The organism is Alkaliphilus pronyensis, assembly GCF_009017275.1.
In the GTDB taxonomy this organism is placed as follows: domain Bacteria; phylum Bacillota; class Clostridia; order Peptostreptococcales; family Natronincolaceae; genus Alkaliphilus_C; species Alkaliphilus_C pronyensis.
This window is the reverse complement of record NZ_WBZC01000008.1, coordinates 1-57,671: the sequence shown is the minus strand read 5'-3', so window position 1 is coordinate 57,671 and position 57,671 is coordinate 1. Positions and strand designations below refer to the sequence as shown.

Here is a 57,671-nt window from a genome sequence, read left to right as displayed (position 1 = left end):
TTTTAGACTCCTTTGGAGTGGAAATAGGAGCATTAATTGCAGCAGCTGGTATCGGAGGATTAGCCCTTGGTTTTGGAGCACAAAACCTAGTTAGAGATATTATTACAGGATTCTTTATTTTATTTGAAGAACAATTTGGGGTAGGAAATTATGTAGAAATAGACGGTGTCGATGGCATTGTTGAAGAAATGGCCCTAAGAGTAACAAAAATTCGTGGCTTTAATGGAGACTTGCATATAATACCGAATGGGGAAATTAAAAAGGTTACAAATCGTAGTACAGGAAAAATGAGGGCTTGGGTAGACATATCAATTGCATACGAAGAGGATATTGATAAAGCAATTAAAGTATTAGAGGAAGCTTCCCAAGATTTAAGAAGCAATAATCCACAAATATTAGAGGGCCCTATAGTACTTGGAGTATCCAATTTAGGGGCTTCAGATGTTGTAATTTCAGTAATGGCAAAAACAGTTCCTATGGAGCAATGGTCAATTGAAAGGCTAATGAGAAAAACCTTTAAGCAATCCTTTGATAAAGCAGGAATAGAAATACCTTATCCAAGACGAGTTGTAATAAGTGGAGATGGAGAATAATAATACAAAAAACCCTTTTAAAAATGAGGGTTTTTTTATATGCAAATTTACATGTACATAGAATTCTTTAAGAGTAATAAGGGTATTTGTCGAAAAATGCAGATGAAAAAAAGTTGATTATACATAATAATAGAATAAAATAGTAAATGTATGAAACATATTTATTAAGACAGTTGCCAGTTGTAAACTGCAAATGATATGTAAAAAGGGAGCTAACAAATATGCTATTAATTCAAATTTTTATACTAGCAATGTTTATAACTATTGCAGTATACAACCTAATTAAAATAATACTAACCAAAGAACCTATTATATCTTTAAAAAAGCAAATTATAATATTATTACTAACAGAAACTTTAATCATAGTATTTGTATGGATAATTGGCATTGTAGATATATGGTTTTATACAGTGATTTTACCTGTCGTCACTGTACTTTTTACTATTATAGTTTTGTTATTTAATTATTTAGCTAAGAAGACTAAGTCTAACAATTCTATGAAAAGCATTAGCCTATTCACTATTTTTGCAATTATAACTACTAGATTTTTTGCTAACAACACTTTTTATGATAATATGTCTACAGACTTTTTTATCTTTCACCTATTTGCAATAATACATAATGTATTGATTATAAATGTAGTATTAGCTTTTTTGCTTAACAGTGGATTTACAAAAGATGATTTAGGGATAAACATAAAAAGCAACACAAATACAAAGAATTTACACAAGTATGCCCTTTGTTTTTTTATTGGGCTAGGAATAATGATTGGTGATATTGTAGCTATTTCTAATATATACAACTTAAATATACTAGAATACATAAAAAATAAGCCAGCTGGTGTATTATTTTTTGATTTTATATTTAATTTTTTCAAAAATGGAATACCGGAAGAATTACTGTTTAGAGGATTGATATTTTTTCTGTTTAGCAAGTTTTTTGTAAAAAAGCTAGGCGAAGAAAGGGGAGTTTTTTTATCAGTATTAACAACAAATATTATTTTTACAATAATTCATACAAATGTCCCCATAAGCTATAGCTTCAACATATTGTTTTTAGGCATAATCCTTAACTATATTAGAATTAAATCGGGAAATATATTTATTCCAGCAATACTTCATGCAATGTTCAATGCTTTTACACCATCATAATAACCTCTAATTTATCTCAGCTGCGTTACTAACACTCACGCATCTTAAGCGGGAGATAAGTGCCGCCAATCTAGAAAGTAAGCGGAACTAAGTTTTCTTTACAATACTAGTTACTATAGAATTATACCGTAGAAGTTGACATGAAAGGATATTAAGAATGAAGAACGTAAGAAAAACAATAAGCATGGTACTTCTATATATTTTAATATATGAAATTTCACGAATTATAATTGGTTTTACTGAAGGGGTTTTAATAGAGATTAGTGGGAAAAATTTTACTCTATATAAAGATTATATTTATATTAGGTTTATACTAGCTGCTATACTAGCAGGAACCCTTTATTTATTAACTTGTAAAAAAAGAAAAATAGATTTATATAAAATATGTAATTTTAAAAAGGTAGCAGCAGGTAAAATTATTCTACTGATAATTTTAGGGTTTGGAATACGAGTTACTCTACTTTCATTGTTGACTTATTTCTATGATTTAGACATATTATCAGAATACTTTACTAAGCTAATGTCAACTAAACCCCTTATCTCTCATGGAAGTTATTTTTTATATTTACTAGCAATAGGTGTTATAGTGCCATTTATAGAAGAAATTATATTTAGAGGCTTGATTTTTAATGAGTTAGAAAAAAGCTTTAAAACTCACTGGGTTATAGTAATTCAAGCTATACTGTTTTCCTTAGTTCATTTGCAACCAATAAAAATGATTTACACTTTTTTATTCGGTATGTTACTAGGCATATCATATGTGTTAATTAAATCAATATTGGCACCAATTATAATACATATAGTTTTCAATAGCTCCAACCATCTAATCGAAGTAATAATATCACTAGATTTAATTAATAATAACATTATTTTATTTCAGATTCTTAATTTGTTAATTGTTATAGTAATCTATGCTTATTTTTACAAAAAAAATATAGCTGATTCAGAGTTATGGTAACTTGTAAATCGGGCATAGAAGTAGAGGTGAAAGGTATTACAAGTAAAAACTATGGAAAAAGATTGGTATTGAAAAATTACTAAAAAGATATAGCATTAATAAAATTGAAAAATGAAGCAGAAGTAAAGGTTGGTATGTTATGCGAGGCACAAGTAATAACAAAATCTAAGAAAATATTATATTATCTGCTTGAAAAGATTAATTTATTAGAGTAAGTATACACATCAATTAATCATAGTTAAATTAATTAGCATTATAACAATAACTACTGTATGCTTTTTAATCCCCCAAATAAAGGGTGATAAAATAAGTAAAAATTACTAGTAGTAAAACATTTACAATAAATATAACAAAACAAGATAATTTAGAGCTTTTCTTTAGGAAATTAACATACTTCAAAATAAGGCTTTTATTCTTAAGTCTACCAAAAACAATAGTAGAGATAATAAATGATACTGTAAAAATAACTACCATATTACCAGTCCATAATGATACTAAAAGCTCATTTGAAGTATTAAGTAAAAAAGCCTTGTTAAACAACAGAAACATTAAAATAATTATTTCTGCAATATTGAGGCTTATTATGTCTATAAAAAAGAATTTTTCAACCTTTGTGATATTATACTTCAACATTTATACCCCCTTTTTTATTACTAAAATAGTAAATAGCTATAAGGCTAAGCTTTATCCATAATATAATATATGCTACATCGAGGCTAATATTAATATATTCGGTAAAGCTATTATTATATCTCAGCTACCTTACTAATGCAGCAGCTTCTTAAGATGAAGAAAAGTGTGACCAAGCATTTAAATATGTTAAACAATAGCTCAGGTGGAGTAAAACTCAATCTGAGCTAGGTTTTCTTTATAGTAACGAGTTGCTTTTTGGTGTTTGCTTCTGTACACTAATGCTTAATTAAAAAAGGGGCAAGCAACTGTTAAAAATACATTGTAAAAAGTTATAAAATTTGTTGTATATTTACAATGTTGCATGGTATAATTTTCTTAGAGGTGATGTAATTGAAACATTATACTATACATGAATTTTCAAAGTTAATTGGAAGAACAACGCAAACATTGAGAAATTGGGATAAGAGTGGAAAATTAAAACCTCACCATACTGGCGCAAATGGATACAGATATTATTCAAATGAACAGCTAAAACAAGTTTTAAATATTAGCGATGACAAAAACAGAAAAGTTATTGGTTATTGCAGGGTTTATTCAAATAAGCAAAAAGATGATTTAGAAAGACAAGTAGAAAGTATGCAAACATATCTTATTGGTGGGGGAGAGCGATTTGAAATAATAACTGATATAGGAAGTGGAATTAATTATAATAAAAAAGGACTAAAGCAGTTAATACAAAAAATAACTAACAATGAAGTCAAGAAAATAGTAGTTTTATATAAAGACCGATTATTAAGATTCGGATTTGAATTGGTCGAATATATAGCCTATTTAAACAACTGCGAAATAGAGATAATTGATTCTACAGAAAAAACAGAGCAACAAGAACTTGTTGAAGATTTAGTTCAAATAATAACTGTATTTAGCTGTAGACTACAAGGAAAAAGAGCCAAAAAAGCTAGAGAAATGGTGAAGGAGCTAATAGAAGAAGATGATTAAAGGAATTAAGGTAATGCTTATCCCAAACAATAAGCAAAATACCAAGCTTTTTCAATATGCAGGTGCTAGTAGGTTTGCTTATAATTGGACTTTAGAGAAACAACAAGAAAACTATACCCTAAAGGCCACAGGTGAAAACGGTGGTAAATTTATAAATGATGGCGAATTAAGAAAAGAGTTTACAAAACTAAAGAAACAGCAAGGTTATGAGTGGTTAAACAACATAAGCAACAATGTGACAAAACAAGCTATCAAAGATGCTTGTAATGCATATAAAAGATTTTTTAAAGGAGAAAGTAAGTTCCCTAGATTTAAAAGCAGAAAGAAGTCAGCCCCAAAGTTTTATCAAGATGTTGAGAAGATACAATTCAATGGTACACATGTAAAGCTTGAGGGTTTTACATCTAGTAAGAAGAAAAACAAACAAAAACTGAATTGGGTTAGATTAGCCGAACATAATAGAATTCCTTTTGGAGAAAATGTGAAATACATTAATCCTAGAGTATCATTTGATGGTTTAAATTGGTGGATTAGCGTAGGCATTGAATATGAAGATAAAGCTAGACAACCAACAAATGAAGGAATAGGAATTGATTTAGGCATTAAAGATTTAGCAATATGTTCAGATATAGATAAAACATACAAAAATATAAATAAGACATTAAAAGTAAAGAAAATCAAAAAGAAATTGCTTAGATTGCAACGCAAAATATCAAAAAAATATGAAATGAACAAGGAAGGAGGACGTTATAAGAAAACCTGCAATATTATAAAATTAGAAAATAAACTGAAAAGAGTACATCATCAATTGAAATCTATCCGTCATAATTACTTACATCAGACAACTTCTGAAATAATAAACAGAGAACCAATGTTTATTGTCGTAGAAGATTTAGCAGTAAGTAACATGATGAAAAATAAACACTTATCAAAATCAGTTCAAGAGCAATGTTTTTATGAATTTTATAGACAACTAGAATATAAATCACTATGGAATAATATAAAATTCGTCATTGCCGATAGATTCTATCCTTCATCTAAGCTGTGTTCAGCATGTGGGAATTTCAATAATAATTTAAAACTATCAGATAGAACCTATACATGTGAATGTGGAAATAAAATGGATAGAGATAAAAATGCTAGTCTTAATTTAAAGAGATTTGGCGAATTAGCAATTTAATCACATAAAAGATATTGCTAATATGCACTCATACGTTAGTGAGGAATTTAAGCCCTCGGAGTGTTATACCAAACGAAAGTAGCTTCGGCAAAATCGGACACGTTGAACAGGGAAAGAAACGCAAAAGTTTATTTTATAACTTTTTATAAGTTTTCTGTAACGGTGTAAATATAATAAAAAATAGATTAAAATAAATAATAATAAAAGCTAAAGGAGAGGTGAAAAAGGATGCCAATGAAGCTAGAGGTTGGTGATAAGGTTGAACTTAAAAAGCAACACCCATGTGGTAATCATATATTTGAAATACTAAGGACTGGTGCAGATTTTAGAATAAGATGCGTTAAATGTGACAGGCAAGTATGGATTGATAGACCCACTCTAGAAAAAAGAATTAAAAAAGTTATTGAGAAGTAAACTCTACTCAATAACATTTTTATTTAAAGATAAAGTAAAAAGTCGAAGAGTGGTAGCTTTACCACTCTCCATTTTGTAAGGGGGAGATTGGGATGAATAAAATGTTGTATTGTGGGGGTTATATAATAATAATGTTGCCATTAAGTACTTAATTTATACAAGGTATTTTAAAGATTAGTTTAGCCAATATTATAGTTAGCCTATGATTACATAAATATCCATTAGGTTAAACTATATTTGTATAAAAACATCAAAATCAACCCAAATAAATAATTGTTTGCAATTCATAAGCCTAAATGATATAATAACTAGATGTGAGAAATCATTTCTCTGTCCTGCGGAAAGCAGGGCCGCTAAAGTCCAGAGGGAGGTGAAAATAATGAATAAATACGAATTAATGTATATCTTAAAGTCAGATACAGATGAAGAAAAAAGAAATCAATTATTTGAGAAATTCAAAGGTATAATTGAAGTAGATGGTGAAGTAGAAAACGTTGATGAGTGGGGTAACAGAAAGTTCGCTTATGAAATTAATAAGTTAAACGAAGGCTACTACTACCTAGTACACTTTAATTCATCTGCAGACATTCCAAAAGAGTTAGACAGAAACATGAAAATTGCTGACGATGTAATTAGACACATGATAATTAGACTAGAAGCTTAATAATAATAAGGTGGTGTAACTATGAATAATGTTGTATTAATAGGGAGATTAACTAGAGACCCAGAGTTACGTTTTACTGCCAGCGGAAAAGCTGTTGCCACCTTTAGTGTTGCAGTAAATAGACCCTTTTCAAAAACAAAAGAAGCCGATTTTTTCAATATTGTTGTATGGAGTAAAACAGCTGAAAACTGTGCAAACTACCTTGCCAAAGGAAGGCTTGTTGGAATTCAAGGAAGACTTCAATCCCGATCCTATGAAACACAAAATGGAGATAAAAGATATGTTACAGAAGTTGTTGCAGAACAAGTTGAGTTTTTAGAATGGGGTAATCGTGATGAACAACCAAAGAAGAAAAACGAGGACTTTGGCTCTATAGATGTTGATTTAAACGATTTTGAAGCTATCGACGAAGATGAGGATATTCCATTCTAGTAGAAGGAGGAAATAGAATGATCAATAAAAGAAAACGCAGAAGCAAGAAAAGAATTTGTACCTTCTGTGCCGATAAAAACGCTCGAATTGATTATAAAGATGTTCAAAGATTAAGAAAATATATAACAGAGCGTGGTAAAATTCTTCCAAGAAGAATTTCAGGAAATTGCGCTATACACCAAAGAGATTTAACACAGGCTATAAAGCGTTCAAGACATTTAGCTTTACTACCCTATACATTAGATTAATTAAACAAATAAAATATAAGGGAAGAATGTATATTAAATATATGTTCTTCCTTTTTGTATGAGATTAAAAATTATGATAATGGCTTTTATTAAATTTTCCATTGTAGTATCAACAGAAATTATGAGATATTTTGTCCCATCAATAGACTAATATATTGACATAAAAAATAATATATATCCTATATAAAACTATTTGGGGGATAAATATGAACAAAAAAAGCCTGCTTATAATACTATGTGTTTTATGTAGTCTGTTTTGCAACCTATTAATTGCTAATGCTACAGAGGAGTTAAAGGAGTATACAAAAGTAAAGGCCTATGTAATTGAAGAGAAGGTTACAGAAACCAATCAAATAATGCTTCAAACTATTAGAGTAAGAATACTAGATGGACAATTTAAGGATAGGATAATAGAGTTTAATCATAGAATAATTGAGGACTCTAAGTTTAATATAAGGCTACATAAAAACATGAAAGTTTTTGTGCAGTTAACAATTGAGAATAATCAGCTCAGTAATATTGCCTTTATTGACGTTGTTAAAGATGAATATTTATTATTACTATCGGCAATTTTTTTTATTTTACTAGTTATTTTTGGAGGCTTTAAAGGCCTTCGCTCCTTTATAGCATTAATAATTACTGGTCTATGCCTAGTAAAGCTATTTATGCCCATGATAATTAAAGGCTATAGCTTTGTCTTTTCTACAATAGCAGTAAGTGGTGTAATAATTATAACTAGCTTCTTATTGATTAGTGGCTTTACTAAAAAAAGCCTTTGTGCAATACTAGGTACACTAGGTGGTACTATTGCATCGGGGTTATTAGCCATATATTTTGGCAATCTAATACAGCTTACAGGTGTATCGGATGAAACTGTGCAAATTCTTATTACTCAAACGAATTTAAATATTAACTATAGGGGCCTATTATATAGTGGAATTACAATAGGTGTTTTAGGGGCTGTTATGGATGTAAGCATGACCATAACATCAGTGATTTTTGAAATAAAAAGTACAAATAGAAAAACTTCAATATCAAAGCTGTTTTTTTCAGGTCTTTCTGTTGGAAAGGATATAATGGCAACAATGACTAATACCTTGATATTAGCCTACGCTGGAACCTCATTACCTTTACTATTCTTGTTTTCAGTAGGGGAAATGACATTAATAGACATTGTTAATACCCAATACATAGCTTCAGAAATAATTAGATCCCTATGTGGTAGCATAGGGCTTTTGTTGACAATTCCAATTACCTCTTTAATAGCAGCTATTAATAGCAGATAAAGGGTTTTTAAAAATGCCAATTAATTATGCAGGATTTAAAGCACTACTAGAGAATAGTAAGATAAAGAAAGAGGTGGAAAAATGGAGTGCTTCAATGGTATTATTCATAAAGCTTTAAAGCAGGGTGAAAAATTAGGGGTTTATTTAATATTGAGATTTCAAAAAACTAGGGCTAAATACATTACTGTGAGCAACGGTGAAACAGATGAAATGTCCTATAACGAAGCAGGAGGAATAGGAATTCAAGCCTTTACTAAAGACGGTGGATGCGGCTTTGCTTCTACAGAAAAAATTGATGAAGAAAGCTGTTTGAAAATGGTTAATATGGCAGCAAACATTGCCCACCAGGTTGATAAAAGAGGCGGCAAACAGAACAAAGAAATATTCAAGGTGCCGGCAATTAAAGACATTATTAATGCAGATGTAAAATATCCCTTTGACTATTTAACAATTGAAAAGGAAGAAGCCTATTTATTGAGTTTAAATAAAGAAATTATTACCCAATATAATTCTATGGAAAACTCAATAGCAATAGAAACCCTATACAAATCAATTGAAGATCAATGGAGGATAGTTCGCAGCGATGGAACAGATGTCACCTATAATATACCCAGAACAGTAGTTAGCAACTTAATAACTGCAAAAGGTGTTAATACAGCCACAACTAGGGCCGCCATAAGTGGAAGTGATGCTTCATTACTAATTGATACTGAAAAAAGAAACCGACTTATTAAGAGAACTAAAAATTCCTGTAAGCTAGCTATTAACCTTTTAAAATCACCAAAAATAAAGGGAGGCAGCTACAAAATTGTACTTGATTACGCTTTAGCTAAGGGTCTGGCCCATGAGGCCTTTGGACATGCCGTTGAAAGTGATGGAATGAAAACATCTATACTTGGCAATGAAAAAGGCTTTTTAAAAAAGGGAGAGGAAGTAGCAAGCCCAATAGTTACAATAATTGATGAATCAATTGAGGGAGATTATGCATATCAACCCTATAGTGCAAATGGAGTAAAGAGAGACAGGGTGAAAATAGTTGATAAGGGAATATTAGTAGGGGCATTAGCAGATGTATTTTCCGCTGAAGAAGCAGGTGTTTCTATTACTGGAGCAGGAAGAGCAGAAAGCTATAGACATATTCCCCTACCAAGAATGTCAAATATCCGAATAGAGGTTGAAAACTCAATACCAACTACTAGAGATATTGAAGATATAACACCAGAGGAGCTTTATAAAATTTTAGTAGAAAGCAATTTAGCCGCAGAAGATGAAGAGGTCTTATATTTAGTAGGCTATAAGGGGGGACAGGTTAAACCTAGTCAAGGGGAATTTGTCTTTAATTGTAGCGGAATATACATGCTTAAAGAAGGCTGTAGCCTATATCAACCTGCCATATTTAGTGGGAAGGTTCTTTCGGCTTTAAAATCAATAACTGCAGCAATAGGACCACTAAAGTTAGATGCCCAGGGTACCTGTGGCAAGGCTGGGCAGAGTGTACCCTCTAGTGGTGGAGCTCCCTATTTTATTTTGCTAGAAGCCAATAAAGACGTCATAATTGGGGGAGAATAATATGGAGTATATTAAGAACCTAGAGAATAAAATTAAAGAATATATGGTTAAAAGTAAAGGTGAGCTTCAGATAAAGGGATGGTATTATGGTGCCAATAAAAATACCTCCATAAAAATAGGCTTAAAAAACAACCAGTTAGGTGGAGCCTATAGCTGTCCTAGGGCAGAAGAAAGCATAAGGGGTAAAATATACATTATATGGAATGATGATAGAAGAAGTATAGCTATACTTCAGAGCAATACAGCAAGAAACTTTGATAAAATGGTGGAGCTTTGGAGAAGGGCCTCCTATGTAGAAATAGAGGGAGCAGATATTTATGCAGCCCAAAAGTACCCTCAAGTTAAGCTGTTTGATGAAGAGGTTAATCATCTAATATATAGTGATCAAGACTATCTGTTTGAATTACTAGATGAATACAAAAATGAGTTTGGTAGCAACGGCATAAATGATGTTAATGGGTCTGTTAGTGCCAGTAGCTTTCAACAGTACATATGCAATTCTAAGGGGCTAAGAATATGTAATAGGTCAACCTCCTTCTCTACATTTATTCTTGGAGACGATATATATGGAAGGTCATTTATAAGTAGAAAAAAGATATGTAAACCTAAAAAACAGCAAATTATTCAAGATTCAATTACAAGAATAAACCAGCTTAAAACAAGAATCAAAATCAGTGGAGGAGAGATGGAGGTTTTACTATTACCACAGGTAATGGAAAGCTTTATCCAGCATTATCTATTGAATAATTTGAATGGAAGCAACGTAGTTAATAAGCGATCCATTTTTTCCCTAGATAATTTTAATCAAGAGGTGGAAGCCATTAGGAAGGATATGAGTCTTTGTATTAACACAATAACCGACTACAATCAAGGTTCATATATATCCACCTTTGAGGGGGTGCCAGGGGGAGAGGCATTTCTAATTAAAAACGGCAAGCTTAAAACACCTATATTAGACTTAAAGCATGGAAAAAAAGCTAATAGAAAAGCCACACCAGTCCCTGCAGGAAAGGGCAGTATTCAATTTTATAGTAATGATATGGTAACCCTCCAAGAAGCTATAGAGCAGATGGATAAAGGTATTATAGTGTGTGACCTATTGGGTATGCATACTCAAGATCCAACCAGTGGCAACTACTCCTTAACGTCACCAAATAGTATTTATGTAGAAAATGGTAGGGTTATAGGTGGGTGTAAAGCTGTTATTTCTGGTAATATTTTTAAGGATTTGAGAAGCCAACATACCAAATTAGGTAAAATTAATTTTGAGGAGATACCCTTTGCTTTAATAAAATCTAAGGTAACAGGTGAAAAATAAGGGAGGCTAGTTAATGAGCTATATAGTTGTAGGAAACAGTATTATAGACAGTCAAGATTATTATAATAAAATAACACAAATGAATAGCTTTAAAAGGGTAAAGGACCTTACTAAAGGATCTAAAAGAGAAGATACCCTTATATATCAAATATTCCATGATGCAGATGAATTAAGAAGCCAATTAGACATAGAAGCAAAGGATAATATATCGGAGGAAGAGATAATAGATGAATTGATGGAATTGGCAGATGAGAAAGTGTCCCATATAGAAAGTATTATTCCTGAAACTATGCTGTGCTATAATTACTCCTATCACTATGATGAAGCTTTAAATGAAATAAAAACCATATTTATTGCAGCCGATAAAATGGTGGGGGAGTTAAGATTAAGTGACATAGCAGAACGAATATTAAGATCAATAGATTAGCAGTAAAAATAGCATTATATAATACAAAAATTTGCAATTTTACAAATAATCTGTTTTAATAATATTAAGCAAAAACACAACATGACACTGAAAGGGGAGAAGAAACATGGCAACACCTATATTAAAGGTTTATGAAAGGGAAGCAGTAGGCAAAAACAATACTGTAAAGATCAGAAGAGAGGGAAAACTACCAGCAATCCTATATAGCAAAGGAAAAGATACCCAAAATCTTTATTTAGATGAAAAGGAGTTTCTAAAGCTATTAAATCAATATGGTAGTAGTATAAGGGTTGGTTTAGATTTTGCAGGAGAAAAAAGCTTTGCTATCATAAAGGAAATTCAAAGGGTGCCAGTAAAAAACACTCTACTGCATGTTGATTTACAAAAGCTTAATGAAAATGAAAAAGTTAAACTTTCACTACCTATTTATATATTAAATAAAGATGCAGTTGAAAGCAGTAGCGAAATAGTACAGTTGCAACTGACAGACGTAGAGATACAAACGCTTCCTAAATATATACCTGATAGGGTAGAGGTAGATGCTAGAGTACTAAAGGAAAAGGACAATATAACATTAGAAGATATAAGTATAGCAAAGGATGAAAATATTGAAATATTAACAGATATCAACTCAGTTATTGCAACAATAGTTTATGCATCAAAGGCTGAGGTGGAAGAAGAGGAGACACAAGAAGAAATATTGTAATACTCTTGAAGGCTCGCCTAAAGTGATAGGGCGAGCTTTTAATCTCCCATCATTTATTAGTGATTAAAGTATAGTTTCATTTGAAAAGGCAATAATCCACTAATAAATGAAAGGAGATGGAGCAATGAATATTCTATCCAGTCAGCTCAGATTAAAGTCAGGAAAAAATGATAGTCATCAGGCTAGAGATGAAGGCTATATTCCCTCAATCATCTATGGCAAAGACATGAATAATCTGCCAATAAAAATAAACAGAAGAGAAGTGGAGGCCTTTATAAGAAATCATGGTGAAAACAGCTTAGTTGTTTTAAATATAGGGGGAGTAAACTATACAGCAATAATAAAAGAAGTACAAACCCACCCAGTAACTCAAAAGATCATCCATATGGACTTTCAAAAGGTATCGGAGGATCAAAAAATTAATGTGAAGATTCCAGTTATCTTAAATGGAAGAAACTATGTAGAAAAGGGTGGTGCTATTATGCAACAGCAAATACGGGATGTTGAGATAGAATGTACTGCAGGGAATATTCCACGAAAGCTTGAGTACGATATATCAAGCTTTAAGCCAGGAGATGTTCTGAGGGTTGCTGATATGGAGGTAAGCGAGGAGTTCCTTATTTTACAGGATCCACAATCAATAATAGTTTCAGTCTCTGAGGCAAATAAAATAAGTGAGGCTGAAGAGGAAGAAGAATAATTAAAATAAAAAAGGAAGTACCCAAAATTTGTAGAATATTTAAACTAAAGGTTGTTTTAGGTAAAAAAAGGGGGGATTTACTATGTTGTTCAAAAAAAATCAAATGATTAGGGACATGATTGAAACAACCTCCCGTATATCACAGGGAGATTTGACAACTAAGCTGAACATAGAGTCAACATCAAATATTGGTGAACTGGCAGGCAATATTAATGAAATGCTTATGAAGGTAAGGGAATTAATTGGACAAGTTTCTACAGCAAATGAAAAAACCCTAAACTTTGCTAAGGAGCTAGAAGTTAATGCAGAGTATATTTATGACTCCTCTCAAGAGGTGGCTAATGCAATTACAGACATTGCTGCTGAATCTACTCAGCAAAATGAAGCATTATTAAATGTCAGAGACTATACGACGGAAATGAAAAAGGGAATAGAGGATATTTTACAACAGGCAAAGGAGTCCCAAAAAATATCAAACAATATGGTGGATACGGTAAAAAGCAGCAGTTTAGTATTTGAAAAGGTAGTAGAAATTTTACAAAATAACTCCAACTGGAGTATTGACCTATCAAAAAAGATGCAGACACTTAAAGAAGAGGTAGAAAAAATACAAAGAATTACTAGCTTTGTTACAGAAATCAGTAATAATACTAATTTATTAGCACTTAATGCTTCAATTGAAGCAGCTAGGGCAGGCGAATCGGGAAAGGGCTTTGCGGTTGTGGCTAACGAGGTACGAAAGTTGGCAGAGCAAACTGCTGAATTTGCAAGCGATATAGAAAAGATTGTCGATAGCATATCAAATAATATCATAGAAATATCTACAGAAATAATTAAAGAAACAGAAAAGGCTCAATCGGATATAGAGCTGGCACACAATAGTAAAAATCAGCTTAAAAAAGTAATTGACTCAACTGAAACAACATCCCTTTCCATAGATAATATTCGTGCTTTAGCAGAGAAGGAAGCAAAGCTTGTAGAAGAAGTAAATGAAGCCATAGAAAAAATATCTATAGCTACAGAAAAATCTGCGGCTTTTTCGCAGGAGGCAGCAGCTTCAACAGAGGAGCAAACTGCATCTGTTCAAATTATATTTGAATCTATTAAGAAAATGGGTTTAATGGCTAAAGAGGTTCAAGATATTGTAGAAGGCTTTGTTAAAAAATATGTTATGGATGACAAAACCAAAGAAGCTATCAATATGGCAAAAAAGGTGCTACTTGATATATCCACAAAGGAAAATATATTTGACATTGACGAAGCCACAAGTTTAGCTTTTCTTAGGAATAAAATTAAGGAGAATGATTTCTTTGAATTATTAACAATTATTGATGCAAAGGGCTTGCCTAGGGCTATGGCCATTAAAGGAACAGATGAATGGTTAAAGAATAACGTAGCCCATAGACCTTATTTTCAGCAGGCTATTGGTGGAAAAGAGTATGTATCTGACCCTTACATTTCATTACATTCAAATACATACTGCATTTCATTATCTCTTCCTATAAAAACAGCAGCAGGACAGATTGTAGGTATTGTATTAGGAGACTTAACATTGGGATAACAACCGATATGCAAAAAGGGAATCATAGCTGGCTTTACATAGGGTAGGGGGGTATGGTAACCTATATATAGAGGTGATGGATAGTGGAAGAAAACGTAAAAAAACCAACTGAGGAATCATTAAAAATACAAAAATCTATAATAGATAGACTAAATAGAATAGAAGGTCAAATAAGAGGAATAAAGAATATGATTGAGAGGGGAACCTACTGTGATGATGTTATTAATCAGATAGAGGCCTCTAGGTCTGCTTTAAGCTCTATTGAGCTAATACTCTTAGAAGGACATATTAAAAACTGTATAAAACAGCAGCTTAAAAATGGAGACGAAGAAGTGGTGGATGAAGTATTAAAAACCATTAAAAAGCTCATTAAATAGACAAGCTTTACATGATGTGTAAATATGTTAGGAGTGAGGAATATTGAAAAAGAAGCTAAAAATAGATGGAATGAGCTGTAGTCACTGTGCTAATCATGTTAAGGAAGAGCTACTGGAAATAGAAGGTGTAAAGGAAGTTGTAGTAGACCTACTAGATAAAAGTGCCCTTGTGGAGTTAACCAAAGATGTTTCCGATAACAGGCTTAAGCTAGCAGTTGCAGAAGCTGGATACGAGCCATTAGATATTGAAAACATTTAAAATAGTAATAGCAATGGGAGGACTTGGTACTAGACTACTAGGTCCTCTTTCTATATATTATTTTTTTATTAAATATTATTACAAATATTGAGATATACATATTAAAAGGATATAATTGTAATACATGGTTTTTACTCAAGGCAGATAAATCTATTATTATTCCTGCTAAGCAATATAATTAAGGAGGGTTTACATGAAAAAGAAATTAGCAACTGTACTAATTGTCATTGTTGTTGCACTAGGCTTTTTTGTTGCAACCAGCAGCTTTTATACAGTGGACCAAGCTGAATATGCTGTATTAACAACCTTTGGCGTACCCAGCACAGAGGTGATGACACCAGGATTAAAGTTTAAGCTACCGTATCCTATACAATCGGTAAGAAAGCTATCAAGAGAGACCTTTTCACTCACATTTGGCTATGAAGAAACTAGAGATGGAGTCGAAGTTCATGAGAATGAGGCTAAAATGATTACAGGTGACGAAAACATTATTATGGCAGATCTTGAAATACAGTGGAAAATTGTTGATCCAGTAGCCTTTTTATTTAACACACAGGATCCAGTTGACATACTATACAACGCAGCATCCTCATCACTTAGGGGAGTAATAGGCAGTTCTACAGTGGATGAGGCATTAACAGATGGAAGAACAGATATTATGAATGAGGTAAGGGATAATCTGACTAAACTAGTTGATGCCTATGAAATAGGGATAGCCATTGTAAACGTAAACCTACAGGATGTTGATTTACCAACCCAAGAGGTAAGTGATGCCTTCAAAACTGTTACATCTGCAAGGGAAGAAAGATTAACCAAGATAAATGAAGCAAACAGATATAGAAATGAGAAAATTAACACTGCTGAAGGTACAAAGGATGCACTAATAAGTAGGGCAGAGGGTGAAAAAGTTGCTAAAATTGAAAAGGCAAGAGGAGATGTTGCAAGGTTTAATGCTATTTACTCTGAGTATGTTAATAATAAGGAGATAACTAAGCAAAGACTTACTATTGAAACCCTACAGCAGGTTCTACCCAATGCAAAGGTATATATTATGGATGAAGAGTCTAACTCTACTATAAAGTATTTACCATTAGAGGGACTAACTAAAGGAGGTGGAAACTAATGTTTAGGTTTAAAAAGGTTATCAACATGAATGATGAGACAATGACAGGCGAAACCCCCAAACCACAGTTTAAGTTCCCTAAAAAAGGACTTTTAACTACTATAATCATAGCTTTTGCCTTAATGCTAATGGCAAACAATCTAATTATAGTTCAGGCAAACCAGTATAAAATAGTAAGACAGTTTGGAGAAATTGTAAGGGTTATAGATAAGCCAGGATTAAACTTTAAACTACCAATAGTACAAAGTGTATCTACACTTCCCAAACACACCCTTGTTTATAATGTTCCACCAGCAGAAATAAACACCCTTGATAAAAAGAGAATTAAAGTAGACTACTATGGATTATGGAGAATTACTGATCCTAAGGCCCTTATAGAATCATTAAGAACCTTAGCTGGTGCAGAAAGTAGACTTGGAGACATAGTGTACTCTAATATAAGGACAGAGCTTGGTAAAATGGAATATGAGCAAATTGTTAACCATAAAAAGAGCATGCGTGGAGATATAGACGCAATTGTTAAGGATCAGGTTAATGAGATATTATTAAGTAATAACAATGGAATAGAGGTTATAGATATAAAGATGAAAAGAACAGACCTACCGTCTGAAAATGAACAATCAGTTTATAACCGTATGATATCAGAAAGAAAAAGTACAGCACAGCAGTATTTATCTCAGGGTGATGCAGAGGCTTTAAAAATTCAAGCAGAAACCGATAGAGAGGTAGAAGAAATGCTGGCAAAGGCTGAAGCAGAAGCAAAAACTATTGTAGCTGAAGGAGAAAGAGAAGCAGCTCGAATATATAATGAAGCCTATGGCAAAGACCCAGAGTTTTTTAATATGTTCAACTCATTAGAATCATATAAGACAGTTATAGACGAAGAAACAGTAATTGTATTTCCTATGAACTCACCATATTTAAAATATTTAACAGGACAATAGTCACAATATAAAAGGAGGCCCCTATGGTCTCCTTTTACTGTCTATTTAAGATTTTTCTATAGCTTTCCACATTCCTTAAATGCTCTTGATAGGTTTTACCAAAGACATGTCCATTTTCACCCAATACATAATAAAAATAATCGTGTACTTCGGGGTATAGTGTAGCGTGTATAGAGGCTTTGCCAGGAGCCCCTATAGGTCCTGGAGGAATACCTAAATTTGTATAAGTATTAAAGGGGTTAGGTGTCTCTAAGTGGGTATTGTAGACTCTATTTATATGCTCCATACCCTCCCCTAGTCCGTATATCACAGTTGCATCCACCTGTAGTGGCATATTAATTCTTAGTCGATTATGAATAACTCCACTTATTTTACTTCTTTCTTCATCATGAAAGGCTTCACGTTCTATTATGGAGGCTATTGTTAAAACCTCATGAATAGTTAAATCTAATTCAGAGGCTCTTTGTAAATATTCTTCTGTCAAAACATTTTTCATTGTTTTTGCTAAACGGTATACAATATCTTCTGGAGTACTTTTATTAGAAAAATGGTAAGTTTCTGGGTAAAGATACCCTTCTAGCTTGAAGTATAGGTTTTCAGCAGAATAATCTAAATGCTCATCATAATATTTTTCAGAAGCTTTTATAAAATCTTCAGCTGTTGCTAGATTTAAAGCTTCAACCTTTTCAGCTATTTGATATATGGTATAGCCCTCAGGTATAGTTAAAATAATAGGCTTTTCTGGGGTCCCCTTTTTTAATAAATCAAATATTTCTGATATAGTAATATTAGGAGATAAGGTATAATTACCTGGTTTGATGCTTCTATCAACATTAGCAGATTTAGCACGATATTTAAACCAAAGCCTGCTTTTAATAACGCCTTCTTCATATAGAAGCTCAGCTACATGGTTTAAGGTAGATCCATTTACAACTACTATATCAACAGGTTCGTCAAAGGAAGACACCGATAAATAACCAGGAAGCATAACAATTAAAGCGCCTATTATAAGCAAAAACACCAATAAAACCAATAGTTTTTTCATAAAATGCTACTCCCATCATTAGACATATATTTAAATTATATTTTACCATTTTTATTATAAAATTGCACTTATATTAATAATATAATAGTATAATATGAAGAAGCATAGAGGAAAACAGATAAAAAAATCGAAGCATTACATGAATACGAATGGAGCTTAAAATTATATTGGAGTGATTACTTTGGAAGAAAGATATATTAAGCAAATTAACTTCAACGGTATAGGTAAGGCAGGACAGGAAAAGCTAAATATGGGAAGAGTATTAATTATTGGATGTGGGGCTCTAGGAACAGTTGTAGCCAATAGTCTTGCTAGAACAGGAGTAGGGTTTATAAGAATTGTAGATAGAGACTATGTTGAAGTAAGTAATCTCCATAGACAAATTCTATTTGATGAACTAGACGCAGAAAAAAGCGTACCAAAGGTAGAGGCAGCCAAAGCAAAGCTTAAAAAAGTCAACAGCTTAATAGAAGTAGAAGCCATAATTAAGGATGTAAACAGTATTACCATTGAAAAAATGGTGGAAAACATCCACATTATAATAGATTGTACGGATAACTTTAAAACAAGGTTTTTGATTAATGATATTTCATTTAAAAGTAAAATTCCATGGATATATGGGGGTGCCATTGGCAGCACTGGTGTAGTAAAGAGCTTTATACCTGGGAAAACTGGATGTTTTCGCTGTATGCTAGAGGCTCCCCCACCTGCAGGCACATTTCCAACCTGTGACACAGCAGGCGTTATAAATACAACAACTGGAATGGTGGGAATGCTACAAGCAAATGAGGCCATTAAATATTTAGCTGGAAAAGAAAATGAAATGGACAACAAAATGGTATACTTTGATCTATGGGAAAACACCTTTGAAAGGATAGAACTAAGAGAGAAAAAAGCGTGTAAATGCTGTAAAAGTAATATGTATCAATATTTAGATGATAAAGAACCGCAAGTGCTACATATGTGTGGAAATAACAGCCTTCAGGTTGATCCCCACGGTGGGAAGGGCAAGATTTCACTTAAGGAACTCCATAAGCGATTAAGCAGTGCTGGAATTATGGTGAAGCTAACACCCTTTTTACTGAACATTGAGGTGGAGGGATATGAGATAAAGGTTTTTGATGATGGTAGAGCTATAATTAAGAATGCCTCAACTACAGAGGAGGCAATGGGAGTTTACTCAAGATATATAGGCTACTAAAAATTCCCTAATTTCGTTATTTTTATACGATTTTCAGCTTTTAACTGCTACAAATGTAATAGGTTGTAAAATTTTCTTCATCCTTCCCTATAAAAAAGGAAGGATTTTTTATTTTTTCGACGAATTTTATTATTATGTGACTTAAATATAACAGTACATGTTAACAAAAAACAACATATTGTTTTGTAGAGGAGGCTAATAAAATGTTTAATTATATAATTTCAATACTGTTTTTAGTAATACTAATTATACCAATTGGCTATTTTATGTTAATCCTCTATGGCTTAACAATTGAAGAAGTAAGACTAAGTCACCTTCCTAAAAAAGAGCAAAATAACCATGAGCCTATAAAGGAAGTATCAATAAAACAACGTCTAAAGCTTGTTAAATAGCCCTATAAAAATGGCTATTTTTTTTATTAAGAACTATCTTGAAACATAATCCTTTTAGTGATATTATTGGTTAGTAATTTAAGATTACTTAGGGCTAATTAAGTCTTATCCCATAAGGAGGTATAGAAAATGCCAAATTTAATTCGCTGTACAGCTAGTGAACCTCAACCTCCATTATGGAGATTGATTCTATATATTGTGGGTATTGTTCTATCTATAAACTTTCTTGTGGAATTAACCAATTTATTACCTAAAAATTTGGCTGCGATAGCAAGTATTCTAATACTTATATTAACAGCTGCCCTATGCTCATACATTATAAACCGAAAGCTGGCTAAGTACACATATATATTAATTGAAAATGACCTTGTTTTTAATAAGCAGCTAGGGAGAAGAGAAAATAGAGTTTTAGATGTAAAAATATATGATATAGACTGGATTAAGCCAATACAAGAGGCAAGGGAAAAGGTAAAATACAAAAAAACCTATTGGTTAACCTGTAAGTTCACGGGATCAGACATTTACGTAGGAAGATTTATGCGAAACAACCAGATATACAGATTTGTTTTTCAACCAAATGAGTCACTAAGAAAAGAGCTATATAAACAAATAAAACAAAATAAAAAATAACACCCTTTAAATCCACCAAATATTTTAATAACATTGTACGAGATATAGGAATAAACTAATATAAATAGGTAAATAATAATAGGTAAAGCATATGTAGAAACGGAGCTGGTGGTGTGAAGGAAGAAAAGCTTCAATGTTTTATTTGTAATCATCAGGATAGTAGTGGAATAGCCCTATTAAATGCATTTATATGTAACCGATGTGAAAGAAAAATTGCAAATACAAACCCAAATCATATCAAATACAATTTATTTAAAGAAAAAATAAAATTACTATGGGCAAAGGGACTACAGCTGTAGTCCCTTCAACTATTTATTATGGTTAATTTTTAATAAATCCCTAAAGCTATCCTTATTAATTTTACTTCTTTCGCTTTTAACCTTATCAATAGAAATACCTAACATTTGTGAAATTTCTGTATCGCTCTTTTGATCTCCATAGGTTTTAAGCAAATCTTTTAAGGTTTTAACTTGTTTATTCAAATAAAACACCTTCCTAACATTAAAGGGATTTTAAAAAATAAAAAGAATCTAATAATAGTATTACAAATACAAAAATTTTTATCCCTATAATTAGTAAAATTTTACTTGTATATAAAGCTATTAATTATTAAAGTAACTTAGTTCAGATGGTATTTTACTCTACTCGAACTTTAGTTCCACTTACTTTATAGCTTGGCGGCACTTATCTCCTTATCTCCAGCTAAAGAAGTAGCAGTGCTATATATTTACTTAAATAAATAACAATTATGAGTTGGGAAAAATTCAAATAATATATGGAGGAAAAGTATGGAACACATGCCTATTATAGATCAGCTTTTAAAGCTAAAAAATCAAAAGCTTATATCCTTTCACGTACCCGGTCATAAAAATGCTGCAGTTTACGATAAATATAATTATAAAGGCTTTAAAGATATTATTTTAAATCTTGATATAACAGAGATCCCAGGAGGTGATAATCTTTTTAAGGCCACTGGCTGCATAATGGAGGCCCAGAAGAAAGCTGCCGAGGTATTCAAAAGTGAAGAGACCTTTTTTCTTGTAAATGGAAGCACAGCTGGTATATATAGTATGATAATGGCGGCAACCCAGCCAGGAGATAAAATATTAGTTAATAGAAACTGCCATCAATCGGTTATTAATAGTATTTTTTTAGGTGATTTAGAGCCTGTATATGTATATCCTGAAACCGATATTCAGCAGGGAATTGCCTTGGGAATATCTCCAACCACTGTTGAAATGCTGCTTAGGGCAAACAGCGATATTAAGGCGGTGGTGATAACATATCCTACATATGAAGGAATTGCCTGTGATTTAAAAAAAATATCAGATATAGTACATAAATATGATAAAATACTACTAGTAGATGAGGCCCACGGTGCCCATCTGGGACTAAGTAATCAATTACCCAATACTGCTTTAGAATGTGGAGCCGATGCTGTGGTCCAAAGCACACATAAAACTCTTCCCGCCCTTACACAAAGTTCAATGCTTCATATACAGGGTAATCGTATAGATAGAGACAAATTAAGGTTTATGTTAAGATTACATCAGAGTAGTAGTCCCTCCTATTTATTAATGGCCTCCTTAGATTTTACTGTAATGATATACAAAACTAAGGGGAAGCAATTAATGGAGGAGCTTTTATGTAATATTTATCAACTAAGGAAAAAGCTACAGAAGCTACAAGGACTAAATGTGTTGGGGCAAGAAGCAGTAGGAAGCAATTTTGTTAAAGGAATAGATCCTACAAAGCTTTGGATTAGCTTACATAGGGAATATAGTATTAGCGGATATAAAATAGAGGAGAAGCTGAGGCATAATTACAATATTCAAATGGAGCTTTCTAACCTTTATGGCACATTGGCTATTTCAAGCATAGGAAATAAAGAGGAGGATTTTAACCAGCTATATAAGGGTATACATAAAATAACAGAAGAATTAACGAGAAAAGAAGCAAAAGGTCAAACTAAATTTTTTCAATTTAACTCAAAGATAGTTTATAACCCTAAAGAGGCCTATTATAGAAAGAAAACTACGCTACCTATAGAGCAAAGCGAAGGCTATATAAGTGGAGAATATGTAATACCTTTTCCCCCAGGCATACCAATATTAATACCAGGTGAGGCTATTAGTAAGGAAATTATAGATAATATAAGGGACTTAAGTAATCAGGGCATTGAAATATTAGGATTAAACCATAGTAGCTGTGAATATATTGATGTTATAGATGATAAGAAGTACTAACAAATGACGAGGTGACAATATGAGTATAAAAGGAAAATTTATCACTATAGAGGGTATGGATGGAGCAGGTAAATCAACACAAATACAGTTTATGAAGAGGTATTTAGAAGATAAAGGCTATAAAGTATTGATAACAAGAGAGCCCGGAGGAACCATTATAGGTGAAAAAACAAGAGCTGTTATACTAGACAATAAGCATAAAGAGATGGACTCTAGAACCGAAGCCCTTTTATATGCTGCCTCCCGTGCACAGCATGTCTCACAGATAATAATACCCGCCCTACAACGAGGAGAGGTGGTGCTATGTGACAGATATGTTGATTCCAGTATGGTATATCAAGGTAAGGGAAGAGATTTAGGATACAAGCCTATTAAGATGATTAATGATTTTGCAACCCAGGGTCTTGAGCCAGATTTAACAGTTTTACTGGATATTGATCCAACCCTTAGCCTACAAAGAATTATAGCTAGAGGAGAAGGAGATAGGCTAGAGGGAGAAAAAATACAATTTCATGTAGCTGTACATAACGCATACATGGACTTGGCAAAAATGTATCCTAATCGAATTAAAGTTGTAAATGCAAATGGTAAAATAGAAGACATTCGTATAGAGGTAGAGAAATTACTAAAAAATATTTTTAAGGGGGAAAGTATATATGAAGCTACTAATAGCTATTGTTCACGATGATGATGTTCATGCTTTACTTGAAGAGCTTACTGCTAAGGAGTTTAGAGTAACTAAGCTTGCTACAACAGGTGGATTTCTGAGATCAGGTAATACTACTCTCTTAATAGGGGTAGAAGATAGTAAAGTTGATGAACTAATTGATATAATAAAAGAAAACTGCGAAGCAAGAGAACAGATAACTACCCCTCCAGCACCAGTCTCTGGTACTGCAGGAGTATTTATACCTTATCCAATAGAAATAACAGTTGGAGGAGCAACTATTTTTGTAGTAGATATTGAAAAATATATTAAGCTTTAGAATAGGAGGCTATATCTATGGCCTTTAAAGGAATTGTAGGTCAAGAGAGAATACTAAGCTATTTATCAGAAGCACTATTAAAAAATGAAACTCCCCATGCATATCTTTTCGAAGGAGCAGATGGACTCGGTAAAAAAGCAGTAGCTCAGCAGCTGGCCATGGGCTTAATCTGTACAAGCAAAATAAAACCATGCCTTAAATGTAATAGCTGTCTTAAGGTAGTTAGTGGGAATCATTCAGAAGTAAAGCTTATAGAAAGTGAAGGCAGTATAAAAATTGAAACTATAAGATACCTTCAAAAAGAAATTCAATTGAAGCCCTATGAGGGTAAAAAAAAGGTTTTTATAATTAACCAAGCTGAAAAAATGACACAACAAGCACAAAACGCCTTGCTTAAAACTTTAGAGGAGCCCCCATCCTACGCCACTATAATTCTTATAGTAAATATATCTAGCAGCCTCTTGCCTACTATTGTATCAAGGTGTCAGGTGATAAAATTCAGACCAATTGAGATTCAAAAAATCCAAGATTACCTAATACATAATAAGGGCTTGAGCTATGAAGAAAGCAAAGTGATAGCTTTGTTTTCTAAAGGAATTATAGGAAATGCCTTAAAAATTTTGGAGGACGAGTCATTTCAAGAAAAAAGACAGCTGTTAGTTGATATTACAAAGGAGCTACTAAGAGGAAAGACCCTATTAGCATTAGAAAATGGAAGCTTGCTAACCTCACAAAAAAATAATATACAGGAATTCCTAGACCTGCTTGCTAGCTGGTACCGTGATATAATGATTTATAAAGAAACTAAGGAATATCATTTTATCATGAACTATGATAAAATAGAAGAAATTAACCATCAGGCTAGTCAAGTAAATTTAAATAAATTAAAAGATATAATTTATATAATTGAGGACACAAAAACTAAGCTAAAAAGCAATGTTAATTTTCAGCTTAATATGGAGGTTATGTTGCTAAAAATGCAGGAGGTAATATCATGGTAACAGTAGTTGGAGTTCGGTTTAAAAAAGCCGGTAAAATATATTATTTTGATCCAGAAGAAACAGGTGCACAAAAATCCAATTATGTAATAGTTGAGACTGCAAGAGGCATTGAATTTGGAGAGGTGGTTGTAGGACAAAAGCAGGTTTCTGAATATGAGATAGTGGCACCCTTAAAGAAGGTTTTAAGAGTTGTAACAGAAGAAGATAAAATAAGACATAATTCAAATAAAGAAAAGGAAAAGGATGCCTTTGAAGCTTGTTTAGAAAAAATTAAGGATCATCAGTTGGAAATGAAGCTAATTGATGTAGAGTATACCTTTGATAATAATAAAATTATTTTTTATTTTACAGCAGATGGACGTGTTGATTTTAGAGAGCTAGTTAAGGATTTGGCAGCTATTTTCAAAACAAGAATAGAGCTTAGACAAATAGGTGTAAGGGATGAGGCTAAAATGATAGGTGGTATAGGTCCATGTGGTAAGTCTTTATGCTGCTCCACATGGTTAGGAGATTTTGAGCCTGTATCAATAAAAATGGCAAAGGATCAAAGCTTATCATTAAATCCATCTAAGATATCTGGAATATGTGGCCGTTTGTTTTGCTGTTTAAAATACGAGCATAACCTGTATCAAGAAATTGTAGATAAGCTACCAGGGTTAGGCTCCCTTGTGGAAACTGCTGATGGTGAGGGAATAGTTGTAGATACTAACGTATTACTTGAGCAAATAAAGGTTAAAATTAAAAACCAGCAGGATCAATCAGAGGAAATAAAAATATATAACTTTAATCAGGTAACAAAAATAAAGGATGATTCCGAGGGACAGCAGGAAGAAGACTTAGATGAAGAGACGGTGAAGGAGCTAAAGCTTTTAGAGGAATAAAAAAAAGACTTTTATAAGCTTTAGAGGGTATATACCCATATAGGAAATGACAAGCATTGTAGTGAGATCGATGCATTATAACTGGCTTACAATAAAAGAGGTGTTTTGTATATGAGAAGGGGACAAGCTTTAATAGCTATAATAGTGCTTATTGTATTGCTAATTTTAGGTGGTTGCAAAAAAGAAGCAGTTGAACCTCAAGATACACAGGTTACACCAAATGAAAATACAGATATTAAAGAGAAGGAAGCTAAAACAGAAGAAAACAAAGAGGCTACAGGTGAAGATGGTATAGCTGATGAAAAAAATCAAGAAAGCATTTTAGGTGTTCACATCGGAAATAAGGCCCCAAGCTTTGAGCTGGAAAACTATTTGGGTGAGATAGTAGCCTTAGAAGACTATAAGGGAAAGCCTGTTATAGTTACTTTTTGGGTAAGCTGGAGCCAAGAAGCATTAGAGCAATTGCATGTTCTAGAAAATGTATCTATTTTGCTAGGAGAAGATGCTGCCTTTATCGGTATTCATGTAGAATCCTTTGACACCTTAACTAAGGATGAAGCAATTGAATTAATTAATGATAACCAATACACCTATGAAATGGTTTTTGATGGCGAGGCAAAGGTACATCAAGAATACTATGTAGGTATATATCCTACAACCTATATAATTGACCCTATAGGTAAAATTGCAAAATCCTATACTACTTTGGTTGAAGAAGACCAAATACTAGAGGATCTAGAGCATATCTTATCCCAGCTATTACAATAGATTAGTAGTGTTTTGAGAAAGTCTTCAGAATAATAACTAAAATGAGTCTCCTAGGGCTCATTTTTTAAGTTCCTTTAAATATGCATAATTATAATTGTTAAAAATGGTATAATTAATAATGAATAAACATTTAGGAGTAAAATATGGATAAACTATTAAAGAAAAATGAAAGAATTGATGACTTACACATAAAGGACTTAAAAATAATACAAAACTCAAAGGGCTTTTGCTTTGGGATTGATGCAGTTTTATTAACCAGCTTTGTTGAACTGAGAAACAAGTCTAAAGTAGTCGACTTAGGTACAGGTACTGGTATAATACCAATTTTACTGGCAGGTAAAAGCACAAATAGTATTATAACTGGTATTGAGCTTCAGCAAGAGGTGGCTGATATGGCACTTAGGAGTGTAGCGTTAAATGGGCTTGAAAATAGAGTCAAAATCTTAAATATAGATTTAAAAAAGGCAACAGACTATATTCCAGTAAATGAATTTGACGTGGTAACAGCTAATCCACCCTATATGCATAATAAGGGTTTAATAAATCTGGAGGATAAAAAGGCAATTTCAAGGCATGAGATAATGTGCACACTGGAAGATGTTATTAAAACAGCATCAAAGCTATTAAAGCACCATGGAAGATTTTTTATGGTTCATCGCCCACAACGACTGGTAGATATAATGGTTTTGTGTAGAAGGTACAAGCTAGAACCCAAAAGGCTGCAATTTGTCCAACCCTCCAGTGGTAAAAGACCAAATCTGTTAATGATAGATTGTAAAAAGGCAGCACAGCCAGAGCTTAAGATTTTAGATCCAGTGGTTGTATATAATGGGCAGGGGGAATATACAGACCAATTGCTAGAGCTATACAATAAAAAAAGCCTAGAGAAAAGAGGCGATTTAAATGAAGGGTAAGCTGTTTATATGTCCTACTCCAATAGGAAATTTAGAAGATATTACAGTTAAGGTACTCAGAATTATGAAGGAGGTTGATATAATTGCAGCTGAAGATACCAGACATACTATAAAGCTTTTAAATCATTATGGTATTGATAAGCCATTAACCAGCTACCACCAACATAATAAACATAAAAAAGGACATCAACTTATTCAAAAAATAAAAGAAGGAAGTAAAATTGCATTAGTTTCTGATGCAGGTATGCCTGGCATATCGGACCCAGGTGCAGATATTATAAAACAGTGTATAGATGAAGGTTTGGATCTGGAGGTTTTACCAGGTGCCACAGCCTCTATTTTAGCCCTTGTTGCATCTGGCTTAGATACATCAAAATTTGTTTTTGAGGGCTTTTTACATAGAGAAAAAAACAAGAGAAAAGAAAGACTTTTAGAAATAAAATATGATGAACGTACTCAAATTTTTTATGAAGCACCCCATAGGGTAATTGCCACACTAAAGGATATGTATGAAATTTTAGGAAATAGAAGGGCAGTCATATGTCGGGAGCTAACTAAAAGGTATGAAGAATATAGAAGAGGTACACTTAAGGAGCTTATTGATATATATATAGAAAACCCACCAAAGGGAGAAATAGTTGTTGTTTGCGAAGGTGCAACTGAAGAGGCTAAAGCCTTAAAGAATCATGATTTAGAAGAAACAAATAATGTGAGTATTAAAGAGCATATACTGAAGGTTATGGAAAAGGGTCTAAATAAGAAGCAAGCTATCAAGGAGGTTGCTAAGGTTAGGGGTATACCTAAACGTGAAGCTTACCAAGAAGCTATTGATATAGAAAAATAAGCAAAATTAAAGAGCCCGTAGGCTCTTTAATTAATTACTTCATTTCACTTCTGCACTCAGCGCAAACATTTCTGTTCTTAAATACAACTACATGTCTAGCATTGCCACAGAAAATACAAGCAGGCTCGTACTTCTTTAGAATAATAATTTCACCATCTACATAGATTTCTAAAGCATCCTTTTCTGCAATGTTTAGTGTTCGCCTAAGCTCGATAGGTAAAACCACTCTTCCTAGCTCATCTACTTTTCTTACAATACCTGTTGATTTCAAAAAAACTCCTCCCTTTTTTAAATATTAATTTATAACAATTAGTTACAAAATAAAACAAAATTCGACAAAGTTACCCATATAAAAATAGTACCATATATTCCATATTAAGTCAAATAAAAATTTAATAAAAATAAAAATATTTTTTATTTATAATATGTTTTTAGCAACAAATAATAATTAGATATAGTCTTTATTAGTAAATTTTGTTACTATAATAATTATATATCCAAAATATATATAAATAATTACTATTTATAATTGGAGGAAATAAAAATGAATTCTTTAATAAACTCCATTATTAATACTTCAAGACTACTAAACTTAGATGTTTACCTCGTTGGAGGAGGAGTTCGAGACATAATAATAAATAGAAGTATTACAGATTTAGATTTTGTTATTAATAATGATCCGAGACTTTTTGTTGAAAAGCTTATTTCAACAATAGGTGGAAGCTTTACTAAATTATATCATGAAAATAAAACCTTTAGAATTAATTCCCCATTAGGCTATGTACTAGATTTTAGTAGTATGAGGGGCAATTCTATAGAAGAAGACCTCTCCCATAGGGATTTTACAATAAATGCTATGGCATATAATCTTAAACATGGGTGGCCAATACAAATAAATAAAATTATTGATCCCTTTAATGGCAAGCAAGATATTGAAAGCAAAACTATAAAGCATGTATATAAAAATACATTTATAGATGCCCCTATAAGAATGCTTAGGGCTCCTCGGTTTATGGCACAACTAGAATATAATTTAGATAAAGCAACTGAACTTTTAATTAAGTCTAACTCTGCTGAGATAAAAAATGTCACTGGTGAACCCATTACTGATGAGCTATTTAAAGTTTTAAAGGAAAGTAAAAGTCATTATTATCTTAATTATATGGATAAAAATCTTATTTTGCTAAACAAGATTTTCCCAGATCTTGAGGAAATGAAAAAAATTGGCGAATGCAAGTATCATGTAGTGGATAGCTGGACCCATTCAATATATACAGTAAAGGTGATTGAAAGTGTCATATACGCAAAGGGATACTTTGAGGATCATATAAGAGAATCCTACGAAATCCATACAGCAGAAAAGCTGGCATCAAACCGCAGTAGATTAGAGCTAATTAAGCTAGGTGCTTTATTACATGATGTAGGAAAGCCATCTGCTAGAATAATTGATAGTAACGGTAGAATAAGGTTTAAGGGCCATGAAATAGCTGGTGCAGAAATAGTTAAACAATATGCTGATAGATTAAAGCTGAGTACAAAGGAAAAAAACATCTTATCTAAGTATGTATATCTTCACATGCTTCCTCTTGTAACATATACAACAAATGATGTAAGTGGTAAAGTACTTTATGAAATGTTTAATAAAATGGAAAATGAAACCCTAGATATACTTTTAATTGCCTTGGCGGATATCATTTCTACTCGTAAGCTACTAAATCCAGAGGAAGAAATGGCAATTTTCAAAGTTCATATACAATATATTGCAAATAATTATTTAACCAGATATAATCCCCTAGAAGATATAACTAGTATAATAACAGGACATGATATAATGGATACATTAAAATTATCAGAGGGAAGTAAAATCGGAGAGCTTTTAGAGGCTGTTAAAAAAGCTATTTATTTAGGACAAATATCCCCCACAAAAGATAATGCAATTAATTATATTAAAGGAAATATATTATAAGAAATGGGCCAACCTATAGCCCATTTTTTTAGTCTTCCCTATAACTGTTAACCATACTGTTTTTCAAATCCCATAGCTTTTTAGACAAATCAACCTTATATACTTGTGGTCTATTTAGACGTCTATATTGTGGCCATAAGCTAGATAGCTCCTTCTGGGCATAATTCCGTATTTCATCAACAGTTTTACGTCTATATTTTAAAGCACCATCAATAAACATTGGCACAAGCATTTCTTTAAGCCTATAGCTATAAAAGGTCTTTCTTTTCCAGGTATAGGTTGGATGAAATATGGTTAATGGCTTATCTTCATCTATAACCTCATCCTCCAACATAATTAAATCCGCCTCAGCATAACTGCTATCATTATATATACGGAGAACCTTTTTATAGCCTGGATTTGTAATTTTCTCAGGATTCTCCGAGATTTTTATTTTTGGTATAAGCTTACCATTAGCTTCAACAGCCGATAGCTTGTATACTCCCCCTAGGGCAGGACATCCACTAGAGGTAATTAAATTTGTTCCTACACCCCATCCATCAATTTCAGCCTGTTGCATCTTTAAGCTATAGATTGTATTTTCGTCAAGGTCACTAGAGGCAACTATCTTAACATTACCAAAGCCAGCTTCTCTTAATAAACCCCTTGCCTCCTGAGATAAGTAAGCTATATCACCAGAGTCAATTCTTATACCTATTGGCTCGTGTCCTGCTTCTCTTAATTCCTTAAAGACTTTAATTGCATTTGGAACTCCGCTTCTCAAGGTATCGTAGGTATCAACCAAAAGTAGACAGCTGTCTGGGTACACCCTTCCATAGGCACGAAAGGCTTCTAGCTCACTATCAAACTTCTGTATCCAGCTGTGGGCTTGGGTACCAGAAACTGGAATGCCAAACATTTTTCCTGCAAGCACATTAGATGTACCTGCACATCCACCTATATAGGCTGCACGGGCCCCATAAATTGCTGCATCAGGCCCTTGAGCTCGTCTCAAACCAAATTCAAAAACGGAATCACCCTTTGCCGCCTCACAAACACGAGCCGCTTTAGTAGCAATTAAAGATTGGAAATTTATTATATTAAGCATAGCAGTCTCTATTAGCTGTGCTTCTAAGCTAGTAGCCTTAACCCGCATAATTGGCTCGTGGGGAAACATAATACTACCTTCTTCTACACTGTAAATAGTTCCAGTGAATTTAAAATTCTTAAGTATATTTAAAAAATCGTCACTAAATAGCTTTAAGCCTCTTAAATACTCTAGGTCCTCTTCATCGAACTTAAGCTGTTGAATATAATCTATAACTTGCTCTATACCAGCTATAATAGTAAAGCTATTGTCACATGGATTTTTTCTAAAGAACATATCAAATACAACTTGATCCTTATGAATGTTATTTTCCAAATAGCCATTCATCATTGTTAATTGATATAAATCAGTTAGTAGTGTATGGTTTTTCATGCCCTTTTCCTTTCTTCGGTTATTGGTAGCATACCAAAATTTATTATAGTTAAATTTATTATAGCAAAAATGCCATTTTTATACCATATATTATTAAAAATGCAGCTATTCAATAACACGCATATTAAAATAAAGATTTAGCACATCTATCATATAATAAAAACCCTTACTCATATAAATATAGGTATAACGCAAGAGGTGGGGTTATAGTGAATATTTTATGGGTTTTAATGATACTTTTGGGAATGCTGATGGCAATAGTTACAGGTAATATAAATATTATAAATGATGTTTTAATTAATGATGTACAGGAGGCTGTGGTTTTTGCCATATCACTGACTGGAATAATGGCTGTATGGTTAGGCTTAATGAATATAGCTAAGAGGTCAGGCTTAATGAATAGCCTTTCAGTTATATTTAGACCAATAATAAGGCTATTGTTTCCATCAATACCAGTTAATCACCCAGCAACCAGTGCAATTATGATGAATATGATGGCAAATATGTTCGGTGCAGGCAATTCAGCCACAGCCTTAGGGTTAAAGGCTATGGAGGAGCTACAAGCCATTAACAGCAATAAAAAAGTTGCAAGCAATGCAATGTGTATGTTTCTTGTTATAAACATGTCTTCGATACAATTAATACCATTAACGGTAATTAAGATTAGGGCAGATGCTGCTTCTGCCTTTCCAGAGGAGATTATTGCCACCACCATATTCACTACTACAATATCTACTGTTGTTGGAATATTAGCCTGTAAAGCTTTAGAAGGGAGAAAACCACAATGAAGATATTAAACTTAATTTCAATAACAGCTATTCCAGTATTAATGACAATTATATTATTACATGGATTAATAAAGGGAGTTAAGCTATACGATGTGTTTATCGAGGGGGCCCAAGAGGGCTTTAAGACAGCGGTTAAGATAATGCCATATTTGATAGCAATTTTTTTAGCTGTAAATATTATGAGGAAATCTGGAGGTATGGAGCTTTTAACAAAAATTTTTATACCCCTTACAAAGCCTCTAGGCATTCCATCTGAAGTGTTACCGCTGGCCTTTATAAGACCCTTTTCAGGCAGTGGCTCACTGGCATTATTAAAGGATATAATAACCACCTATGGTGCCGATACATTTATTGGTAGGGTTGCATCAACAATGATGGGGTCAGCAGAAACTATATTTTATACAATGGCAATTTACTTTGGTGCAGTCGGAATACAAAAATCTAGACATACCGTTTTTGCTGCATTAATCTCCCATGTGGCAGCTGTTTTGGCTTCAGTAATGATTTGCAGGCTTATGTTTAGGTGATAATCGATTATAATGTTAGGATATGAAAGCAACATCTTAAAATCAACCCACTGGATCACACTAATTTATGGTATAATAGTAAAAATAAAGTTGTTATTAAATTATCTATATTTACAACTGCTTTTACTAGGAGGTAAAATCATGGACTTTAAAAGAATTAACATATGTTTAATGGTATTAATATTTATTAGTATTATTATATTTAGACCAACTATAACTTATACTTATATACAATCTTCACCAGCTGCTCATATAGTTAATCCTGATTGGCAAAACTATATTTCTAAATATGATTCAGAAGCTCAGCTAGATTTTTTGAGACTTAATAAAGAGGAATTAATAGACATTCTTGGCTCGCCTTATATAACGATTCAAAAAAATAGTAAAATGATTATAAAGGATAGAAAAGAAGAAATACTGATATACATGCCCTTTATTAGGGGGGAAAACAAAGGAACCACGGCAATTTATTTATATATAAATAATAATAGCATTGTAGATTATAGAGTTGATGACTGTCTTGGAATCGATACAAGCATTCTTCCAAATTATTTTAGGTGATATGCCTTTTTAGTATTTAACTGATCCACCTTTACAGTCATTTAGTGAATATAAAGCACTATTCAGTATAATCCACTAAAATATTGTAAAATTTATTGACAAACAGATTATTATTTAATATATTGAAGTATAATAAAAGTAATGAGTAATGAGTAATGAGTAATGAAAAACAAGAAAACAAAGTTGAAAATTTAAAATGGAAAACAAGAAACATAATTAAAAATTAAAAATTAAAAATTAAAAGTGAAAAGTTAAGAGTTAAGAATTAAGAGTTAAGAGATAAAAACTAAAAACCATAAAACAAAATGGAAAATGGAAAATGGAAAACAAGAAACATAATTAAAAGTGAAAAGTGAAAAATGAAAAGTTAAGAGTTAAGAGTTAAGAGTTAAAAGTGAAAAGATAAGAATTAAAAGATAAAAGATAAAAGATAAAAGAATAAATTGAAAAGTGAAAAACCATAAAATAAATGAGTAATAAGTAATAAAAAAACAATGAATAATGAAAGAGCAACTGATAATTAACAGTTAGTAACATAAATATATATGGTAATGATGGGAAGAGTAGGTTTATTTTTCAGGTATAGAGAGCCGGGTAAGGTGAAAGCCGGTACTGAAGCTTAAGCTGAAGATGGCCCCTGAACCTTATGGCTGAGGAATTAAGTTCTTAGGCTATAACGAATTGCCTACGTTATAAGGCAAGGCGAATAATTTTGCCTATAGAGTTTATTGTTGAAAAATAATAATGAACTAGGGTGGTAACGCGAGACAAACCTCGTCCCTATATTTAGGGATGGGGTTTATTTATTTTTTGGTTATTAAATATAAGCATAAATAAAGGAGGAAGAAGCTAATGAGTAAAAAGACATTTTACATTACCACACCAATCTATTATCCCAACGCAAGATTAACCATTGGGCATACCTACACTACTGTTGCAGCTGATGTTATATCTAGGTTTAAAAGATTTTGTGGTTACGATGTACAATTCTTAACAGGAACAGACGAGCATGGAGAAAAAATTCAGGAAGCAGCAGCTAAAAAGGGTATCACACCAAAGGAGCATGTGGATGGAATTGTAGAAGAAATAAAAAGCACCTGGGGTAAAATGGACATATCCTATGATATATTCATTAGAACAACTGATGAATACCATGGGGAGGCGGTACAGAAGATTTTTACAGAACTATATAATAAGAGAGATATATATAAAAGTGAGTATGAAGGCTGGTATTGTACCCCCTGCGAATCTTTTTGGACAGAAACTCAATTAAAGGAAGGAAATCTTTGCCCCGACTGTAATAGAGAAGCACACTTAGCAAAGGAAGAGGCATATTTTTTCAAGCTTTCAAAATATCAGGACAGACTAATTGAGTATTATGATAAGCATCCAGAAATTTGCTTCCCTGAAACAAGAAGAAATGAAATGATAAACAACTTTTTGAAACCAGGACTAGAGGATTTATGCGTATCTAGAACGAGCTTTGACTGGGGAATTAAAGTTCCATTTGACAAAAAACATATTATTTATGTTTGGTTCGATGCAGTATGTAACTATATAACAGCCCTGGGCTATGGGTCAGATAATGATGAAAAATATAATAAGTATTGGCCTGCTGACGTTCATCTTGTAGGTAAGGAGATTGTTCGATTCCATACAATTATTTGGCCTGCACTTTTGATGGCATTAGAAATACCACTACCAAAGATGGTTTATGGTCATGGTTGGATACTTTCTGGTGCTGATAAAATGTCAAAATCAAAGGGAAATGTTGTATATCCAGAGCCATTAATTGAGAGGTATGGAATTGATGCATTAAAATATTTCTTATTGAGGGAATTTACCTTTGGACAAGATGGAAACTACACCAACAGCTCCTTCATAAACAGAATAAACTCTGATTTAGCTAATGACTTAGGCAACCTAGTAAGTAGAAGTGTTGCAATGGTTGAAAAGTATAATGATGGTATTATTCCCCCCAGCAAGGCAAAGGGAGATTTTGATGATAGCCTAATAAAGGTTGTTACAGACGCTGGTAAGAAAGTAGAGGCTGCTTTAAATCGTCTACAGTTCCATGAGGCATTGGAAGAAATATGGAAGGTTATAAGAAGAGCAAACAAATATATTGACGAAACAACACCTTGGATACTAGCCAAAGATAAGGATAAGAAACATCAGCTTGATACAGTATTATATAATTTAATGGATACAATACGGATTATATCATTGTTGATAAAACCCTTTATGGAGACAATAACTAAAAAAATATGGTCACAAATAGGTATATATGATGGGAAAGCCACCCTTTGGGAGGACGTTTTTAAATTCGGACTAATTCCAGATGGTTTAAAGGTTCATAAAGGTGAGGTGCTTTTCCCGAGACTAGATACTGAAAAAGAAGCTGCAGAGCTAGAAGAGGTTAACAGTAGATATATAGAAAAAATAAATGGTGCTACAAAAGAGGAAGAGACAGTTGAAGTTAATAAAAAGGAAGAGATTACAATTGATGAGTTCGACAAGGTGGAGTTGAGGGTTGCAGAGGTTATAGAGGCAGAAAAGCATCCCAAAGCTAATCGTTTACTAGTATTGAAGCTACAAATGGGAAAAGAAGTAAGACAGGTTGTCTCAGGTATTGCCCAAAACTATTCACCAGAGGAGCTAATCAATAAAAAGGTTATTTTAGTTGCCAATCTAAAACCTGTTAAACTTAGAGGCATCCAATCACAGGGTATGATTTTGGCAGCATCTAATGAAGAAAGCCTTGTTTTAGCAACAGTAGACAAGGATATACCACATGGTACGTTAATTAGTTAGGGGGTTTTTCAATGTTATTTGATAGTCACGCCCATTTAGATGATGCAAGATACAATAAAGACTTAGATGAAATTATCGAATCTGCAAAAAACAATGGGTTAAGACATATATTAAACCCAGGTGCTGATCTTACTTCTTCAGTAAAAGCTGTAAATATAGCTGAAAAATATGACATGGTCTATGCAGCTGTAGGAGTCCACCCCCATGATGTAAAGGATATGGATGAAAGCACCCTAGTAGTATTAAGGTCTTTAACAAATAAGCAAAAGGTAGTTGCCATAGGAGAAATTGGTTTAGATTATTATTATAATCATTCACCAAGAGAAGTACAAAAGGAGTGGTTTATAAAGCAGGTAGAGCTAGCTAAAGAAGTTGAATTACCCGTTATTATACATGACCGTGATGCCCATAAGGATGTTTTTGATATTGTAAAGAAATATAATTTGGGTAAAACAGGGTGTGTAATGCACTGTTATTCTGGAAGCTTAGAATTGGCTAAAGAATATGTTAAGCAGGGAGTATATATTTCTTTAGCAGGACCACTAACCTTTAAGAATGCAAAGAAAACCCATGAGGTGGCAAAGGAGATTCCACTAGAATGGCTATTGGTAGAAACAGATTCACCATACCTTACTCCAGTACCCTATAGAGGAAAAAGGAATGAGCCAGCTTATGTTAAGTATGTGGTGGAGGCAATTGCAGAGGCAAAGAGCTTAAACTACAATGAAGTAGCTGAAAAGACATCAAATAATGCTATTAACTTCTTTAGAATTAAGTAAATTAAACATATCTAAATACTAATACATTTCAGCGGCGTTACTAACACTCCCGCTTCTTAAGCGGGAGATAAGTGCCGTAAAGCTAGAAAGTAGCGGAATTAAGTATTCTTTATTAAGTGCTTGTAAAATAATATTCTTTCTTATTACAAAAAAGAGGATATTTCGACATTTTGTTGAATAATCCAATAATAGGAGCTAAAGTCCTATTTTTTATTTTTTTACTTTCTTATATTTTGAAATCCTTAAGTTATTCCGATAATTATATTAATATACCAAAATTTTTATGGTGTGGGGGGTAGTGGAATGTCATATTCAGTAAATAGAAATTATAAAGATATTTTAGTAAATCAAATTGAAGAAGGCATGACTCTTGAATCAGAAGTTGTAAATAGGTATGGAAATGTTTTACTTCCAGCGGGGACTGTATTAAAGGAAATTGACAAAATACAAAATCTATTAGAGCTTCATCAAATAAAAAGAGTTAGAATAAAGCTTGATAAAGAACCTTTAGACATACCAGATAATTTCTCAAAAGATAATGATGATTTAATAATGATTGAAATGGAGAAAAAAGAGGTTGAAAGCTTTAGAAGCAATTTTAAAGATGTACAAAAAAACCTGCAAAATGACTTCCAGGCAATAATAAAAGGTGAAGAGATAAAAGCTGATGATGTCAAAAAGAATATTCAAAAGACCTTAGCGGTTTTTCAAGGTAAAATCAATATCTTTCAGCTTTTAGAAAAAATTAAAGACTATGATGACATAACCTATGCCCACAGTCAAAACGTAACTCTTATTAGCTATGCTTTAGGTAAATGGCTTGCCCTACCAAATGAAAAATTACAAAACTTAACTTTAAGCGCTTTATTAATTGATATTGGTAAGATACAGGTGCCAGTAGAATTGCTAAATAAAAAAGACAAATTAACTAATGATGAAAGACTAGAGTGTGAAAAGCATGTGGTTTATAGTCATGAGCTAATAAAGAAATATGACTTTGTTAGTGAAGAAGTAAAACAGGCAGTACTTTTTCACCATGAGAAGATGGACGGCAGCGGATATCCGATGGGGTTGAATGGAGACAAAATTCCACTATTAGCACGAATTATTGCTGTTGCAGACATATACAATGCCCTTACCTCCGAACGTCCCTACAGACCAAAGCTAACACCCTTTAATGCAATAAAAATTATGGAATTAGAGTATTTAGATAAATTAGATACAGAGATATTATATATCTTTCTGCAACGTATAGGAAATTGCTTTATAGGTCAGACTGTAAAGCTTACTGATGGCAGAGAAGGAAGAATAGCCTTTGTACCAAAGCAGAATATACATAGACCCATTATAAAGATCAATAATTCAGAAACAGTAATAGACCTCAATGCCAAAGAAAATGAAGGCATTGATATTGTAAGCTTTGCATAAATTAATCAAGTAAGGTAGAGGTCCCCCTCTACCTTAAGTTATTTTTTGGCATAATAATTCTGAGTAAAATATACATTATATGGCCCGCCAAAATGTACTCCCACTCCTAATTTTTCAAACTCACCTAAAATCATTTTTCTATGGCCCTCCGAATTAAGTAGGTTTTCATGGGCATAGATAGCATTTTGATGGCCAGCCGCGATGTTTTCCCCAGCCCTCCTATAATTAATGCCTTCAGCCTTTAATCTATCAGAAACAGATTTATTATATAAATTTTCATGGCCAAAAAAACTATTTACTGCCATATCTAAACTATGCTTATATGCAGCATCAGAGGCACTGGCACACCACTCTAAAGGAGCTAAGCCCATCTTAGCTCTGCTGGCATTAACTAGATCAAAGCTCTGTTTTTCAAAGGCTAATTTTAAGCTTGATGACATATAGTTAAATTCCTTAACAGTTTCTTCACTTTCCTTTGCAATAAGTTGAATTGCAGAGACCCTGTCATTATTATGCAAATCAAAAAAAATGGTTACATAGCCATTGTTTAATTGATATAAATAATACTCTTCTTTTCCAGCTTCAAAGGGAGGTAATAAATGAATTGTATTACCCTTTATAATTCCTACCAAAGAATCCTTTAGTATATTCCTAATATTTTTTTTACTAGCATTAACATCTATATTATAATGATTTTTCCAACCGAGATTATTACTATATAGAGCTACTACTCTTCTGTCCTTTATACCGATTTGAAGATAATCCATATACCTATTATGATAAATGTACCAATCAAAATCATATTCACTTGAATCCACTCTAATTGGCTTTCCTAGTTTATCCTCGACAGAAGCTAAGGTTGTGCCTATAGAAATATCCTTAAAGGAAAATGGAATAGAAGGGTCAACAATATAAACTGATTGATTTTTACCATCCCATTTAACATCCATTCCTAAGGCTTCAGAAACAAAACGAACAGGGATAAAGGTTCTACTATTTATAATTTGTGGAGGCACATCTAATTTATATGCTGTGGTGTTTTTATATGCCGTAGTACTACCTATTGATAGTTTAATTACTATTCCATCCTTATATGCAGTAACTGTCTTTGTGTTCTCATCCCACCCAACCTGAGCACCAAAGGCCTCTAGTATGCCTCGGAAGGGAACCATTACGCGATTGTTTATTTTATAAGCACCAGTATCGAAGGAGAGGGGCTTATCATCAACATAAATTTTTATCTCTTTATAATTGTCAGCAAAAGAATAATTAGCTATTGATACATATAATATAATTAAGATTATAGAGAATAATACTTTTTTTGGCTTCAGCATTATCATACCTCCTGTAGTATTGATATTTGTTTATGCAAATAATATATATACAATTATAACAGATATTACTATATTAAGAAGGCTAATACATAATAAATTATATAGTTACATATTTCCTAGGAAATTAACAGTAAATAACATTTTATCACAGCAGTGTTACAAATAATTCTGGTTCTTAAGTAGGTGATAAGTGCCTTCAAGCTTCCAAATAAGTCGAAATAAGCCTTGTTTATAGAAAAGCTTATTATTACCAAGACTTCTATTTTAATGTATAAAAAAATAAAAAAGTTTCAATAATTTAAATATAGCCAATAGTGCAAAACATACAACTTTTGGCAAGTGTATTGACAAAAGAAATATTTAATGTAGAATAGTATGAACAAAGTTTTTGCTTTGGAAAAAGACAGGAGGAAATACAATGGAAAGTTTTTTAAGCAGCCAGAGATTTTTTAATAAAAAAATCTTAATTGCCGCTATGATACTTTTATTAGTATTTACAGGAGTTATTGTTGCTCAATTAAATAAAACTGTGATTATTAATCATGATGGACAGCAAACAGAGGTGAAGACCTTTGCCAGTTCAGTAGAAGACATACTAAAGAAGGAAGGAATTCAGCTTAACGAAAAGGATAAAGTAATTCCACAGCTACATGAAAAGGTGAAGGATGGCTCGACAATTACCATACATCGTGGGTTTGAAATTATTCTTATTGATGCTGGACAAGAGAAGACTATAACCACTGCTGAAGCCACAATTGAAGACCTATTGAAGTCATTAAACATTGAATTAAGCAAACTAGACGAGGTTGAGCCTGGTATTAATAACACCCTACATCCAGGAGAGGTTGTTAAAATAACAAGAGTAGAAGAAAGCCTTTTAGTTGAAGAACAGGAAATCCCCTTTCAAACAATTATTAGATATAACGATTCGTTAGAGCATGGAGAGCTGGTAACTACACAGGAGGGACAAAAGGGCTTAAAAGAAGTGAAAGTTAAAATTGCCTATGAAGACGGAATAGAAATATCTCGTGAGATTATTGAGGAAAAAATACATAAACCAGCTATTAATGAAATCGTAGAAAAGGGAACCATGAACTATATTGTAACCTCCAGAGGTGAAGTTAGGAGATACAAAAAGGTTTTGACAATGGAGGCTACTGCCTATGATGCAGGATATGAGAGTACAGGTAAACGTCCAGGTGACCCCTATTATGGAATAACTAGAAGCGGCACGAAGGTTCGACCAGGAGTTGTTGCAGTTGATCCGTCGGTTATACCTTTAGGTACAAAGCTTTATATAGAATCAACAGATTCAACCCCTAGCTATGGTATAGCAGTAGCAGAAGATACAGGTGGAGCAATAAAAGGCAATAGAATTGATCTTTATTATGAAAAAAGAAGTGAAGCCTTGAAATTTGGAAGACGAGATGTTAAAGTTTATATATTAGAGCAATAAGTCCAGCTAAGAGCTGGTCTTATTTTTTAGGTATATTATGCTAAATATTTATACTCATAATAAAGATATTACAGAGGTTGGTCGATACCCTACAAGCTATGGAGCTATGGGGAGCAAGGAGGATAACATGATAAAAGAAGTAATAGTTGTGGAGGGAAAAGATGATGTTTCCGCCATAAAAAAGGCTGTTGCTGCAGAAACTATTATAACTGGTGGATTTGCTTTACCTCCTTCTGTTATTAAAAGGATTCAAACGGCAATGAATAATAGAGGCGTTATTATCTTTACTGATCCAGACTATGCAGGTGAAAAAATACGCAAAATAATATCTAATAAAATACCTGGATGCAAGCATGCTTTTTTGTCTAAGGATGAGGCAACTAAGGGTGACAATATTGGAATAGAAAACGCTTCACCTCAAAGCATTATAAGAGCCTTAAGTAAAGTTAGATATGAAGTAACAGAAGAACGAAATGAATTTACAAATGCTGATCTTGTAAAAAATAAGCTTATTGGGGCAAAAGGGTCAGCGGAGAGAAGAAATATTTTAGGACAAGCCCTAGGCATAGGCTATGGAAATAGTAAGCAGTTATTAAATAGACTAAATAACTATGGAGTTACAAGGGAAGAGTTTGAAGCTGCAATAGAATTACTAAAGGAGTAGGGATGGTATATGGATAAAATAGCTACACCAAACAAGACTAAGGAAATAGTTACTAAGCATGGTTTTTACTTCTCAAAAAGCTTAGGACAAAACTTCCTTATAGATAAAAATATTATAGATAAAATAATTAAGGGTGCAAGAATAACAAAGGATTCCTATGTACTAGAGATTGGACCGGGAATTGGAAGCCTTACACAGGAGTTAGCTGAAGCAGCTAAGAAGGTTGTTGCAGTTGAAGTTGATAAAAAGCTAATACCTATATTATCTGAAACCTTAAAGGATTATAAGAATACAGAGATAGTCAATAGTGATATTTTAAAGTTAGATTTAAAAAGTTTAATAGTAGACAGGTTAGACATTAATAAAACAATAGTTGTAGGAAACTTACCCTATTATATTACAACTCCAATAATAATGAAGTTTTTAGAAGAAAAAATCCCAGTGAAATCAATAATAATTATGATACAGAAGGAAGTTGCTGAAAGGATGAAGGCCAAAGAAGCTACTAAAGAATATGGTGCTTTATCCATTGCGGTACAATATTATTGCAATGTAGAAACTATATTAACAGTACCGCCATCAGTCTTTATACCTCAGCCAAAGGTAGAATCCAGTGTTATTCGGTTAGATGTCCTAGATAAGCCTAGGGTGGAGGTTACTGATGAGGATGTTTTTTTTCAACTAGTAAAGGATGCCTTTGGTAAAAGAAGAAAGACCCTACTTAATGCCCTTAGCTCAGGCACTCTACAGCTTAATAAAGCCTTGATTAAAGAAGCACTTGAAGATTGTAAAATAGATGAAAAAAGAAGAGGTGAAACTTTAAGCATTGAAGAATTTGCCCTTCTTGCAAATAGAATAAGTGAAGAAATATAAAGAAAACTTAGTTCAGATGGAGTTTTAACTCCACCTGAACTCTAGTTCCGCTTACTTTCTAGCTTGGCGGCACTTATCTCCCGCTTAAGAAGCGGGAGTGTTAGTAACGCCGCTGAGATAAAATAGAATTTGATACCTCAGATTCTTTTTTTTTTATAGCTCCTGTCTTTGACTTTTTTTTGAAATATGTAAACTATTTATATTTTCATTCATATAATGATACAGAGTATAAATTTTAAAGAATAAGAAAAAGCAAAGGGGGGTAGAAAATGCAAAGAAGATATAGAAGATTTTTTGTTATACTTGAAAGTGAGGATACAGTATTTGAAAAAAGCAACCAAGGGGGACTAAAGGGATATTCTAAGGTTGAAATAAGTAATGATAAAGGTACTATGACACTATATTGTCAGAATATAAAGCCGGCCTTAGGGAAAGATATGAGATATCGTTGGTATCTGATTAATGCAAAAGGGGACAAAGAGCCAAACATCGTTGACATCGGACCAATGGAGATAGACTCAAATGGAAAAGGAGAAGTACAATGGGAGTTTAATGCAGCAAACGTTAAGGCTTCTGGAGAATCTATAGATGAGTTTAACCTATTGGTTTTACTATCAGAAACAGTAGGTGAAAACAAGGTTTTAGAGGCACCACTTGTGGGGTACATAGACAAGGAAAAAATTAACTGGAAGCCAATGGTTGAAGAAAAATTATTCGGTTCCTTTAAAAAGTCAGACTTCAAATCTAAAATAAGTGAAGCATCTTCATTACAAGCAAAAAATCCAAAAGAAAATTCTGTAATTGGGGGAGAAAAAGAATCTCGAAATGATAAAACAAAACAGTCCAAAAACGATTCTGAAAAAAAATTAGAAAAAGTAGATAGGTCTGAAAATAAAAAGTATCCTTCTCCTAAATCGCAGTTTAGTTATTCTTTTGAGGAGGATAATATAGGAACAGAAAAAACTCCGCAGACCAAAGAAGGTCGTCTAACAGAAGGGGCCAGCAGCAAAAAAAATCAGGAGGACCCATTCGGAGAAAAAAGTCTTTTGAAATCATTACAGGTCTATATAGAAAGCACGTTAAAAATGTTTCCTAAGGTTAATCCCTTTGAAGAAAACCTGCCGGGTTATCAATGGTGGCAAATTTATTATAATTATCAGACAATATATAGGAGCTACATGCCCTTCATTGCTTATATAGAGGGTATAAACCATACTCCATATTTTTATCCATATCAACAGCCTTCAGAATATCACAGACAAATCTATTTATATCAGCATTATATTTTTGGAATAGCTTATGACTCAGACCAAAACGCAAAGTATTATGTTTATGGAATACCAGGAAAGAGAGGAAGAGAAGATCAGCCATATAAAGGATCAACGGGCTTTATATACTGGCACCCATGTAAAACAGATACAACAAAAAACCCCAGTGGATACTGGCTGCTTCATATTGATGTAAAAACGGGCAAGGTAATTACTCCACTAGCAAAAACAGAAGTTTAAAGAAAAAAATAGAGCCGTTACAAAAACACAATTGTAACGGCTTTAAAATTAACTAATTTTTCCTTATTTCGTAGGGCCATTTTTTATAGCCTCCTACAAGGGTAAAGATTCTGGAGTAGCCAGATTCTGCCATTATTTTAGATGCCTTAGCACTGTCTTTTCCCGTATCACAGTAGATAAGGTAGGTTTTCTCGTAATCTAGCTCACCTATAGTTTCCCGTAGCTCTCTATAGGGTAACGCTATAGCATCTTTAATATGACCTTTTTTATAATCCTCTATATCCCTTATATCTAATATTACCACTTCTGGATTATTCTCCAATAAAAGCTGAGCCTCTTCAGGTAACATTTGACTATAGGTATATTTCAGTTGCATATTACTTACTGCTCTATCTTTAGTATATTGCCAAAACAGTATGGAGCCTAAAATAATTAGAAATAAAAGCACTGCAAAAATATAAAGGTTGCGTTTTTTAAAAACATAAATTCGCATAATATCCCCCCTCGTACCATAATAGCCTACTAATATAATATATTGGCAAGTATCAAGGTTTATTACAGGGTACTATGAATTAATTACAGTGGCAGCAATGGAAATTTCAATGGTTTCAGCAATAATTAAATACTTTATAGTCAATTTAACATTTTTATCTTCTATTTCTATGATTCTACTATTTAAAATTTTATATAACATTTGACCGTCGATTTGTGAAAGCTCTTTACCAACTAAATCAGCTATAAAAAACCTAATATTTTCTTCGATCATATCCTTAAATAATAAGTTACCTTCAAAGTCTAGTTTTATTTCAATATCCTTAATGAAAAGGGTATTGCTTTCTTTTATACTTGCATTTAATCCTTTAAGCTTAATATCCTTATCTATAACCTGGTTAGCAAGTTGATTTTGTATCCTGTAAAGCCTATCAAGGGTATGCATATGGAATAAGTTCATTAACATAACACCAAATAGAAAGCCTATTACACCAATAGAAATGAGGCTGTATATCCTCCTCATAATGAGCCACTGCCTTCTAAATAATAAATTAACATATATCCAATGTGGGCACCTAGTAAAGCACTAAGAATATAGACTACCTGTTTAACAAGCCCCCTTACCTCGCCGTTAAATATGCCTATTTCAAGAACCTTGATAGATGGTATTGTTCCTCCCAGAGCCACTATAATTGCCCAAACCTTTATTCTATTGCATAAATCTAACATAGTTTTCAAGGGAGGATGACCGTTTAATGTGGCGGCTACACCGCCAAAAAAGCAACCACCTATCATTACCCCTAAAGAAATAAAAAAGTTATACAATATATTTTGAAAAAATGCTAGCATTTTAATCCCCCTAAACTAAAAGCCGTTACCAATTATTTTTTATTACTCATTCTCTTTTCATTCAACATTGCCTTTGTTCTTGTCTTTCCAACTTTCCTGTTTCATCTTTTAACTCTTAATTCTTAACTCTTAACTCTTAACTTTTAACTTTGTTTTATGGTTTTCCATTTTCCATTTTCAATTTTCAATTTTCAATTTATTCTTTAATCTTTTATCTTTTATATTTTCACTTTTAATTTTCAACTCTTAACTTTTAACTCTTAATTCTTAACTCTTAATTATGATTTGTAATTTTCCATTTTCCACTTTCAATTTTCAACTGGGTTTTGAGTCTTCTTTCGACTTTCCATTCAACATTGCTTTTAAAGTTATTCTTAACTCTTAACTCTTAACTCTTAATTCTTAATTTTTAACTCTTAATTTTTAATTTTTAATTCTAAGGTTTTTCATTACTCATTACTCATTTCTAATTGCTCTTTAATTATATGAAATAAATACAACTTAAATGATAAAAAGGTGGCATTATACTAAGCCATACATAAAATGTAATAAAGAAAAGGAGGTTGTTAAAGAATGAGATATTATCCATATTGGGGAATGCCAGGTACATATATGGATTATTATGATGATTGCTCTAGACTAGCAGACATGTATCCAGATGTGTATAAAAGAGTATATCCAAAGGTACAAGAAATTTGCTACCATATGGATGTACCATCTAATCCGAGGATGTATCCACAGGTAGACCCTCAAATGATTGAAGAGATGGTTGGGCAAATATATGAAATGGAGGCTGGGCAGCCTTATGCCTCTCAATTCCGAGGGGTATTTAGAGACTTAATTACAATATTAGTTTTAAGGGAGTTAATAAACAGGAGAAGAGGCTTTCCACGAAGGGGCTTTGGACCAGGAATTGGATACGGACTTGGGCAACAGTATCCACAGATGTACTAGAGTTTAGTAATTAATATAAGAGGTGTTACTAACACTCCCGCTTCTTAAGCGGGAGCTAAGTGCCGCCAAGCTTCGAAATAAGGGCAACTAGAGTTCAGGTGGAGTTAAAACTCCATCTGAACTAAGTTTTCTTTACTTTTCAGTCTTTGCTTTAGTGGTATCTAATATATTCAGTATTTTACCTCTATGTCTGTTAATAGCAAATTTTATTAGATTAACTCCATAAGAATTCAGTAGAGATATACCCATAAATAAGCTCCCTAAGTAATAGAAAATGTCTGACATAGATCCAGTGTCCACAAGCAATATTTCTTTTTTATCTATACCATGTATATCAAAAACCGATAATAGTGCTGGAATTATTATTGTTTCAGCAGCTATGGTGTTCAAGAGAAAAACTTCATTTTCATGTTGATCCCTACCAAGAAAGACAAGTCTACCAATTGCTTGTCTCTCTATTTTATGTAAAGAACATAAAGCATCTTTAGTTTTAATACTATCTAAAATATTAATATCGAAGCTATTTAAATGAATTTTACTTAAAATAGAACCAATTATTATTCTTCCTGTACCGTGATAAATTACGTACATTAGTGCCTCCCTTTAAGTAAGGTTATTTAACTTATTTTAAGGCATAACCAACAATAATATTCATTGTATCGTTTCTGCAGAATGATTTTATTATTTTATATATTATATTATAATACTATATAAGGAATAAATTAATTACATATAGGAGGAAGAACATATGGTAAACAGAGATCGGATTGTAGATGAGTTTTTAGAGCTGGTTCAAATTGATAGCCACTCCAGTAAAGAAGGAGAGATAGCAAAGGTTCTGATTAAAAAATTAAAAGATCTTGGGTTAGAAGTTACAGTTGATAAAGCGGGAGAAAAGGTTGGAGGAGAAACAGGAAATGTAATAGGTAGATTAAAGGGAAATAAAAATGGACCAACAATTTTATTTAGCTGCCATATGGATACCGTAAAGCCAGGCGAAGGTGTAAGGCCAATTATAAAGGATGAGGTTATATACAGTGATGGAAGTACCATTCTTGGTGGGGATAATAAGGCTGGATTAGCTGCTGTATTAGAAGGAATTAGATTAGTTAAGGAAAACAATATTCAGCATTCAGATATTGAGGTTGCCTTTAGTATCTGGGAAGAGGGAGGCCTGTTTGGGGCTAAAAATCTAGATTATAGTCAATTAAAAGCCCAGTACGGATTTGTCCTTGATAGCGGTGGATCACCAGGGGAGATAGTAGTGGTAGGACCTGCACAGGATAAGGTAAATGCTAAAATAATTGGCAAACCAGCCCATGCAGGAGTTGCTCCAGAAGAGGGAGTAAGTGCCATTATGATTGCAGCCCGTGGAATTGATAAAATGAAGCTGCTTAGGATAGATGAAGAAACTACTGCTAATATTGGTGTAATTACAGGTGGAGAAGCTACAAATATTGTTACAGCAGAGGTGCTTATAAAGGCAGAATCAAGAAGTATAAATGAAGATAAGCTAAATGCACAAACAAAGCATATGGCAGAGGCTCTACAAAAGGCAGCTGAAGATTTTGGAGGCAAAGTAGAACTAGATATTGAAAGAATGTACCCTGCCTTCAACATAGAGGAGAATGATGAAATAGTTATAAAAACCAAAGAGGTATTCAATAGAATGGATATTGAGGCATACACTACATCAACAGGTGGAGGTAGTGATACAAACATCTTTAATGGAAATGGAATTAAAGCAATAAACCTAGGTATTGGAGCCAAAAAGCCCCATACACTAGAGGAGCACATTTACATTAAAGATTTAATGAATAGTGGTAGAATGGTATACGAGCTAGTAAAAATATTCGCAGAATAAACTAAAATCTGACACACAAGCTGTGTCAGATTTTTTATTATGCAAGATAAAAATCCTTGCATTTTAGTTTAAAATGTTCTTTAATAAGTTCAGCGGTTAATTTAAATTTGGTTACTAGATTTTATATTATATTTTAGGGTAAGTAGTTGATAATATTAATATGGTTTAAAAAAGGAGAGGGTGTATATGTCTTATAGCTTAGATCAAAATCAAACACCATTATTTACAGCATTAAAGGAGTATCATAAAAGAAAAGTTATACCCTTTGACGTGCCGGGACATAAACACGGTAAAGGAATAAAAGAGTTTACAGATTTTGTTGGCAAAACTATTATGGAAATAGATGTAAATGCCATGAAGTGCTTGGACAATATTTGTAACCCAATAGGTGTAATTAAAGAAGCTGAAGAATTGGCGGCCTATGCATTTGGTGCAGATCATGGTTATTTCTTAGTCAACGGCACCACTTCAGGTGTACAGGCTATGATTATGAGTGCATGCCAACCGGGAGATAAAATAATCATACCTAGAAATGCTCATAAATCTGCTATAGCAGGGATTATACTAAGTGGTGCAATACCAATTTATATACAGCCAGAGGTTAATGAAGAGCTGGGAATAGCAACTGGTGTTTCAGTGGAGAGTATAGAGTCTACAATAGGAAGACACCCAGATGCAAAGGCGATTTTTATTATTAATCCTACCTACTATGGTGCAACCTCCAACATTAAAGAAATCGTAAGAATAGCCCATAGAAATGCTATGGCAGTATTGGTTGACGAAGCCCATGGCGCCCATATGGGGTTTCATCCTGAGTTTCCAATGAGTGCAATGGAATTAGGTGCTGACATGAGTGGAGTAAGCCTACATAAAACTGGAGGGTCACTAACTCAAAGCTCACTTTTATTATTGAGGGAGGGTATAATAGACCCCTTCACAGTAAAGAAAAACTTAAACCTTATGCAAACCACAAGTGGCTCCTATTTATTAATGGCAAGCCTTGATGTTGCTAGAAAGCAGCTGGTAATAGAGGGAGAAAGACTACTAGAAAAGGTTTTAAGGCTTTCACGAGATGCAAGAAGGCAGATTAATGAGATTGATGGACTGTATGCCTTTGGAAAAGAGCTGGTGGGTACACCAGGAGTACATGGATTTGATGAATCTAAGCTTAGTGTTGATGTTAGAAAGCTAGGTCTAACAGGCTTTGAAGTATATGATATATTAAGGGATGAATATAATATACAGGTGGAGCTGGCGGATTATTATAATATAATGGCCATAGTTAGTCTGGGGGATACAGAGGAATCACTAAAGGCTTTAGTGGAAGCTTTAAGAGATATAGCTACAAAATATAGAAAAGACGAGGAATTAAAGATTATATACAATGTATTAAAAAATCCAGATTTAATTGTGTCACCAAGAGATGCCTACTACAGTAATAAGCGAATAGTAAAGCTAGAGGAATCGGAAGGAGAAATTAGTGGTGAATCTATAATGGCTTATCCACCTGGAATACCGTTGGTGGCTCCTGGAGAGCGTATAACTAGAGAGATTATTGAACATATTCTTATGTTAAAGGCAGAAGAAACCTTGGTTCAAGGAACAGAGGACCCATACACAGACTATGTGAGGGTATTAGGGGTCAGCAATTTAAGATAAAGAAAGAATAGAGTTAAAATCAAGCCCATAATAGGGCTTTTTTTATTGAAATTTTTAACAATTTGTAACATTCAAACAAATTAGAAGGAGTAATTTAATAAAGCTTTAATATATATAATAGAAGTTCAAAGCATATGTGAACAATATAACGTAAAAAAATAATATTATTATAATAAGAGGCTCTGTAAAGTAAAAATGAAAAAACATCTCAATAAAACATAGAACAGCTAGGACTTATTCATTTCTGGGAGGTATAGTGTTGCTTCGCAAAAACATTGTACCAGAAAAGGTCAGGAGTCCTGAATTTTTACTAAGTTTACATTACGATTATAAGGGAGAGGTGCAAAGTGAGGAGAAGGGAAAAGGCATCAAAAATTCTGGAAAACATGAAAAAAGTAATTATAGGGAAGGATGAGGTCTTAGAAAAGGTGTTAATATGTCTTTTAGCAAGGGGACATCTATTAATTGAGGATGTACCTGGAGTTGGAAAAACCACCATGGTTAAAGCCCTAGCTAAGAGTATTAATTTGTCCTATTGTCGTATGCAGTTTACTCCTGATATGATGCCCTCTGATATTACTGGTATAACCCTTTACAACAGGGCACAGGAAAAATTTATATTTAAGAAGGGTCCTATCTTTAATCAAATTATACTTGCCGACGAAATAAATAGAACATCTCCGAAAACTCAAGCCAGCCTATTGCAGGCTATGGAGGAGGCTGAGGTTTCTATTGATGAGGAGACCTATCAGCTTAAAAAACCCTTTATGGTATTAGCCACACAAAACCCAATAGAATATCAAGGAACATTCCCACTACCAGAAGCACAATTAGATAGATTTCTGATGAGGGTATCTTTAGGATATCCAGGTGTTAATGAAGAAAAGGAGATAATTAAGAATTATCAAGAAAGCAAATGGCTAAATAAAATAACAGCCGTTGCATGTGAAGAGGAAATAATAGAAATGCAGAAGGAAGTAGACGAAATATATGTTCATGAAGATATATTGCATTACATAGTGGGAATATCAAATGCCAGTAGAAGTCATAAAGATATTCACCTAGGTGCAAGCCCTAGAGTATCTATTGATTTATATAGAGGTTCTCGTGCATTAGCATATATTAAAAACAGAGACTATGTAATACCAGATGATGTAAAAAAGATAGTACCATATGTATTAACCCATAGACTAATATTATCTGCTGAGGCTCGAATTGAAGGAAGAAGGGCAGAGGATATTATTAAGGATGTATTGAAGAGGGTACATGTTCCGGTGGTGAGTGGAAATGAAGGTTAAAGCTTCATTAATAGTAGTTGGTGCTGCAGTTCTTATTACTGCTTTATTTATTGGAGGGAGAGTACCATATTTTCTTCTTTACTTTTATTTAGGAACACTAATTATTCCAGCCATTCATAGTTATATTGGAAAAGTATTTTTAAATGGTACTGTAAGCTTACCAGAAAGAGAGTTAATGGCTGGGGATCAAATTAGAATAAAATATACCTTCGAAAACACTTTACCATTTTCATATCCAAGACTAGAGTTTGAAAATAACATCGCCTATAGATTATCTGGAATAAAAGTCCCTAAAAAGGTTTTTTACTTAATGACTAAGGAGATATATAGGGATGAAACCCCTGTAGTATGTAAACGTAGAGGAAATTATAGCGTTGGTGAGGTAAGTTTAATTATAAAGGATGTTTTTAATTTATTTTCCTTTAACAAAAAAATTTTAGCACCTATATCCCTAAAAGTATATCCAAGAATAGTTCCATTAAATTATTTTAAAATCCATGCAAGCCAACAAATGGGAGAATTATTAGTAAAAGATCCAACCTTTCAGGATTATTCTGCAGTATCTAATTTACGCCCCTATCAAGAGGGAGATCCAGTTAAGAAAATCCATTGGAAGGCTTCTAGCAAGAAGCAGGAGAGTCTTCTAGTAAAAAGCTTTGAGCTTAGAGGTGATACAGAGGTTATCATCCTATTAAATAGTAATAGGCAAGATTATTCTCGGGATACTGAAAACTGGCTGGAGGATACCGGTGTAGAGGTGGCTCTATCGGTAATAGATTACTGCCTAAAAAGAACTATAAAGGTCTCGTTGCTCTTCCAGAGTAAAAACAAGGCTATACAAGTTACAGGAGACAGCTCTGTATATTTAAAAAGCTTTATGGAGGCTCTAGTCAGCTTCTCTCCAATAGGAGAAAAAGGCTTTTCTACTGAAATTGAAAGACTTTCATCTGGTATAGGTCAGGGCTCTTCCCTATTAATTATTACACCTGTGTTAACAAAGAATACAGGTGCACAAGGAATACAATTGAAGATGAAAAACTATAACCCTGCTTATGTTGTAATAGGGGATGAATTAAAAGACCCTAAAATATGGGAGGAAAATAAAAAAATAGGTAAAATACTAGAAGCAGAGGGTATACCCTTATATATAATAGATGGTAAGCAGGATATAAGGGATGTACTGGGAGGTAAACATGAAAAAGGAGCTTAATGTTAATCAAATTATTATGTACACTTTATTATACCTATTAATGGTATTTACCCTTTCCTATACAATTAGTAACGTTATAGGTCTTTCAACAATGGGTATAGTAAAGCTAATAATTACCATGCTAGTAGGAATAATAGTAAAGCTTTTTATACTTTTTCCCTTTTCCTTCTACCTAGTACTATTAATAGGGTTTATAGGTTTTCTGCCCTTAAACCATTATAAACCAGAACTAGTATTTAAGCTTATGGATTGGTTATTCAGCTTCGTTGACAATGTTTGGAGTCATATTAGGGGCTATGAAGCTATTCTCCCTGATTATGCTATGGCTTTTTGGATTTTAATAATTGCCATAATAAGCTTTTTTACAATTATAATAATGTTTAAAGCAAATAGGATATTGGCTATAACACCAATATACACTGGGGCCTTCTTATACTATTGGTATAACTATGTAGATACAGCATATATAATGATGATATTTTTCTTCCTTTTAAATATCATCCTATATGGTATAGAAAAGTATTCATTTATAAATAACAACTGGAGGCAGGAAAGTGTAACTGTTATGTCAGAAATATTTCAGCCATGGGTAAAGATAACCATAAGCTATGGAATTATTATTATAATTGCTGCTGCTATTTTACCCAAAGCAGGTAGTCTAATACAATGGTATTGGTTAGAGGAAAAAATAGTTGAAAGATATCCAGTTATGGCTGATTTAAGAAATGATATAATATATAGCAGACAAATGGCAAGGGGACAATTATTCAATTTCTCACAAACAGGGTTTCAGTCAGAGGTGGGACAGCTGGGTGGACCTGTAGAATTAAACGACCAGCTTGTAATGAAGGTAAAGGCCTCTAACCCAATGTATCTTAGGGGGAATGTTAAAACAACATACAAAGATAACAACTGGTGGTTTGGAGAAGCTGAAAAGCTGTCTTACATTAGTAGCATACCACGGGAGGTTGTAAAGGGGCAGGAAGCAGAGCTGGAAATAACAAATATTAATTTAGCTTCCTATACGTTATTTTCACCCTATCAGCCCGTGGAGATTTATATAAACACCAAAAGCAAAATATCTATTGACCAAAATTACCAAATTACCCTTGAAGGCGGCAGATATAAAAATGAGAAATACAAGTTAAAGGCAGTAATTCCTACATTTCATTCAAGTATAGGACATAGTAATGTTAAAGCATCAAATATTAATCGGCAATACCTACAGATACCAGAAAACATTTCATCACCCATAACTGAACTAGCTACAGAAATAGCTCATAAAGGAAAAGACAGCTATGAAAAGGCTGTGTTAATAGAGGAATACTTAAGAGAAAACTACACCTATAATTTAGAGGCTCCACACACACCAATTGGAGAAGACTTTATTCAGCACTTTTTATTTAATTCTAAAGAGGGTTATTGTACCTACTTTGCTTCTTCGATGACAATAATGCTAAGATCTATTGGAATTCCAGCAAGATATGTTGAAGGGTACAAAATGCCTGATGAGCTGGATGGAGAGTATTATTTAGTAAGACAGCTAAATGCCCATGCATGGGTGGAGGCATATTTTGATTCAATAGGCTGGGTAACATTTGAACCAACACCTGCTTTTTCAGCACCTCAGCACGAGTTAAGCTATTTACCAGAAAACCAACCCAATAGTGAAGCTTCAACAGATGCAAATGACATGAATGAATTATTGGCTCTAATGGAGCACTCAAACAATGAAGCGGGAAATTATGATTTTGAGATACCTCTTGAAAGCCAGTATGGGGGTAATCAACAGCTACAAAATAAAATATGGAACAGACTTAAAGAGCTTATTCCATTTGCAATACTTATAATCATATTTGGTATTTTACCACTAAGAGTAGCATACATGTATTTTCGTATTAAAAGATATCATAAGAGGCTAATTGACAAAGATGATAAAGGGATTTATATGTATAAAAATACAATAGAGCTTCTAAATATATTAGGATATCCAATTAACAAGGGAGAAACCTCTCATGAACATGCACAGAGGGTAAATGCAAGTGTTTATGTTCCAAATGAGGACTTAAGAGAAATAGCAAATCTGTATATTACAGCAAAATATAGTAACACAGAATTAAATATAAGCAATAAGCAAAGACTTCTTAACTACTTTTTATATACCGAGAGAAAAGTAAGGTTTCATTTAGGCATTTGGAGATATTTATACACAAAATATGTAAAGGGATCATTGTTTACTATGCACTACTAATATTTCAAATTAGTGAAATTTTCCTCAGTCTATAGATTAAATAAAAAGAATTTGTTACAATAGTTAGTATAGAATTATACAAAATATATTTATATATATTGATATTTGCTAATAAACCCTTTTAGTATTAAGCTATAGACAGGAAGTGACAAAATGAAGGTTTTTTTAAAGGTATTTATAATTGCTTTTATATGCTTTTTTCTAATCTTTAACGGATTAGTATGGGGCTTTAATTATTATATGAAGGACAATCATGTAGGCAGTGGTACGGTTGTACCTGTAATAGAGGAAGGTCAAGAGAACCTAGAGCCAGATGAAATAGATGAATTAATGAAGATTGTAAATGAAAGCTCAAGAATAAACTTCGTATTACTAGGGCTTGAAGGGTTAAGAAGTGATACCATAATGTTTGTATCCTTTGATCCCGATATAAAAAAGATAGACCTAATCTCTATACCAAGAGATACATATTATCCTAGGGCAGGATACAATGGAATAGGAAAAAAGAAATTTAATTCTGTTTATGGAGACCACGGAGCAATAGGAGTAAAAACTGCCTTAAGTGATATACTACTAGACATTCCAGTAGATTACTATGTCACAGTCACCTACAGTGGAGCCGAATCAATTATAAACTCTATAGGAGGAGTACCAGTATACATATCACATTTAATGGATTATGAAGACCCTTACGATGATCCACCACTAAAAATTTATTTTGAACCAGGGCATCATGTTTTAAATGGAGAGGATGGAGTTAAGTTTCTTAGATATAGGCAAGCCACACCAGGTAGCGAAGGGGTTTCATATGCTGATGGCGACTTAGGTAGAATTAAAGCTCAACAGGAATTTATGAAAAGTGCAATTAAAAAAACCTTAAGCTTCCGTTTACCATCAGTTGTAACTACTGCTTTTAAATTTGTTCGTACAGATATTAATCTACAGGATGCAGTTGTATACGCAACAAAGGCAATTGGCTTAGAAATGGAAAATGTAAGCATAAATGTATTGCCAGGAGAACCTAAGTACCATGGAAGAACCTCCTACTTTGTACACGATATAGAAGAAACAAGGAATTTGTTATTAAAAATCTATGGTTATGAAGAGGACACTGATAATTAATAATATATGAAAAGGGTCGAACTGGGGGAGTTCGACCCTTTTCTATAAATTAATGGATAGGGGAGTGGGGGGTATGTTTATTTATACATTACCCTAACTTTCCTATCCTTAAACATATCAAATAAATAATTTTATTAATTACTAATTTTTTTTATCTAGCAGCTGTCTGCCTATTTCATATACATCTCCAGCCCCCATGGTAATTACAATATCCTGGGGCTTTATATTGTTATATAAAAAGTCGGCAATATCACAAAAGTCTTTAATATATCTTACATCAGGATGCTGCATAAGCTCAACCATTTTACTGCTATGGACTTTTCCCTCATCAAGCTCCCTTGCGGCATATATATCGGTAATTATGACATGGTCAGCTTTATCAAAGGACTCAGCAAATTCATTTAACAACGCCTGTGTTCTTGTATAGGTATGGGGTTGGAATATGCACCATATATCTCTGTGGGGATAATTTTTAGCAGCTTCTAAAGTAGCACGTATTTCTGCTGGATGGTGGGCATAATCATCAATCACCTTTGCCCCCTTTACCTCACCTAACATTTCAAAGCGCCTATGGGCACCCTTATATATAGGTATATACTTAGCAACATCTTGAGGTAAGACACCTAATATATAGGAGGTTGCGATAGAAGCTAAAGAGTTATATATGTTATGATATCCAGGTATTCTTAGCTGAAAGTGGCCGTAGGTCTTACCATTATGTAATACTTTAAAGCTTGAAAAGCCTTCTTCATTAAACTCTATATCAGTTGCAGTAAAATCACTTTCTTCACATAAACCATAGGTTAATATATTACATTTTATTTTAGGCAATAACTCCTTAACATTCATATCATCAATATTAGCAATTAAGAAGCCATTGGCTGGTATCTTATCAGCAAACCTTCTAAAAGCATCCTTAATATGATCAATATTTTTAAAGTAATCTAAATGATCCTCATCTATATTTAATATTATTCCAATAAAGGGATTAAACTTAAGGAAGCTTTCAACATATTCACAGGCTTCAGTGATAAAATGTGGACTATTTCCTATTTTAATATTACCTCCTATTTCATCAAGCTCTCCCCCTATTAAAATTGTAGGGTCCAAGCCTGAATATTCAAGGATTATAGATATCAGTGAAGTAGTTGTAGTTTTTCCGTGGCTACCAGCAACAGCTACAGATTTTTTATACTTATTCATTATATTTCCAAGCATTTCAGCCCTATCTATTTGTGGAATATTAAGCTCTCTTCCCCTAACTCTATTTCTCTTGAAACTCTGGTAAGCTCTTGATATACTATTCTACCTGCTCCAATGTTAAGGTGTCCTACTTCAGAATTTCCCATTTGACCCTCGGGAAGT

General features: G+C 33.0%; 61 protein-coding genes and 1 other annotated feature (1 of these 62 running past the window's edge). Of the genes, 50 read left to right on the top strand and 11 right to left on the bottom strand.

The features are described from left to right. The 3 genes from F8154_RS02375 to F8154_RS02365 all read left to right on the top strand — a co-directional run. Positions 1 to 593, top strand: partial view of a mechanosensitive ion channel family protein gene (locus F8154_RS02375; RefSeq protein ID WP_207706806.1) — the 3' portion only. Its footprint begins 292 nt before the window's first position; 593 of the gene's 885 nt are visible here — the last part of the coding sequence; its start codon lies off the left edge, out of view; it ends in the stop codon at positions 591 to 593. A 221-nt stretch (positions 594 to 814) separates the two neighbouring features. Further along, on the top strand, positions 815 to 1,744 hold the full coding sequence (locus F8154_RS02370) for a CPBP family intramembrane glutamic endopeptidase (RefSeq protein WP_151859992.1): 930 nt from the start codon (positions 815 to 817) through the stop codon (positions 1,742 to 1,744). A gap of 157 nt (positions 1,745 to 1,901) precedes the next feature. Then, on the top strand, positions 1,902 to 2,702 hold the full coding sequence (locus F8154_RS02365) for a CPBP family intramembrane glutamic endopeptidase (protein ID WP_151859991.1): 801 nt from the start codon (positions 1,902 to 1,904) through the stop codon (positions 2,700 to 2,702). 279 nt (positions 2,703 to 2,981) lie between these two features. Here F8154_RS02365 and F8154_RS02360 read toward each other — a convergent pair whose 3' ends face one another. After that, the gene (locus F8154_RS02360) at positions 2,982 to 3,335 is read right to left on the bottom strand and encodes a hypothetical protein (RefSeq protein ID WP_151859990.1); all 354 of its coding nucleotides are present in this window, start codon (positions 3,333 to 3,335) and stop codon (positions 2,982 to 2,984) included. Between the two features lie 390 nt (positions 3,336 to 3,725). On the opposite strand from F8154_RS02360, the gene F8154_RS02355 reads away from it, so the two are divergent. The 17 genes from F8154_RS02355 (at position 3,726) to hflC (ending at position 17,542) form a co-directional block, all read left to right on the top strand. After that, positions 3,726 to 4,334 carry an IS607 family transposase gene (locus F8154_RS02355; RefSeq protein ID WP_151859989.1) on the top strand — a complete coding sequence of 203 codons (609 nt, stop codon included), beginning with the start codon at positions 3,726 to 3,728 and terminating at the stop codon, positions 4,332 to 4,334. Continuing rightward, complete coding sequence (locus tag F8154_RS02350) at positions 4,327 to 5,514, top strand: RNA-guided endonuclease InsQ/TnpB family protein (protein WP_151859988.1); 1,188 nt, start codon at positions 4,327 to 4,329, stop codon at positions 5,512 to 5,514. Before F8154_RS02355 ends, F8154_RS02350 begins: the two co-directional genes overlap by 8 nt. Positions 5,515 to 5,742: 228 nt before the next feature. Then, positions 5,743 to 5,928 (top strand): DUF951 domain-containing protein, encoded by a 186-nt coding sequence (locus F8154_RS02345; protein WP_151859987.1) that lies wholly within the window; start codon positions 5,743 to 5,745, stop codon positions 5,926 to 5,928. Positions 5,929 to 6,307: 379 nt separating this feature from the next. After that, a complete protein-coding gene (rpsF, locus tag F8154_RS02340) occupies positions 6,308 to 6,592 on the top strand; it encodes a 30S ribosomal protein S6 (RefSeq protein WP_151859986.1) in 285 nt (94 codons plus the stop codon). 21 nt (positions 6,593 to 6,613) lie between these two features. After that, positions 6,614 to 7,024, top strand: a complete 411-nt coding sequence (locus tag F8154_RS02335; protein ID WP_151859985.1) for a single-stranded DNA-binding protein — start codon at positions 6,614 to 6,616, stop codon at positions 7,022 to 7,024. Between the two features lie 17 nt (positions 7,025 to 7,041). Next, complete coding sequence (rpsR, locus tag F8154_RS02330; protein ID WP_151859984.1) at positions 7,042 to 7,272, top strand: 30S ribosomal protein S18; 231 nt, start codon at positions 7,042 to 7,044, stop codon at positions 7,270 to 7,272. 206 nt (positions 7,273 to 7,478) lie between these two features. After that, entirely contained in the window at positions 7,479 to 8,558 is a 1,080-nt protein-coding gene (locus F8154_RS02325; protein ID WP_151859983.1) for a YibE/F family protein, read from the top strand. 81 nt (positions 8,559 to 8,639) lie between these two features. Then, positions 8,640 to 10,127, top strand: a complete 1,488-nt coding sequence (locus tag F8154_RS02320) for a TldD/PmbA family protein (protein ID WP_151859982.1) — start codon at positions 8,640 to 8,642, stop codon at positions 10,125 to 10,127. Position 10,128: 1 nt separating this feature from the next. Then, positions 10,129 to 11,445, top strand: a complete 1,317-nt coding sequence (locus tag F8154_RS02315; protein WP_151859981.1) for a metallopeptidase TldD-related protein — start codon at positions 10,129 to 10,131, stop codon at positions 11,443 to 11,445. A 13-nt stretch (positions 11,446 to 11,458) separates the two neighbouring features. Next, positions 11,459 to 11,872, top strand: a complete 414-nt coding sequence (locus F8154_RS02310) for a hypothetical protein (RefSeq protein WP_151859980.1) — start codon at positions 11,459 to 11,461, stop codon at positions 11,870 to 11,872. A 106-nt stretch (positions 11,873 to 11,978) separates the two neighbouring features. Then, positions 11,979 to 12,578, top strand: a complete 600-nt coding sequence (locus F8154_RS02305) for a 50S ribosomal protein L25 (protein ID WP_151859979.1) — start codon at positions 11,979 to 11,981, stop codon at positions 12,576 to 12,578. A 124-nt stretch (positions 12,579 to 12,702) separates the two neighbouring features. Next, positions 12,703 to 13,278 carry a 50S ribosomal protein L25 gene (locus F8154_RS02300; RefSeq protein ID WP_192930127.1) on the top strand — a complete coding sequence of 192 codons (576 nt, stop codon included), beginning with the start codon at positions 12,703 to 12,705 and terminating at the stop codon, positions 13,276 to 13,278. A gap of 82 nt (positions 13,279 to 13,360) precedes the next feature. Beyond that, positions 13,361 to 14,839 (top strand): methyl-accepting chemotaxis protein, encoded by a 1,479-nt coding sequence (locus tag F8154_RS02295; RefSeq protein ID WP_151859977.1) that lies wholly within the window; start codon positions 13,361 to 13,363, stop codon positions 14,837 to 14,839. Positions 14,840 to 14,922: 83 nt separating this feature from the next. Beyond that, positions 14,923 to 15,216: a metal-sensitive transcriptional regulator gene (locus F8154_RS02290; protein ID WP_192930126.1), complete on the top strand. Its 294-nt coding sequence runs from the start codon at positions 14,923 to 14,925 to the stop codon at positions 15,214 to 15,216. 43 nt (positions 15,217 to 15,259) lie between these two features. After that, entirely contained in the window at positions 15,260 to 15,475 is a 216-nt protein-coding gene (locus F8154_RS02285) for a heavy-metal-associated domain-containing protein (protein ID WP_151859975.1), read from the top strand. A gap of 193 nt (positions 15,476 to 15,668) precedes the next feature. Beyond that, a complete protein-coding gene (hflK, locus tag F8154_RS02280; protein WP_151859974.1) occupies positions 15,669 to 16,598 on the top strand; it encodes an FtsH protease activity modulator HflK in 930 nt (309 codons plus the stop codon). Further along, on the top strand, positions 16,598 to 17,542 hold the full coding sequence (gene hflC, locus F8154_RS02275) for a protease modulator HflC (protein WP_207706805.1): 945 nt from the start codon (positions 16,598 to 16,600) through the stop codon (positions 17,540 to 17,542). The genes hflK and hflC overlap by 1 nt, the downstream gene beginning before the upstream one ends. Before the next feature lie 34 nt (positions 17,543 to 17,576). On the opposite strand, the gene mltG is transcribed toward hflC, so the two are convergent. Next, the gene (mltG, locus tag F8154_RS02270; RefSeq protein ID WP_151859973.1) at positions 17,577 to 18,587 is read right to left on the bottom strand and encodes an endolytic transglycosylase MltG; all 1,011 of its coding nucleotides are present in this window, start codon (positions 18,585 to 18,587) and stop codon (positions 17,577 to 17,579) included. Positions 18,588 to 18,768: 181 nt separating this feature from the next. Between mltG and F8154_RS02265 the strand changes: the two genes are divergently transcribed. The 4 genes from F8154_RS02265 to F8154_RS02250 all read left to right on the top strand — a co-directional run bounded on the left by F8154_RS02265 (position 18,769) and on the right by F8154_RS02250 (position 21,109). After that, positions 18,769 to 19,788 carry a ThiF family adenylyltransferase gene (locus tag F8154_RS02265; protein ID WP_192930125.1) on the top strand — a complete coding sequence of 340 codons (1,020 nt, stop codon included), beginning with the start codon at positions 18,769 to 18,771 and terminating at the stop codon, positions 19,786 to 19,788. 203 nt (positions 19,789 to 19,991) lie between these two features. Further along, positions 19,992 to 20,180, top strand: coding sequence for a hypothetical protein (locus tag F8154_RS02260; protein ID WP_151859971.1), 189 nt, complete (start codon positions 19,992 to 19,994; stop codon positions 20,178 to 20,180). Between the two features lie 129 nt (positions 20,181 to 20,309). Continuing rightward, on the top strand, positions 20,310 to 20,810 hold the full coding sequence (locus F8154_RS02255) for a hypothetical protein (RefSeq protein WP_151859970.1): 501 nt from the start codon (positions 20,310 to 20,312) through the stop codon (positions 20,808 to 20,810). A 113-nt stretch (positions 20,811 to 20,923) separates the two neighbouring features. After that, on the top strand, positions 20,924 to 21,109 hold the full coding sequence (locus F8154_RS02250; RefSeq protein WP_192930124.1) for a sigma factor G inhibitor Gin: 186 nt from the start codon (positions 20,924 to 20,926) through the stop codon (positions 21,107 to 21,109). Positions 21,110 to 21,118: 9 nt separating this feature from the next. Here the strand turns inward: F8154_RS02250 and F8154_RS14985 are convergent, their stop codons facing one another. Beyond that, entirely contained in the window at positions 21,119 to 21,292 is a 174-nt protein-coding gene (locus tag F8154_RS14985) for a hypothetical protein (RefSeq protein WP_192930123.1), read from the bottom strand. A 306-nt stretch (positions 21,293 to 21,598) separates the two neighbouring features. Here F8154_RS14985 and F8154_RS02245 point away from each other — a divergent pair, with 306 nt between their 5' ends. The 8 genes from F8154_RS02245 to rsmI all read left to right on the top strand — a co-directional run bounded on the left by F8154_RS02245 (position 21,599) and on the right by rsmI (position 28,450). Then, positions 21,599 to 23,056, top strand: a complete 1,458-nt coding sequence (locus F8154_RS02245) for an aminotransferase class I/II-fold pyridoxal phosphate-dependent enzyme (protein WP_151859968.1) — start codon at positions 21,599 to 21,601, stop codon at positions 23,054 to 23,056. 19 nt (positions 23,057 to 23,075) lie between these two features. Next, positions 23,076 to 23,744: a dTMP kinase gene (tmk, locus tag F8154_RS02240; RefSeq protein ID WP_151859967.1), complete on the top strand. Its 669-nt coding sequence runs from the start codon at positions 23,076 to 23,078 to the stop codon at positions 23,742 to 23,744. Further along, positions 23,713 to 24,042, top strand: coding sequence for a cyclic-di-AMP receptor (locus tag F8154_RS02235; protein WP_151859966.1), 330 nt, complete (start codon positions 23,713 to 23,715; stop codon positions 24,040 to 24,042). Before tmk ends, F8154_RS02235 begins: the two co-directional genes overlap by 32 nt. A gap of 17 nt (positions 24,043 to 24,059) precedes the next feature. Further along, a complete protein-coding gene (gene holB / locus F8154_RS02230) occupies positions 24,060 to 25,043 on the top strand; it encodes a DNA polymerase III subunit delta' (RefSeq protein ID WP_151859965.1) in 984 nt (327 codons plus the stop codon). Then, entirely contained in the window at positions 25,037 to 25,924 is an 888-nt protein-coding gene (locus F8154_RS02225) for a PSP1 domain-containing protein (protein ID WP_151859964.1), read from the top strand. Before holB ends, F8154_RS02225 begins: the two co-directional genes overlap by 7 nt. A 111-nt stretch (positions 25,925 to 26,035) precedes the next feature. Next, positions 26,036 to 26,692 carry a peroxiredoxin family protein gene (locus F8154_RS02220; protein WP_151859963.1) on the top strand — a complete coding sequence of 219 codons (657 nt, stop codon included), beginning with the start codon at positions 26,036 to 26,038 and terminating at the stop codon, positions 26,690 to 26,692. Between the two features lie 143 nt (positions 26,693 to 26,835). Continuing rightward, complete coding sequence (locus F8154_RS02215; RefSeq protein ID WP_151859962.1) at positions 26,836 to 27,606, top strand: tRNA1(Val) (adenine(37)-N6)-methyltransferase; 771 nt, start codon at positions 26,836 to 26,838, stop codon at positions 27,604 to 27,606. Beyond that, the gene (gene rsmI, locus F8154_RS02210; RefSeq protein WP_151859961.1) at positions 27,596 to 28,450 is read left to right on the top strand and encodes a 16S rRNA (cytidine(1402)-2'-O)-methyltransferase; all 855 of its coding nucleotides are present in this window, start codon (positions 27,596 to 27,598) and stop codon (positions 28,448 to 28,450) included. The genes F8154_RS02215 and rsmI overlap by 11 nt, the downstream gene beginning before the upstream one ends. Before the next feature lie 34 nt (positions 28,451 to 28,484). Here rsmI and F8154_RS02205 read toward each other — a convergent pair whose 3' ends face one another. Next, a complete protein-coding gene (locus tag F8154_RS02205; RefSeq protein ID WP_151859960.1) occupies positions 28,485 to 28,721 on the bottom strand; it encodes an AbrB/MazE/SpoVT family DNA-binding domain-containing protein in 237 nt (78 codons plus the stop codon). A 273-nt stretch (positions 28,722 to 28,994) separates the two neighbouring features. Here F8154_RS02205 and F8154_RS02200 point away from each other — a divergent pair, with 273 nt between their 5' ends. Further along, positions 28,995 to 30,416 (top strand): CCA tRNA nucleotidyltransferase, encoded by a 1,422-nt coding sequence (locus F8154_RS02200; RefSeq protein ID WP_151859959.1) that lies wholly within the window; start codon positions 28,995 to 28,997, stop codon positions 30,414 to 30,416. A 28-nt stretch (positions 30,417 to 30,444) separates the two neighbouring features. Here F8154_RS02200 and F8154_RS02195 read toward each other — a convergent pair whose 3' ends face one another. Continuing rightward, the gene (locus tag F8154_RS02195) at positions 30,445 to 31,875 is read right to left on the bottom strand and encodes a nicotinate phosphoribosyltransferase (RefSeq protein ID WP_151859958.1); all 1,431 of its coding nucleotides are present in this window, start codon (positions 31,873 to 31,875) and stop codon (positions 30,445 to 30,447) included. Positions 31,876 to 32,084: 209 nt separating this feature from the next. On the opposite strand from F8154_RS02195, the gene F8154_RS02190 reads away from it, so the two are divergent. From F8154_RS02190 to F8154_RS02165, 6 genes are all read left to right on the top strand, one after another. Beyond that, positions 32,085 to 32,663, top strand: coding sequence for a nucleoside recognition domain-containing protein (locus F8154_RS02190; RefSeq protein WP_151859957.1), 579 nt, complete (start codon positions 32,085 to 32,087; stop codon positions 32,661 to 32,663). Beyond that, positions 32,660 to 33,190: a spore maturation protein gene (locus F8154_RS02185; protein WP_151859956.1), complete on the top strand. Its 531-nt coding sequence runs from the start codon at positions 32,660 to 32,662 to the stop codon at positions 33,188 to 33,190. Before F8154_RS02190 ends, F8154_RS02185 begins: the two co-directional genes overlap by 4 nt. 141 nt (positions 33,191 to 33,331) lie before the next feature. Next, positions 33,332 to 33,751, top strand: coding sequence for a hypothetical protein (locus tag F8154_RS02180; protein ID WP_151859955.1), 420 nt, complete (start codon positions 33,332 to 33,334; stop codon positions 33,749 to 33,751). 542 nt (positions 33,752 to 34,293) lie between these two features. Next, positions 34,294 to 34,536, top strand: a binding site (T-box leader). 67 nt (positions 34,537 to 34,603) lie between these two features. After that, positions 34,604 to 36,565: a methionine--tRNA ligase gene (gene metG / locus F8154_RS02175; RefSeq protein ID WP_151859954.1), complete on the top strand. Its 1,962-nt coding sequence runs from the start codon at positions 34,604 to 34,606 to the stop codon at positions 36,563 to 36,565. Positions 36,566 to 36,576: 11 nt separating this feature from the next. Continuing rightward, positions 36,577 to 37,344: a TatD family hydrolase gene (locus F8154_RS02170; protein ID WP_151859953.1), complete on the top strand. Its 768-nt coding sequence runs from the start codon at positions 36,577 to 36,579 to the stop codon at positions 37,342 to 37,344. 303 nt (positions 37,345 to 37,647) lie between these two features. Next, on the top strand, positions 37,648 to 38,772 hold the full coding sequence (locus tag F8154_RS02165; protein WP_151859952.1) for an HD-GYP domain-containing protein: 1,125 nt from the start codon (positions 37,648 to 37,650) through the stop codon (positions 38,770 to 38,772). A 38-nt stretch (positions 38,773 to 38,810) separates the two neighbouring features. Here the strand turns inward: F8154_RS02165 and F8154_RS02160 are convergent, their stop codons facing one another. Next, positions 38,811 to 40,106, bottom strand: a complete 1,296-nt coding sequence (locus tag F8154_RS02160) for a stalk domain-containing protein (protein WP_192930122.1) — start codon at positions 40,104 to 40,106, stop codon at positions 38,811 to 38,813. Positions 40,107 to 40,524: 418 nt separating this feature from the next. Here F8154_RS02160 and F8154_RS15475 point away from each other — a divergent pair, with 418 nt between their 5' ends. From F8154_RS15475 to F8154_RS02140, 4 genes are all read left to right on the top strand, one after another. Continuing rightward, positions 40,525 to 41,562: a ubiquitin-like domain-containing protein gene (locus F8154_RS15475; protein WP_151859950.1), complete on the top strand. Its 1,038-nt coding sequence runs from the start codon at positions 40,525 to 40,527 to the stop codon at positions 41,560 to 41,562. Between the two features lie 127 nt (positions 41,563 to 41,689). Beyond that, positions 41,690 to 42,226 carry a ribonuclease M5 gene (rnmV, locus tag F8154_RS02150; RefSeq protein WP_151859949.1) on the top strand — a complete coding sequence of 179 codons (537 nt, stop codon included), beginning with the start codon at positions 41,690 to 41,692 and terminating at the stop codon, positions 42,224 to 42,226. Between the two features lie 9 nt (positions 42,227 to 42,235). Then, a complete protein-coding gene (gene rsmA / locus F8154_RS02145; RefSeq protein ID WP_151859948.1) occupies positions 42,236 to 43,099 on the top strand; it encodes a 16S rRNA (adenine(1518)-N(6)/adenine(1519)-N(6))-dimethyltransferase RsmA in 864 nt (287 codons plus the stop codon). A 269-nt stretch (positions 43,100 to 43,368) separates the two neighbouring features. Continuing rightward, on the top strand, positions 43,369 to 44,607 hold the full coding sequence (locus F8154_RS02140) for a hypothetical protein (RefSeq protein WP_151859947.1): 1,239 nt from the start codon (positions 43,369 to 43,371) through the stop codon (positions 44,605 to 44,607). A 52-nt stretch (positions 44,608 to 44,659) separates the two neighbouring features. Here the strand turns inward: F8154_RS02140 and F8154_RS02135 are convergent, their stop codons facing one another. The 3 genes from F8154_RS02135 to F8154_RS02125 form a co-directional block, all read right to left on the bottom strand. Beyond that, entirely contained in the window at positions 44,660 to 45,100 is a 441-nt protein-coding gene (locus tag F8154_RS02135) for a rhodanese-like domain-containing protein (RefSeq protein ID WP_151859946.1), read from the bottom strand. A gap of 72 nt (positions 45,101 to 45,172) precedes the next feature. Further along, positions 45,173 to 45,622 carry a hypothetical protein gene (locus F8154_RS02130; RefSeq protein WP_151859945.1) on the bottom strand — a complete coding sequence of 150 codons (450 nt, stop codon included), beginning with the start codon at positions 45,620 to 45,622 and terminating at the stop codon, positions 45,173 to 45,175. Beyond that, complete coding sequence (locus tag F8154_RS02125) at positions 45,619 to 45,948, bottom strand: YtrH family sporulation protein (protein WP_151859944.1); 330 nt, start codon at positions 45,946 to 45,948, stop codon at positions 45,619 to 45,621. The genes F8154_RS02130 and F8154_RS02125 overlap by 4 nt, the downstream gene beginning before the upstream one ends. A 573-nt stretch (positions 45,949 to 46,521) precedes the next feature. Between F8154_RS02125 and F8154_RS02120 the strand changes: the two genes are divergently transcribed. Continuing rightward, a complete protein-coding gene (locus F8154_RS02120) occupies positions 46,522 to 46,902 on the top strand; it encodes a hypothetical protein (protein WP_151859943.1) in 381 nt (126 codons plus the stop codon). Positions 46,903 to 47,034: 132 nt separating this feature from the next. On the opposite strand, the gene F8154_RS02115 is transcribed toward F8154_RS02120, so the two are convergent. Further along, a complete protein-coding gene (locus F8154_RS02115) occupies positions 47,035 to 47,493 on the bottom strand; it encodes a DUF3189 family protein (RefSeq protein WP_151859942.1) in 459 nt (152 codons plus the stop codon). A 157-nt stretch (positions 47,494 to 47,650) separates the two neighbouring features. Here F8154_RS02115 and F8154_RS02110 point away from each other — a divergent pair, with 157 nt between their 5' ends. From F8154_RS02110 to F8154_RS02085, 6 genes are all read left to right on the top strand, one after another. After that, complete coding sequence (locus F8154_RS02110; RefSeq protein ID WP_151859941.1) at positions 47,651 to 48,766, top strand: M20/M25/M40 family metallo-hydrolase; 1,116 nt, start codon at positions 47,651 to 47,653, stop codon at positions 48,764 to 48,766. A gap of 186 nt (positions 48,767 to 48,952) precedes the next feature. Next, positions 48,953 to 50,425, top strand: a complete 1,473-nt coding sequence (locus F8154_RS02105; RefSeq protein ID WP_151859940.1) for an aminotransferase class I/II-fold pyridoxal phosphate-dependent enzyme — start codon at positions 48,953 to 48,955, stop codon at positions 50,423 to 50,425. 347 nt (positions 50,426 to 50,772) lie between these two features. Further along, positions 50,773 to 51,723, top strand: coding sequence for an AAA family ATPase (locus tag F8154_RS02100; protein WP_243141135.1), 951 nt, complete (start codon positions 50,773 to 50,775; stop codon positions 51,721 to 51,723). Continuing rightward, positions 51,713 to 52,933, top strand: coding sequence for a DUF58 domain-containing protein (locus F8154_RS02095; RefSeq protein ID WP_151859939.1), 1,221 nt, complete (start codon positions 51,713 to 51,715; stop codon positions 52,931 to 52,933). Before F8154_RS02100 ends, F8154_RS02095 begins: the two co-directional genes overlap by 11 nt. Then, positions 52,917 to 55,184 carry a DUF4129 domain-containing transglutaminase family protein gene (locus F8154_RS02090; protein WP_192930121.1) on the top strand — a complete coding sequence of 756 codons (2,268 nt, stop codon included), beginning with the start codon at positions 52,917 to 52,919 and terminating at the stop codon, positions 55,182 to 55,184. The genes F8154_RS02095 and F8154_RS02090 overlap by 17 nt, the downstream gene beginning before the upstream one ends. A 153-nt stretch (positions 55,185 to 55,337) precedes the next feature. Then, complete coding sequence (locus F8154_RS02085) at positions 55,338 to 56,306, top strand: LCP family protein (protein ID WP_151859937.1); 969 nt, start codon at positions 55,338 to 55,340, stop codon at positions 56,304 to 56,306. A 141-nt stretch (positions 56,307 to 56,447) separates the two neighbouring features. On the opposite strand, the gene murC is transcribed toward F8154_RS02085, so the two are convergent. Further along, positions 56,448 to 57,524 (bottom strand): UDP-N-acetylmuramate--L-alanine ligase, encoded by a 1,077-nt coding sequence (gene murC / locus F8154_RS02080; protein ID WP_243141134.1) that lies wholly within the window; start codon positions 57,522 to 57,524, stop codon positions 56,448 to 56,450. Between the last annotated feature and the right edge of the window lie 147 nt (positions 57,525 to 57,671).

Excerpts from the sequence above, each read along its gene's own strand:
- F8154_RS02370 (WP_151859992.1), top strand. The coding sequence starts at position 815 with ATGCTATTAATTCAAATTTTTATACTAGCAATGTTTATAACTATTGCA.
- F8154_RS02365 (WP_151859991.1), top strand. The coding sequence starts at position 1,902 with ATGAAGAACGTAAGAAAAACAATAAGCATGGTACTTCTATATATTTTA.
- F8154_RS02360 (WP_151859990.1), bottom strand. The coding sequence starts at position 3,335 with ATGTTGAAGTATAATATCACAAAGGTTGAAAAATTCTTTTTTATAGAC.
- F8154_RS02350 (WP_151859988.1), top strand. The coding sequence starts at position 4,327 with ATGATTAAAGGAATTAAGGTAATGCTTATCCCAAACAATAAGCAAAAT.
- F8154_RS02345 (WP_151859987.1), top strand. The coding sequence starts at position 5,743 with ATGCCAATGAAGCTAGAGGTTGGTGATAAGGTTGAACTTAAAAAGCAA.
- rpsF (WP_151859986.1), top strand. The coding sequence starts at position 6,308 with ATGAATAAATACGAATTAATGTATATCTTAAAGTCAGATACAGATGAA.
- F8154_RS02335 (WP_151859985.1), top strand. The coding sequence starts at position 6,614 with ATGAATAATGTTGTATTAATAGGGAGATTAACTAGAGACCCAGAGTTA.
- rpsR (WP_151859984.1), top strand. The coding sequence starts at position 7,042 with ATGATCAATAAAAGAAAACGCAGAAGCAAGAAAAGAATTTGTACCTTC.
- F8154_RS02325 (WP_151859983.1), top strand. The coding sequence starts at position 7,479 with ATGAACAAAAAAAGCCTGCTTATAATACTATGTGTTTTATGTAGTCTG.
- F8154_RS02320 (WP_151859982.1), top strand. The coding sequence starts at position 8,640 with ATGGAGTGCTTCAATGGTATTATTCATAAAGCTTTAAAGCAGGGTGAA.
- F8154_RS02315 (WP_151859981.1), top strand. The coding sequence starts at position 10,129 with ATGGAGTATATTAAGAACCTAGAGAATAAAATTAAAGAATATATGGTT.
- F8154_RS02310 (WP_151859980.1), top strand. The coding sequence starts at position 11,459 with ATGAGCTATATAGTTGTAGGAAACAGTATTATAGACAGTCAAGATTAT.
- F8154_RS02305 (WP_151859979.1), top strand. The coding sequence starts at position 11,979 with ATGGCAACACCTATATTAAAGGTTTATGAAAGGGAAGCAGTAGGCAAA.
- F8154_RS02300 (WP_192930127.1), top strand. The coding sequence starts at position 12,703 with ATGAATATTCTATCCAGTCAGCTCAGATTAAAGTCAGGAAAAAATGAT.
- F8154_RS02295 (WP_151859977.1), top strand. The coding sequence starts at position 13,361 with ATGTTGTTCAAAAAAAATCAAATGATTAGGGACATGATTGAAACAACC.
- hflK (WP_151859974.1), top strand. The coding sequence starts at position 15,669 with ATGAAAAAGAAATTAGCAACTGTACTAATTGTCATTGTTGTTGCACTA.
- hflC (WP_207706805.1), top strand. The coding sequence starts at position 16,598 with ATGTTTAGGTTTAAAAAGGTTATCAACATGAATGATGAGACAATGACA.
- mltG (WP_151859973.1), bottom strand. The coding sequence starts at position 18,587 with ATGAAAAAACTATTGGTTTTATTGGTGTTTTTGCTTATAATAGGCGCT.
- F8154_RS02260 (WP_151859971.1), top strand. The coding sequence starts at position 19,992 with ATGTTTAATTATATAATTTCAATACTGTTTTTAGTAATACTAATTATA.
- F8154_RS02255 (WP_151859970.1), top strand. The coding sequence starts at position 20,310 with ATGCCAAATTTAATTCGCTGTACAGCTAGTGAACCTCAACCTCCATTA.
- F8154_RS02245 (WP_151859968.1), top strand. The coding sequence starts at position 21,599 with ATGGAACACATGCCTATTATAGATCAGCTTTTAAAGCTAAAAAATCAA.
- tmk (WP_151859967.1), top strand. The coding sequence starts at position 23,076 with ATGAGTATAAAAGGAAAATTTATCACTATAGAGGGTATGGATGGAGCA.
- F8154_RS02235 (WP_151859966.1), top strand. The coding sequence starts at position 23,713 with ATGAAGCTACTAATAGCTATTGTTCACGATGATGATGTTCATGCTTTA.
- holB (WP_151859965.1), top strand. The coding sequence starts at position 24,060 with ATGGCCTTTAAAGGAATTGTAGGTCAAGAGAGAATACTAAGCTATTTA.
- F8154_RS02225 (WP_151859964.1), top strand. The coding sequence starts at position 25,037 with ATGGTAACAGTAGTTGGAGTTCGGTTTAAAAAAGCCGGTAAAATATAT.
- F8154_RS02220 (WP_151859963.1), top strand. The coding sequence starts at position 26,036 with ATGAGAAGGGGACAAGCTTTAATAGCTATAATAGTGCTTATTGTATTG.
- F8154_RS02215 (WP_151859962.1), top strand. The coding sequence starts at position 26,836 with ATGGATAAACTATTAAAGAAAAATGAAAGAATTGATGACTTACACATA.
- rsmI (WP_151859961.1), top strand. The coding sequence starts at position 27,596 with ATGAAGGGTAAGCTGTTTATATGTCCTACTCCAATAGGAAATTTAGAA.
- F8154_RS02200 (WP_151859959.1), top strand. The coding sequence starts at position 28,995 with ATGAATTCTTTAATAAACTCCATTATTAATACTTCAAGACTACTAAAC.
- F8154_RS02195 (WP_151859958.1), bottom strand. The coding sequence starts at position 31,875 with ATGAAAAACCATACACTACTAACTGATTTATATCAATTAACAATGATG.
- F8154_RS02185 (WP_151859956.1), top strand. The coding sequence starts at position 32,660 with ATGAAGATATTAAACTTAATTTCAATAACAGCTATTCCAGTATTAATG.
- F8154_RS02180 (WP_151859955.1), top strand. The coding sequence starts at position 33,332 with ATGGACTTTAAAAGAATTAACATATGTTTAATGGTATTAATATTTATT.
- metG (WP_151859954.1), top strand. The coding sequence starts at position 34,604 with ATGAGTAAAAAGACATTTTACATTACCACACCAATCTATTATCCCAAC.
- F8154_RS02170 (WP_151859953.1), top strand. The coding sequence starts at position 36,577 with ATGTTATTTGATAGTCACGCCCATTTAGATGATGCAAGATACAATAAA.
- F8154_RS02165 (WP_151859952.1), top strand. The coding sequence starts at position 37,648 with ATGTCATATTCAGTAAATAGAAATTATAAAGATATTTTAGTAAATCAA.
- F8154_RS02160 (WP_192930122.1), bottom strand. The coding sequence starts at position 40,106 with ATGCTGAAGCCAAAAAAAGTATTATTCTCTATAATCTTAATTATATTA.
- F8154_RS15475 (WP_151859950.1), top strand. The coding sequence starts at position 40,525 with ATGGAAAGTTTTTTAAGCAGCCAGAGATTTTTTAATAAAAAAATCTTA.
- rnmV (WP_151859949.1), top strand. The coding sequence starts at position 41,690 with ATGATAAAAGAAGTAATAGTTGTGGAGGGAAAAGATGATGTTTCCGCC.
- rsmA (WP_151859948.1), top strand. The coding sequence starts at position 42,236 with ATGGATAAAATAGCTACACCAAACAAGACTAAGGAAATAGTTACTAAG.
- F8154_RS02140 (WP_151859947.1), top strand. The coding sequence starts at position 43,369 with ATGCAAAGAAGATATAGAAGATTTTTTGTTATACTTGAAAGTGAGGAT.
- F8154_RS02135 (WP_151859946.1), bottom strand. The coding sequence starts at position 45,100 with ATGCGAATTTATGTTTTTAAAAAACGCAACCTTTATATTTTTGCAGTG.
- F8154_RS02130 (WP_151859945.1), bottom strand. The coding sequence starts at position 45,622 with ATGAGGAGGATATACAGCCTCATTTCTATTGGTGTAATAGGCTTTCTA.
- F8154_RS02125 (WP_151859944.1), bottom strand. The coding sequence starts at position 45,948 with ATGCTAGCATTTTTTCAAAATATATTGTATAACTTTTTTATTTCTTTA.
- F8154_RS02120 (WP_151859943.1), top strand. The coding sequence starts at position 46,522 with ATGAGATATTATCCATATTGGGGAATGCCAGGTACATATATGGATTAT.
- F8154_RS02115 (WP_151859942.1), bottom strand. The coding sequence starts at position 47,493 with ATGTACGTAATTTATCACGGTACAGGAAGAATAATAATTGGTTCTATT.
- F8154_RS02110 (WP_151859941.1), top strand. The coding sequence starts at position 47,651 with ATGGTAAACAGAGATCGGATTGTAGATGAGTTTTTAGAGCTGGTTCAA.
- F8154_RS02105 (WP_151859940.1), top strand. The coding sequence starts at position 48,953 with ATGTCTTATAGCTTAGATCAAAATCAAACACCATTATTTACAGCATTA.
- F8154_RS02095 (WP_151859939.1), top strand. The coding sequence starts at position 51,713 with ATGAAGGTTAAAGCTTCATTAATAGTAGTTGGTGCTGCAGTTCTTATT.
- F8154_RS02090 (WP_192930121.1), top strand. The coding sequence starts at position 52,917 with ATGAAAAAGGAGCTTAATGTTAATCAAATTATTATGTACACTTTATTA.
- F8154_RS02085 (WP_151859937.1), top strand. The coding sequence starts at position 55,338 with ATGAAGGTTTTTTTAAAGGTATTTATAATTGCTTTTATATGCTTTTTT.
- murC (WP_243141134.1), bottom strand. The coding sequence starts at position 57,524 with ATGCTTGGAAATATAATGAATAAGTATAAAAAATCTGTAGCTGTTGCT.